Source organism: Desulfurispora sp. (assembly GCF_052744395.1).
In genome coordinates, this window is record NZ_JBRAJI010000021.1 from 1 (window position 1) to 41,209 (window position 41,209).

At 57.5% G+C, this 41,209-nt stretch carries 43 protein-coding genes and 1 tRNA gene; 11 read left to right on the forward strand and 33 right to left on the reverse strand.

Annotation, left to right across the window (positions count from 1 at the left end):
• Positions 1-181: 181 nt before the first annotated feature.
• From ACUVTU_RS07180 to ACUVTU_RS07190, 3 genes are read left to right on the forward strand one after another with little or no spacing between them, the layout of a single operon-like run.
• A complete protein-coding gene (locus ACUVTU_RS07180; RefSeq protein WP_445889280.1) occupies positions 182-418 on the forward strand; it encodes a helix-turn-helix domain-containing protein in 237 nt (78 codons plus the stop codon).
• The gene (locus ACUVTU_RS07185; RefSeq protein WP_445889281.1) at positions 402-635 is read left to right on the forward strand and encodes a type II toxin-antitoxin system HicB family antitoxin; all 234 of its coding nucleotides are present in this window, start codon (positions 402-404) and stop codon (positions 633-635) included. The genes ACUVTU_RS07180 and ACUVTU_RS07185 overlap by 17 nt, the downstream gene beginning before the upstream one ends.
• Positions 632-859, forward strand: coding sequence for a type II toxin-antitoxin system HicA family toxin (locus ACUVTU_RS07190; RefSeq protein ID WP_445889282.1), 228 nt, complete (start codon positions 632-634; stop codon positions 857-859). Before ACUVTU_RS07185 ends, ACUVTU_RS07190 begins: the two co-directional genes overlap by 4 nt.
• 347 nt (positions 860-1,206) lie before the next feature.
• Here ACUVTU_RS07190 and ACUVTU_RS07195 read toward each other — a convergent pair.
• The 3 genes from ACUVTU_RS07195 to ACUVTU_RS07205 all read right to left on the reverse strand — a co-directional run bounded on the left by ACUVTU_RS07195 (position 1,207) and on the right by ACUVTU_RS07205 (position 2,012).
• Positions 1,207-1,281 (reverse strand) — tRNA-Thr (locus ACUVTU_RS07195).
• 76 nt (positions 1,282-1,357) lie between these two features.
• Positions 1,358-1,666, reverse strand: a complete 309-nt coding sequence (locus tag ACUVTU_RS07200) for a hypothetical protein (RefSeq protein ID WP_445889283.1) — start codon at positions 1,664-1,666, stop codon at positions 1,358-1,360.
• A 178-nt stretch (positions 1,667-1,844) separates the two neighbouring features.
• Positions 1,845-2,012 (reverse strand): hypothetical protein, encoded by a 168-nt coding sequence (locus ACUVTU_RS07205; RefSeq protein WP_445889284.1) that lies wholly within the window; start codon positions 2,010-2,012, stop codon positions 1,845-1,847.
• 131 nt (positions 2,013-2,143) lie between these two features.
• On the opposite strand from ACUVTU_RS07205, the gene ACUVTU_RS07210 reads away from it, so the two are divergent.
• A complete protein-coding gene (locus ACUVTU_RS07210; RefSeq protein WP_445889285.1) occupies positions 2,144-2,719 on the forward strand; it encodes a hypothetical protein in 576 nt (191 codons plus the stop codon).
• 51 nt (positions 2,720-2,770) lie between these two features.
• Here the strand turns inward: ACUVTU_RS07210 and ACUVTU_RS07215 are convergent, their stop codons facing one another.
• The 6 genes from ACUVTU_RS07215 to mog all read right to left on the reverse strand — a co-directional run bounded on the left by ACUVTU_RS07215 (position 2,771) and on the right by mog (position 8,429).
• On the reverse strand, positions 2,771-3,364 hold the full coding sequence (locus tag ACUVTU_RS07215) for a methylated-DNA--[protein]-cysteine S-methyltransferase (protein WP_445889286.1): 594 nt from the start codon (positions 3,362-3,364) through the stop codon (positions 2,771-2,773).
• 27 nt (positions 3,365-3,391) lie between these two features.
• A complete protein-coding gene (locus ACUVTU_RS07220; protein WP_445889287.1) occupies positions 3,392-4,285 on the reverse strand; it encodes a DMT family transporter in 894 nt (297 codons plus the stop codon).
• Positions 4,286-4,366: 81 nt separating this feature from the next.
• A complete protein-coding gene (gene cysK, locus ACUVTU_RS07225) occupies positions 4,367-5,284 on the reverse strand; it encodes a cysteine synthase A (protein ID WP_445889288.1) in 918 nt (305 codons plus the stop codon).
• Positions 5,285-5,515: 231 nt separating this feature from the next.
• Positions 5,516-7,141 carry a chaperonin GroEL gene (gene groL, locus ACUVTU_RS07230; RefSeq protein ID WP_445889289.1) on the reverse strand — a complete coding sequence of 542 codons (1,626 nt, stop codon included), beginning with the start codon at positions 7,139-7,141 and terminating at the stop codon, positions 5,516-5,518.
• 118 nt (positions 7,142-7,259) lie between these two features.
• Positions 7,260-7,547 carry a co-chaperone GroES gene (gene groES, locus ACUVTU_RS07235; RefSeq protein WP_445889290.1) on the reverse strand — a complete coding sequence of 96 codons (288 nt, stop codon included), beginning with the start codon at positions 7,545-7,547 and terminating at the stop codon, positions 7,260-7,262.
• A gap of 390 nt (positions 7,548-7,937) precedes the next feature.
• Complete coding sequence (gene mog / locus ACUVTU_RS07240) at positions 7,938-8,429, reverse strand: molybdopterin adenylyltransferase (protein ID WP_445889291.1); 492 nt, start codon at positions 8,427-8,429, stop codon at positions 7,938-7,940.
• Between the two features lie 233 nt (positions 8,430-8,662).
• Between mog and fdhD the strand changes: the two genes are divergently transcribed.
• Positions 8,663-9,448: a formate dehydrogenase accessory sulfurtransferase FdhD gene (gene fdhD / locus ACUVTU_RS07245; RefSeq protein WP_445889292.1), complete on the forward strand. Its 786-nt coding sequence runs from the start codon at positions 8,663-8,665 to the stop codon at positions 9,446-9,448.
• A gap of 71 nt (positions 9,449-9,519) precedes the next feature.
• Here fdhD and ACUVTU_RS07250 read toward each other — a convergent pair whose 3' ends face one another.
• The 4 genes from ACUVTU_RS07250 to ACUVTU_RS07265 form a co-directional block, all read right to left on the reverse strand.
• Positions 9,520-11,460 carry a molybdopterin biosynthesis protein gene (locus ACUVTU_RS07250; RefSeq protein ID WP_445889293.1) on the reverse strand — a complete coding sequence of 647 codons (1,941 nt, stop codon included), beginning with the start codon at positions 11,458-11,460 and terminating at the stop codon, positions 9,520-9,522.
• A gap of 80 nt (positions 11,461-11,540) precedes the next feature.
• On the reverse strand, positions 11,541-12,803 hold the full coding sequence (locus ACUVTU_RS07255) for a molybdopterin molybdotransferase MoeA (RefSeq protein ID WP_445889294.1): 1,263 nt from the start codon (positions 12,801-12,803) through the stop codon (positions 11,541-11,543).
• Entirely contained in the window at positions 12,803-12,985 is a 183-nt protein-coding gene (locus ACUVTU_RS07260; protein WP_445889295.1) for a hypothetical protein, read from the reverse strand. The genes ACUVTU_RS07255 and ACUVTU_RS07260 overlap by 1 nt, the downstream gene beginning before the upstream one ends.
• 184 nt (positions 12,986-13,169) lie before the next feature.
• Positions 13,170-13,361: a hypothetical protein gene (locus ACUVTU_RS07265; protein WP_445889296.1), complete on the reverse strand. Its 192-nt coding sequence runs from the start codon at positions 13,359-13,361 to the stop codon at positions 13,170-13,172.
• A 38-nt stretch (positions 13,362-13,399) separates the two neighbouring features.
• Between ACUVTU_RS07265 and ACUVTU_RS07270 the strand changes: the two genes are divergently transcribed.
• The 3 genes from ACUVTU_RS07270 (at position 13,400) to ACUVTU_RS07280 (ending at position 16,709) form a co-directional block, all read left to right on the forward strand.
• Positions 13,400-13,570 (forward strand): hypothetical protein, encoded by a 171-nt coding sequence (locus tag ACUVTU_RS07270; protein ID WP_445889297.1) that lies wholly within the window; start codon positions 13,400-13,402, stop codon positions 13,568-13,570.
• Between the two features lie 40 nt (positions 13,571-13,610).
• The gene (hemZ, locus tag ACUVTU_RS07275; protein WP_445889298.1) at positions 13,611-15,197 is read left to right on the forward strand and encodes a coproporphyrinogen dehydrogenase HemZ; all 1,587 of its coding nucleotides are present in this window, start codon (positions 13,611-13,613) and stop codon (positions 15,195-15,197) included.
• A 90-nt stretch (positions 15,198-15,287) separates the two neighbouring features.
• Positions 15,288-16,709 carry an RtcB family protein gene (locus ACUVTU_RS07280; protein ID WP_445889299.1) on the forward strand — a complete coding sequence of 474 codons (1,422 nt, stop codon included), beginning with the start codon at positions 15,288-15,290 and terminating at the stop codon, positions 16,707-16,709.
• A 1-nt stretch (position 16,710) separates the two neighbouring features.
• On the opposite strand, the gene ACUVTU_RS07285 is transcribed toward ACUVTU_RS07280, so the two are convergent.
• The 17 genes from ACUVTU_RS07285 to ACUVTU_RS07365 form a co-directional block, all read right to left on the reverse strand.
• Positions 16,711-17,208, reverse strand: coding sequence for a CBS domain-containing protein (locus ACUVTU_RS07285; RefSeq protein WP_445889300.1), 498 nt, complete (start codon positions 17,206-17,208; stop codon positions 16,711-16,713).
• A 16-nt stretch (positions 17,209-17,224) separates the two neighbouring features.
• Positions 17,225-18,589, reverse strand: coding sequence for a sigma-54-dependent transcriptional regulator (locus tag ACUVTU_RS07290; protein ID WP_445889301.1), 1,365 nt, complete (start codon positions 18,587-18,589; stop codon positions 17,225-17,227).
• Positions 18,586-20,397 (reverse strand): two-component system sensor histidine kinase AtoS, encoded by a 1,812-nt coding sequence (gene atoS, locus ACUVTU_RS07295; RefSeq protein WP_445889302.1) that lies wholly within the window; start codon positions 20,395-20,397, stop codon positions 18,586-18,588. The genes ACUVTU_RS07290 and atoS overlap by 4 nt, the downstream gene beginning before the upstream one ends.
• Before the next feature lie 292 nt (positions 20,398-20,689).
• On the reverse strand, positions 20,690-21,784 hold the full coding sequence (locus ACUVTU_RS07300; protein WP_445889303.1) for a sulfite exporter TauE/SafE family protein: 1,095 nt from the start codon (positions 21,782-21,784) through the stop codon (positions 20,690-20,692).
• A 4-nt stretch (positions 21,785-21,788) separates the two neighbouring features.
• The gene (locus ACUVTU_RS07305) at positions 21,789-22,055 is read right to left on the reverse strand and encodes a hypothetical protein (RefSeq protein WP_018085390.1); all 267 of its coding nucleotides are present in this window, start codon (positions 22,053-22,055) and stop codon (positions 21,789-21,791) included.
• Positions 22,056-22,348: 293 nt separating this feature from the next.
• Entirely contained in the window at positions 22,349-22,834 is a 486-nt protein-coding gene (locus tag ACUVTU_RS07310) for a CBS domain-containing protein (RefSeq protein ID WP_445889304.1), read from the reverse strand.
• A 15-nt stretch (positions 22,835-22,849) separates the two neighbouring features.
• Complete coding sequence (locus ACUVTU_RS07315) at positions 22,850-23,500, reverse strand: hypothetical protein (RefSeq protein WP_445889305.1); 651 nt, start codon at positions 23,498-23,500, stop codon at positions 22,850-22,852.
• A gap of 1 nt (position 23,501) precedes the next feature.
• Entirely contained in the window at positions 23,502-23,690 is a 189-nt protein-coding gene (locus ACUVTU_RS07320) for a hypothetical protein (RefSeq protein WP_445889306.1), read from the reverse strand.
• On the reverse strand, positions 23,687-24,796 hold the full coding sequence (locus tag ACUVTU_RS07325) for a sulfite exporter TauE/SafE family protein (protein WP_445889307.1): 1,110 nt from the start codon (positions 24,794-24,796) through the stop codon (positions 23,687-23,689). The genes ACUVTU_RS07320 and ACUVTU_RS07325 overlap by 4 nt, the downstream gene beginning before the upstream one ends.
• Before the next feature lie 4 nt (positions 24,797-24,800).
• Positions 24,801-25,028, reverse strand: a complete 228-nt coding sequence (locus ACUVTU_RS07330) for a hypothetical protein (protein WP_445889308.1) — start codon at positions 25,026-25,028, stop codon at positions 24,801-24,803.
• Between the two features lie 465 nt (positions 25,029-25,493).
• On the reverse strand, positions 25,494-25,715 hold the full coding sequence (locus ACUVTU_RS07335) for a hypothetical protein (protein WP_445889309.1): 222 nt from the start codon (positions 25,713-25,715) through the stop codon (positions 25,494-25,496).
• A gap of 176 nt (positions 25,716-25,891) precedes the next feature.
• Positions 25,892-26,248: a hypothetical protein gene (locus tag ACUVTU_RS07340; RefSeq protein WP_445889310.1), complete on the reverse strand. Its 357-nt coding sequence runs from the start codon at positions 26,246-26,248 to the stop codon at positions 25,892-25,894.
• Positions 26,248-27,000 (reverse strand): TSUP family transporter, encoded by a 753-nt coding sequence (locus ACUVTU_RS07345; protein WP_445889321.1) that lies wholly within the window; start codon positions 26,998-27,000, stop codon positions 26,248-26,250. Before ACUVTU_RS07345 ends, ACUVTU_RS07340 begins: the two co-directional genes overlap by 1 nt.
• A gap of 656 nt (positions 27,001-27,656) precedes the next feature.
• The gene (locus ACUVTU_RS07350; RefSeq protein ID WP_445889311.1) at positions 27,657-29,489 is read right to left on the reverse strand and encodes an ASKHA domain-containing protein; all 1,833 of its coding nucleotides are present in this window, start codon (positions 29,487-29,489) and stop codon (positions 27,657-27,659) included.
• Positions 29,490-29,651: 162 nt separating this feature from the next.
• Entirely contained in the window at positions 29,652-30,239 is a 588-nt protein-coding gene (locus tag ACUVTU_RS07355; protein WP_445889312.1) for a Uma2 family endonuclease, read from the reverse strand.
• Between the two features lie 276 nt (positions 30,240-30,515).
• Complete coding sequence (locus ACUVTU_RS07360) at positions 30,516-30,809, reverse strand: 4Fe-4S binding protein (RefSeq protein ID WP_445889313.1); 294 nt, start codon at positions 30,807-30,809, stop codon at positions 30,516-30,518.
• A 275-nt stretch (positions 30,810-31,084) separates the two neighbouring features.
• Positions 31,085-32,740 carry a long-chain-fatty-acid--CoA ligase gene (locus ACUVTU_RS07365; protein ID WP_445889314.1) on the reverse strand — a complete coding sequence of 552 codons (1,656 nt, stop codon included), beginning with the start codon at positions 32,738-32,740 and terminating at the stop codon, positions 31,085-31,087.
• 238 nt (positions 32,741-32,978) lie between these two features.
• Here ACUVTU_RS07365 and ACUVTU_RS07370 point away from each other — a divergent pair, with 238 nt between their 5' ends.
• The 3 genes from ACUVTU_RS07370 (at position 32,979) to ACUVTU_RS07380 (ending at position 34,813) form a co-directional block, all read left to right on the forward strand.
• Entirely contained in the window at positions 32,979-33,809 is an 831-nt protein-coding gene (locus ACUVTU_RS07370; protein WP_445889315.1) for an alpha/beta hydrolase, read from the forward strand.
• A 113-nt stretch (positions 33,810-33,922) separates the two neighbouring features.
• The gene (locus ACUVTU_RS07375; RefSeq protein WP_445889316.1) at positions 33,923-34,588 is read left to right on the forward strand and encodes a peroxiredoxin; all 666 of its coding nucleotides are present in this window, start codon (positions 33,923-33,925) and stop codon (positions 34,586-34,588) included.
• 3 nt (positions 34,589-34,591) lie between these two features.
• A complete protein-coding gene (locus ACUVTU_RS07380; protein ID WP_445889317.1) occupies positions 34,592-34,813 on the forward strand; it encodes a hypothetical protein in 222 nt (73 codons plus the stop codon).
• Positions 34,814-34,872: 59 nt separating this feature from the next.
• On the opposite strand, the gene ACUVTU_RS07385 is transcribed toward ACUVTU_RS07380, so the two are convergent.
• The 3 genes from ACUVTU_RS07385 to ACUVTU_RS07395 all read right to left on the reverse strand — a co-directional run bounded on the left by ACUVTU_RS07385 (position 34,873) and on the right by ACUVTU_RS07395 (position 40,841).
• Positions 34,873-37,197, reverse strand: coding sequence for an ATP-binding protein (locus ACUVTU_RS07385; RefSeq protein WP_445889318.1), 2,325 nt, complete (start codon positions 37,195-37,197; stop codon positions 34,873-34,875).
• A gap of 365 nt (positions 37,198-37,562) precedes the next feature.
• A complete protein-coding gene (locus ACUVTU_RS07390; RefSeq protein ID WP_445889319.1) occupies positions 37,563-38,942 on the reverse strand; it encodes an ArsB/NhaD family transporter in 1,380 nt (459 codons plus the stop codon).
• A 507-nt stretch (positions 38,943-39,449) separates the two neighbouring features.
• Positions 39,450-40,841 (reverse strand): ArsB/NhaD family transporter, encoded by a 1,392-nt coding sequence (locus ACUVTU_RS07395; protein WP_445889320.1) that lies wholly within the window; start codon positions 40,839-40,841, stop codon positions 39,450-39,452.
• Positions 40,842-41,209: the final 368 nt, after the last annotated feature.

The window sequence follows — 41,209 nt, forward strand, 5'->3', positions numbered from 1 at the left end:
AATATCGCAGAATATCAATGGTTTTTAAAAATTTATTTCACGGATTCAGGATATAGTCAGACATTTGTGTTCGGTTAATGCAAAAAACTACAATGTATAGTCACTCATGGTGCCTGATAAACAATATATTGTATATCATAATACTTAACCGAACACGAATGTATAGTCAGAGGTGAATGGCATGATAATAAACAAGTTGAGCGAAATAATGGGGAGAAACCGCTTTAAAATTAAAGATGTTGTGGAAAGGTCTGAACTGGCGCGGAATACAGTTACAGAATTGTACTATGACAGGGCAAAGATGATATCGTTTGAGACTATGGATAAACTATGCCGTGCCCTCAACTGCCAGCCCGGGGATTTATTTGAATACATCCCCACCGCAAGGGAGGAAAACCAAAATGCAGCGCAGGTTTAAGGTAGTCCTGGAGTGGAATAATGAGGGGGGCGGGTATACAGTCACCGTACCAGCCCTGCCCGGCTGTATTACCGAAGGCGATACACTGGAAGAGGCTCTGGCCAACGCAAGGGAAGCGATAACCGGATACATCAGGATAATGGAAAAGCTGGGGCAGCCTGTACCACTAAGTGACTTGCCACCGGTACAGCGTCAGGAACTGGTGATAAACATATGACGCCCAGGTTACCCAGGGTATCAGGTAAAGACATCCTGGCAGCACTGAAGCGAAATGGTTTTACACTTGTGGATATTGAGGGAAGTCACCACTACCTGTTATCCCCTGCCGGCAAGATAGTTACCATACCAGTGCATGGACAACGGATTCTAAAACCCAAAACCCTCAAATCCATCCTCAACCAGGCCGGACTGACTGCAGAAGAACTGATTGACTTGCTCTAACGTCGCTCAAGCCCTTTGTGATCGGCCGGAAAAACTGGCTGTTTGCCAACACTCCGCGGGGTGCCCGAGCCAGTGCGGTTATTTACAGCATTGTGGAGACGGCGAAGGGATCATTACCTCAAGAGTGCCGACAGGGAAGCAGCAGACAGGCTGGAACGGGTCTACCAGACCATGAAAGAAAGCGGACAAAAAGGCACGAAAAAAGGACGGGCATGAATGCCTGTCCTTTGGCCTTTGTTAGGTGTAGTTACCTGCAGTTTGCTCCCAAATTGCTCCCAAAATGGCCTTTCTGCAGAATTCGCTATAAATCGAAAAGGCCTCAAACCATTGAGGCCCTTGGCTTTTTCTGGAGCTGGAGATGGGATTCGAACCCACGACCTGCGCATTACGAGTGCGCTGCTCTACCACTGAGCCACTCCAGCATCTTATCGCAAAGATTATTATAGCAAACTAAATGCGCTTGATCAACACACAAAAAAACACCGCATTGGTACGGTGTTAACGGATTGTAGCATACAGCGCCCGCTCCTGGGGGTCAAAACGGGCTTCAAACTTGCCCTTCTGGGTAATACCAAACTGGTTGAAGAAACCTTTGCCAAATACCTTGGTCTTTTTAATTTCCATACCGCCTTCTTCCACTGCCCGCACCCGGATGGTCTGGGTCTCCCGGTCAAACGCCAGTTCAATCCGGTTAGTACCCAGTTTTTCTCTCGCAACACTATTTAACACCAGTGAAGTTTTGGAGAGAGTTATGAGCGGTACTTTTTCCGAACGTTCACCACGCGGTTTGTAGACCTCAAATCCCACTTTCTGCCACTCCCTGTTTATTCAGCATTATTTCCCTCTCTGTAATAATTTAATCTACAACAAATTGCCCTGTCAATAAGCCTGTACAAGAAATAACGCGTTAATGATAATATTAATGGCTCTTCTCCTTTGTTATTATAAAATATTACCTTTTTGGTATGTTGTTAATCATAAACCATCATTCACCCATTTTTTGCAAAAGATCATGCAACATATTTATGGCCGATTCAATACCATCCGCATAACCGATATTGTACTCACTGGCTTTCATCTCCCGAAGGTAATGCAAATATACAGTAAACTCCCTGGTCCATTCATCAATGAGCGCATTTATGTCCAGGTTCATGTCTGCACCCCCTTCCCCACGAAAAATATCGCCTCATAGCGAGATTTACCAGGCACGGGACAGGATCACAAAACATATGATGTTTAGAAAATCTGCCTGTTCGGCCGCAAGTTGCAAGGAGTGGGGAAAGAATGTCCTATCTTTACGGTGACATTATTCTGATCCACGGAGATAACGCCATTGCCGGTGCCATCAAGAACCTCACCGACAGTTTTTTCAGCCATGCCGCCCTGTGCACCGAAAAAAACATGGTGGCCGAAATGCTGCATGACGGTTTCAAATATCACTCGAATAGATACTGGCGAGGGCAGCAGGCCTATATAGTGCTCCGGCACAAACAGCTCATCTACAGCCCGCCGCCTGCAGCATACGCCATCCGGCAAAAAATGCGCCAGGTGATTGAACAATACCGCCAGCATCCACCCCGTTACGACTATTTTGAAATCCTCCGGCTGGCGGTTAAACTTTTAAAAGAAAAAGGCCAGCAGATGTTTCGGGGCGGTCAGTATTATTTTACCGAAAAAGAACTGCTGGAAATTGGTCAGCGGCTGATTTGCTCGGCCATGGTGGATACGGTCTACGAAAAGGCCGGCATCGATCTTTTCCCCGGCCGCATCCCCCGCGATGTCACCCCGGCCGACCTGGCCTCCCTGGCCAGAGAACCGGGCAATGTATTAGAAATTATTGACACATACATTCCCCTGTGATCTCTGGCACCGGGACCGGCCCCAATCAATCAGCGACCGTAAAGCCGTCGTTCATACTTCCCGCCCCTCCAGGCTGAGCAGATATCTTTTGGTCTCCAGACCCGCTCCAAAACCGCCCAGACCCTGCGCGGCTAGCACGCGGTGGCAGGGTACCACCAACAAAACCCGGTTGGCCCCCAGCACCTGGCCCACCGCCCGGGACGCCGCCGGGCGGCCGGCCAGCGCGGCCAGCTGGCCATAGGTACGGGTTTCCCCGTAGGGTATATCCCGTACCAGCTGCAACACGACCCTCTGAAATTCGGTGTACAGGCTAAAATCCACCGGATAGTCCAGCTTCACCCGCCGGCCGGCGAAATAGTCGCCAATTTCCCGAGCCAGGTCGTCCAGCCAGGCAGCGGCAGGCAGGCCCGGCTCCTCTGCCATTTTCAGCCGCGGTCCACCGGTCGCGGCTTTCTTGCGCATTATCGCCAGACCCTCTTGCAGTTCCCGGTGCACTTCCTCCCGCCGGCCGGGCAGGGAGAGCCATAAAAGACCCTTGGCACTTACGGCCACCCCGCAATAGCCAGCCCCGGTAGCCAGTTCCCCATAACCAACCACCATGCCGACCTCCGCCGGGCCGCCATTGTCAGCGCTTTGGCTATACATAAATTACCTCCTGCTAATCCCGGCAGGTCATTGCTGCCTGTGCCGCTCCACGCTGCTGATAAACACGGCCAGCCCCACCAGAATGGCCAGACTGCCGGCCAGCTGCACCGACCCCGGCATCTGCCGCCAGATCAGGTAGGCCAGCACCGTAGCCCCTACCGGCTCACCCAGGATGCTCACCGAAACCACAGCCGCCGGAACATGGCGCAGGGCCCAGTTGAACAGAGTGTGCCCCAAAATAGTGGGAAAAACCGCCAGGGCGACAAACCAACCCCAGGTGGCCGCGGGAAAACCGGCCAGCGGCTGCTGAAAAGCCAGCCAGTTGATGGCAAACAACACCAGAGCGGCCACGCCGTAAACCACATAGACATAGGGCAGCAGAGAAAGGCGCTGCCGGAGCCCCCGGCCCATCAGGACATATAGAGCGACAAAAAATGCTCCGGAAAGGGCCAGCAAATCTCCCCATAGCGCCCGTCCGCCCACGGCAAAGTCACCATATCCCACCAGGATACTGCCGCCGATGGCCAGCAGGGCGCCGGCCAGAGCACCGGAGCCCACCTTTTCCCCGTACAGCCAGTACCCGCCAGCGATTACAAACAGGGGCTGCAGTGTAACCAGCACCGTGGAACTGGAAATGGTGGTGTACTCCAGTGAAGTAAACCAGACCGCAAAGTGCAGAGCCAAAAACACACCGGCCAGCCCGGCCAGCAAGAAATCGCGCCGGGCCATGTCTTTTAGTTCGCTCCAGCGGCTACCGGCCAGCAGCGGCCCGGTCAGGATGAGCAAAGTGAAAAAAAGGCGGTAAAAAGCCGCCACCAGAGGCGGCGCAGCGGCCAGTTTGATGAATATAGCCGATGAGGCCGCCGCCAGCACAGCGATGAAAATGGCCAGATAGGGACTGGATGATTTCTGCAGCAGCACTATCACCCCTTCAATCGCGCCGGCAAACCCAAACGCCGGCTGCCGGATGCCGACACATATTTCTCCTTAACTACAAAACGCTCAGTCAAACAAATCGGTGGACAGATAGCGCTCACCCGTATCGGGCAGCAGCACCACCACAAGCCGGCCCCGGTTTTCCTCGCGCCCGGCCACCTGCAGGGCCGCCCACAGAGCCGCCCCGCTGGATATACCGCACAGCAATCCTTCTCTCCGGGCCAGCTGCCGGGTAGTTTCCCGGGCCGCCGCCCCGCTCACCGGAATGATCTCGTCCAGCAGGCCGGTATCCAGCGTCCGGGGGATGAAGCCCGGACCAATACCCTGAATGGGATGCGGCCCGGATTTTCCTCCCGAAACAACGGCCGATTCGGCCGGCTCCACCGCCACCAACCGTAAACCGGGCTTGCGTTCTTTCAGATAGCGGCCGGCACCGCTGATGGTCCCCCCGGTGCCCACTCCCGCCACCAGCACATCCACCGCCCCCTGCGTATCCCGCCAAATTTCCGGACCGGTGGTCAGATAATGCACCTGCGGCACATCCGGGTTGGTGAACTGGGAGGGGATAAAGGAAGGGCGGTACCGGGCAGCCAGCTCCTGTGCCTGTTCAATGGCCCCGGTCATGCCCCTATCGGCCGGAGTGAGCACCAGCTCGGCCCCGTAAGCGACCAGCAAGCGACGGCGCTCCACACTCATGCTTTCCGGCATGGTCAATATCAGTTTCAGATTATGTACAGCACAGAATATGGCCAGGCCGATACCGGTATTGCCACTGGTGGGTTCGATGATGGTAGTCTCTCCGGTTAACCGGCCGTCCTGCAGAGCCTGCTGCAGCATGTACACTCCCACCCGGTCCTTGACACTGCCGCCGGGATTAAAAAACTCGATCTTGGCCGCCACCCGCGCCGGCAGGCCGGCAGCCATCCTGTCCAGATACTGGATGGGCGTGTTGCCCACCAGCTGCAAAACATTTTCCTTAATCATAATTAAATGCTCACCTGCCATGTATAAATTGCCAACCTGGATTTAACCATATTTTAAGTATAACCCGGCAACCGGCATCCGGCAGCAACAATTTCCTCCCGGACCATGACTTTTTATATTAGCCGGCCGGCCTGCTGCCCCGACGGCACGATCAGGGCGCACCGATTTTCCTGCCCAGAGCAAAGCCCCTGCGGTATGCTCCCGCAGGGGCTTTTTCAAGAGGTTATGAACTTACATCATGGGGGGCATGTTGCCCATGCCGCCGGCACCGCCTTCTTTTTCTTCCGGCTTTTCGGCCACCAGGGTTTCGGTGGTCAGGATCATGGCCGCAATGCTGGCTGCGTTCTGCAGAGCGCTGCGGGTCACCTTGGCCGGGTCCACAATGCCGGCTTCAATCATGTTCACATATTCGCCGCTCAAGGCGTTGAAGCCCACGCCGGGCTCGGAGTTGCGCACTCTCTCCACCACCACGGAACCTTCCACGCCGGCGTTGTTGGCAATCTGGCGCAGCGGCTCTTCCAGGGCGCGGCGCACAATGTCCACACCGGTCTTTTCATCCATGGAAGCGGTCTCAATGCCGTCCAGCGACTTGATAATCTGCACATAGGCCACGCCGCCGCCGGAAACAATACCTTCTTCCACCGCGGCCCGGGTGGCGTTGAGGGCGTCCTCGATGCGCAGCTTCTTCTCCTTCATTTCCACTTCGGTAGCAGCACCCACCTGAATAACCGCTACGCCGCCAGCCAGCTTGGCCAGACGCTCCTGCAGTTTCTCGCGGTCGAAGTCGGAAGTGGTTTCCTCGATTTGCTTCTTGATCTGGGCCACGCGAGCGGTAACCTTGTTCGGATCGCCGGCGCCACCCACAATGATGGTTTCTTCTTTCTTCACGCGCACCTTGGAAGCTTTGCCCAGCATATCCAGGGTAGCCTTGTCCAGCTTCAGGCCAACTTCCTCGGTGATCACAGTACCGCCGGTCAGGATGGCGATATCCTCCAGCATGGCCTTGCGACGGTCGCCAAAGCCAGGGGCCTTTACAGCAACGCACTGGAAGGTGCCGCGCAGCTTGTTCAGCACCAGGGTGGCCAGAGCTTCGCCTTCCACATCTTCAGCAATGATCAGGAGCGGCTTGCCAGTCTGGACCACTTTTTCCAGAATGGGCAGGATGTCGGCAATAGCCGAAATCTTCTTGTCGGTGATCAGCACCAGCGGATCGCTGAGCACGGCTTCCATCTTGTCGGTATCGGTGATCATGTACGGGGAGATGTAGCCGCGGTCGAAGTTCATGCCTTCCACCACTTCCAGGGTGGTGGCCATGCCCTTGGACTCTTCCACAGTGATAACGCCGTCTTTGCCCACTTTTTCCATGGCATCGGCAATCAGTTCACCTATGGAGGTATCGTTGGCCGAGATGGAAGCAACCTGGGCGATGGCAGCCCGGCTTTCCACCGGCTTGGCGGCAGCTTTGATGCCTTCCACGGCTTTTTCCACAGCCTTTTCAATGCCGCGCTTGACAATCATGGGGTTAGCGCCAGCAGCCACCACTTTTAGACCTTCCCGCACAATGGCCTGAGCCAGCACGGTAGCGGTGGTGGTACCGTCACCGGCCACATCGTTGGTCTTGGTGGCCACCTCCTTGACCAGCTGGGCCCCCATGTTTTCAAAGGGGTCCTTGAGCTCGATTTCCCGCGCGATAGTCACACCGTCATTGGTGATCATGGGGGCGCCGAATTTCTTCTCCAGCACCACGTTGCGGCCCTTGGGGCCCAGAGTGACCTTTACGGCTTCCGCCAGGGCGTTAACACCGCGCTCCAGAGCACGGCGCGCTTCTTCCCGGAAAATAATTTCTTTACCGGCCACTGCACATTACCTCCTTGGAAACAGAAAATTTAATGGTTCTTGCTGTTTACTGATTATGTTAGACCTGTGCTGGTATCAGTGCATCAACCAGCATACTGTGAATTGCCCGGAAAACTACTTACTTTTCAATGACGCCCAGAATGTCGGCTTCCCGCAGGATCAGGTATTCCACATCGTCAATTTTGAACTCGTTGCCAGCATATTTGGAAAACAGCACCTGATCGCCCACTTTCACATCCACAGGCACCCGGGTCCCATTGTCCAGCAGGCGGCCGGGGCCAACAGCGATCACTTCACCCTTCTGGGGCTTTTCCTTGGCGGTGTCCGGCAGGACGATGCCTCCCCTGGTTACTTCCTCGCTGGGCAGCGGCTTGACAACCACCCGTTCACCTAACGGTCTGATCACTGAAAAACCCTCCCTTTAATTAATGGTTAAATTATTATGATTACTGGCTGGAATTATTGTTAGCACTCATTCAAGGAGAGTGCTAACATCCAAGTAATATAATATAGAACGAGCAAACCAAAAGCAACCACCCCTTCAACCAGAATTCACCCCTGGTGGGCGAAATTAACCAATGAGCAGAGATTATCTTTTGATTTCTCCTTCTATATTGCCACAAAAACTTTTTCCATTTCCTCCAGATTATATTCTGACCGTTCTTTCCAGCTTTTATACCATGTTCATGCTAATTTTTCCGTTATCAGGCAAACAGCCCCGTACTGTCCGAGCCAAATCCAGTACCGCTCCAGGCCGGGAAAGGGGCTGGCGGCTCGCCCGGGCGGCCCGTCCCGGCTAACCCCGGGCACACTCGCCAGCCCGCCCGGTCAAAATGTCCAGCCCGTGGGGCAGAGCGGGCATAATGGCCTCCAGGCACTCCTGGACTGCTCTGGGGCTGCCCGGCAAATTGATGATCAGAGTGCGATGGCGAATACCGGCCACCGCCCGGCTGAGCATGGCCCGGGAGGTCTTTTTAAGACTCACCGCCCGCATTACTTCGGGTATACCCGGCACCTCGCGCTCCATGATTTCCCGGGTGGCTTCGGGAGTGACATCCCGCGGCCCGAAACCGGTACCGCCCGTGGTCAGAATCAAATCCAGCCGGTCGTGGTCCACCATGTGCAGCAGGCTCTCCTTGATTGCCTCCAGCTCATCGGGCACCACCCGGTAGTCGGCCACCTGCCAGCCCTGGACCGCCACCATCTCCCTGATCACGGCGGCGCTCTGGTCCTGGCGCTCTCCCCGCGCCCCTTTGTCACTGGCGGTCAAAATACCCACGCGATACATCACAACACCTCCGGCATACATCCATGCTTTTTTCGGACTGCCTTCACAGCAATATATAACGAAGCGCCACTCAGGCAAATGTTCAACAAAGTTGCACTTGTTTCTTGCTGAATCAACCTGCCCGGTATAAAATCAGTCTAACAGCCAACGGTGTCCGGAACCGCTTATTCGGGCGGTTGCCACAACCGACACACCCAGAAATGCCTGTCCTGATGGCAGAAAGGGGATTGTCCGTGTCCAGCCTGACCCGAGAACAGCCCATCCACCGCTATCAAGACGGCCACATCACCCCGACCGGCGACCTGCTGGTCCGCGAGGTGCCCCTGACCTTATTCCTCAACGACAGCGAACTGGCCACCCTGGTCTGCTCACCGGGGGCCTGGCGCGAGCTGGCCGCCGGCTTTCTGCTCAGCGAGGGGTTAATCCACAGCGCGGACGACATCGCAGAAATCACCCTGCGGGAGGACGAGGGCCTTTTGTGGGTGCAAACCGCCCGCCCAGTACCCCAGGTGGAAAATTTCTTGCGCCGCCAGCTGGCCAGCTGCTGCGGCAAGGGGCGGACAGGGCTGTATTTTGTCAATGACGCCGCCCAGCTCCAGCCAATCCGCTCCCCGGCCCGCTTTGCCGCCGCCGACATCCTGACCGTCGCCCGGCAGCTGGAGGAAAGGGCCCGGCTGTTCCGGGACACCGGGGGCGTACACAGCGCCGCCCTGGCCGCCGGCGGGCGGCTGGTGGTGATGTACGAGGACATCGGCCGGCACAATGCGGTGGACAAAGTGCTGGGCCACTGCCTGTGGCAGCGGCTGCCGGTCCAGGACGGAGCGCTGGTTTTAAGCGGCCGGGTTTCTTCGGAAATCCTGATCAAGGCCGTCCGGGCCGGCCTGCCGGCCGTGATCTCCCGCGCCGCCCCCACCGCTCTAGCGGTGGATTTGGCCCATGACTTCCAGGTCTGTCTGATTGGCTTTGCTCGGGGTGAAAGGTTTAATGTGTACAGTGGGCAGGAACGGGTCTTACTCTAAAAGCACACCCGCCGCGCCCCAATCGGTTGTTTGAGCCGACACCGCTCCAGAAAGAGCCCCCAGAGCTCCACCTAAACTTCCACCCCGCAGCTCCACATCACCCGGCCGCAGTCGCGCAGGTCGTAGCCGCCCAGGGCGCGCACCGCCTCCCGGAAGGCCGGGTCGGCCATCACAGCCAGCAGGCGCTGGATATACGGTGTGTGCCAGTATTCGCCGGCCACGCACAGGTCGTAGCGCTCCTCGCCCACCGGGATGAACTCCAGATCCAGGGCCCGGGCCGCCGCCAGAATGCCCATGCCGGCATCGGCCGCCCCCGAAGCCACGGCCGCCGCCACGGCCATGTGGGTGTACTCCTCCCGCTGATAACCCTGGATAGCGGATGGATCCAACCCTTCCTGCTTCAAGAGGTAGTCCATTAGCACCCGCGTACCCGCTCCCCGCTGCCGGTTGACAAAGGTGACATCGGGCCGCGCCAGATCCCGCACCCCGCGGATATTTTTGGGGTTACCCTTGGCCACCAGCAGGCCCTGCTGGCGGTAGACCAGATTGACCAATACGACAGGCCGCCCGGGCAGCAGGCGCTGGATATAGGCTACGTTGTATTCACCGCTTTGCTCATCCAGCAGGTGGGTACCGGCGCAGTGCGCCTCCCCGCGTTTGATGGCGTTTAATCCGCCCAGACTGCCCACATGGGCCGAGGACAGGCTGGCCCGGGGATCCCGCTGGCGCAGAAAGCTGCCCATGATGTCCAGAGCCAGGTCGTGGCTGCCGATAACCACGGTGGTCTGGCGCACTTCCTCCAGCGGGCGCAGCAGTTCCACCTCCACCTGTTCGCCGGCCTGGTAGCCTTCCACCATTTCCGGAATGCGCAGCATGGCATCGGCCCGGATGAGCGAAGTGATCATGCCGGCGCCGCGGGAGATGGGCGTAGCCATCAGTTTGTCTCCCACCTGGCCCAGTTTCAGACGCACAAACTCCTGTACCCCGATGCTGGATACAATCTTGCGCGACACGGTCACCCGGGCCTGCGGCCGGGCCGGCACAGCCAGCCCCTGCCGGGCGTAGATGATGGGTGCTACAAACAGCTCCATGCCCAGCACAGCGGAAACCGGATAACCGGGCACACCGATCACCGGCTTATTCTGGACCACTCCCAGCACCACCGGCTTGCCCGGCTTGATGGCCACACCGTGGGCAAACACACGGCCCAGCTCGCCAATCAGCGCCGCGGTGTAGTCATCCCGCCCGGCGGAAGAGCCGGCATTGATCAGTACAATGTCGGCCTCCGCCAGGGCGGTCAAAAGCCGCTCTTTGAGCAGCTCATACCGGTCGGGAGTGATGCCCAGGGACAGGGGCTGCCCGCCCCACTGCTCCACCATGGCGGCAAACATGCGGCTGTTGTACTCTATGATACTGCCGGGAGCAAGGGCGCTGCCCGGCTCCACCAACTCGTCGCCCGTGGGCAAAAGAGCTACCCGGGGGCGGGGGTGCACCGCTACTTCGGTCACCCCGCCGGCCAGGATGCCACCCAGATCGTAGGGGCGCAACAAATGGTTGGCCGGCAGGATCATCTCGGTAGCCACCACATCTTCCCCCACCGCCCGCACGTGCTGCCAGGGCACGGCCGCAGCGGTGATTTCAAATTCTTCATCGCTGATGAAATGCACATCTTCAATCATGATCACCGCATCGCACCCGGCGGGCAGAGGATCGCCTGTATCCACCACCACGGCCCGCGACCCCAACCGCAGTCTTTTGGGAGCGGTATCGCTGGCTCCGAAGGTATCGGCCGCCCGCACAGCGATGCCGTCCATGGCCGCGGCATGGTAGTGAGGCGAAGAAACCACCGCATAAACCGGCCGGGCCGTTACCCGGCCGGCTGCCTCCTGCACCGGGATTAACTCGGGCGGGCCGGGATCCAGCGCCCCGCATTGCTCCAACAGCTCCATGTAACCCCGGCGGGCCTCTTCCAGGGGCATATCGGAAAGATAAACCTGGCGTTTCATTGGCATTACTCCTCCCAGGCGGCAAAGATTTTGCCGGTATAAATATCGCTCATGAACTCAAAATAAACATCCGCATCCCGGGCGGCTTACCAGCCGGAACCCGGAGGATCCAGCGGCCGTACCGGCACAACCTCTCCCACCACCACACCTTCCCGGTCAGCGGCAATCCAGGCCAGAGCGTCGGCCTGCACCATGGTGGAGATCAGCCCGGATTTGCCCAGCACGGGGTGGGCCAGCCAGCGGTCCTGCCGGTATTCCAGCCGCACCCGCACAAAATCCTCCCGCCCGGCTGCCGAGCGCATATTGCGGGTAATCGCGGCCGGCAGGGGGAACTCGCTCTGCCGTTCCGAGTCGGTTTGCGAATACCGGCCCCGCCGCAGCAGGGGTTCTACCAAGAGCAAAAATACCACCATGGCCGAAACCGGATGGCCCGGCAGGCCGAAAACCGCCTTTCCCTCCACCACCGCACCAATGGTGGGCTTGCCCGGCTTGATGGCCAGACCGTGAAAGAGCACTCCCGGCCGGCCCAGCTTTTCCAGCACGGCGGCCGAAACATCCCGCGTACCCACCGAACTGCCGCCCGATAAAAGCACCAGATCGCATTCGGCCAGCGCTCTCTCCAGCACAGCCTGCAGCTCGGCAGCGCTGTCCCGAACAATGCCGTACAAATGCGCCCGGCCGCCAGCCTGCTCCACCTGGCCGGCCAGAGCGTAAGAATTAATATCGCGCACCTGTCCGGGCGCGGGGATGCTTTCGGGCGGCACCACTTCATCACCCGTGGAAACAATGCCCACCCGCGGCCGGACCAGCACAGGCACGCTGGCTACCCCCAGCGCCGCCAGCAGCCCCAGCTCCTGCGGGCGCAACCTGCAGCCCGCCTCCAGCACAGTTTGTCCCGCCGCCAGATCCTCGCCCCGCTGCACCACATTTTCCCCCGGAGCCACCGGCCGCACCACCCCGATGGTGCGCTCATCCAGCGGCTCGCTGTACTCCACCATGACCACGGCATCGGCCCCCGGCGGCAGCATCCCGCCGGTGGGTATGCGCCGGGCGGCTCCCGGCGACAGGGGGCGCACCACCTCCTGGCCCATCAGAATTTCCCCGTCCAGGTCCAGGTATGCCGGCAGGCCCTCGGAGGCACCAAAAGTGTCGGCCGCCCGCACGGCAAAACCATCCACGGTGGAGCGGGCAAAACCCGGAATGTCCTCCCGGGAGTGCACCGGCGCGGCCAGGCGCCGGCCTGCGGCCTCGAGCAGAGACACCTCCTCCACCGGTTCGGACAGCCGCAGGTGGGCGGCCAGTTCCCGGCGCGCCTGCTCCACGGTCAGGGCCAGAAAAAGATCCTTCATTAAAAACACCCCAGTTCACAGGCATAAATCTTGATCTTCATTTCATCACACAGTTCACCCACCTGGCGGGGCGGCACCTGGAACTGCTCGGCCAGACGCCGGGCCGCAGCGCAGGAAAGACGCCCGCCGGGAGCAGCCTCCTGGATGGCTGTGCGCAGTTTTTCCCTGTCCTGTTCGGTCATTATATTACCCCCCTTGCGGTATGGCTTAAAAATAGTGGGGCCGGCCGGGAAAATGCGGCCCGCCCGCGTTATGCTCAGCAATGCAGTACGCTTGCAAAATAAATGCCATTATCCACACGACCGGGCTTCTCCGGCAAGGCCCCCACTGGCCGGCAGCGGCCGGCAGACACCGGCAGCCGGGAGATCAAAAACCGCCTTCCTTTAATACATCACAGTATTCCGGCAAGTCGGCCAGATAAGCCTCCAGAGCCTCCATGGCCGCTTCCACGCCGTCGGCAAAACCCATTTTGTACTCGCTGCTCTTGCTGCCGCGCATTTCATAAACCAGCTGCCGGTTGTATCTGACCCATTCCTGCAGAGCCTCTTTCACTGTCATAACCTGCTACTCTCCTTTCCCGCCCCGGGCGGTGTGCAGTGTATTATAGCACAATTATCTGCATGTATTCTACTTTTTACCGCATTTTCCTGCCCACCCCCGCCTGTCCGGACGCCGTCCGGAAAAGCAAAACCGGAGCGGCCGCCCGGCAGCGGGCCGGCAGACCGCAAAAACCCGCCGGCTGGCTGTCCCGCCGCCATTTTTTCTGATAAAATATATCGCGATACATTTCGGGGAAAGGATGGGCCCATGCAAATCAAGTTAATCATGCCCGCTCCGTGGCAGCCCGGTGTGCAGGACATCTGCCGGGTGTTTTTCCCCGGGGCGCATTTTCCCGCCAGCGAAGCAACGGAAACCCTCCCCGGCCTGCCCCCGGAGGCGGAGCGTTCCGCCAACCCGAATACCGGATCTTTACCGGCCGGGTCGCCCAATCTGGAAAGCGACACCTGCGGGCTCCGGCTGCAGATAGCTCCTCTCCCGGCCGGGGAGCACCGTACAGCGGTGCACCTGGAGGGCACACTGTCCACACCGGCTTTAACAATCCGGGACAGTGCCCGGTCCAGTGTGGAACAGAACGAAGACTCGGCCAACACCGCCCGGCGCCTGGCCAGACTGCTGACCTACCGGCTGCTGGAAAAATACTGCGGCTCCAGCCCCACCCCCTGGGGCATTTTCACCGGCATCCGCCCCACTAAAGTGGTGCACCGCCTGCTGGACAGCGGCCTGTCCCCCCAGCAGGCGGGCCGGATGCTGGAACAGGACTACGCTTTGAGCCAGGAAAAGATCGCCCTGCTGCTGGAAGTGACCGCCCGGCAGCGCGCCTACCTGGTACCGCAGGCGCTTTTGCGTACCGTGAGCATCTACATCGGCATACCTTTTTGTCCCAGCCGCTGCCTCTACTGCTCCTTCCCCTCCTACAGCATCAAGGCGGCCAGCCGCTATGTAGAGCCTTTTGTGAGCTGTCTGAAGCGGGAAATAGAGGCGGTTGGCCGCACCCTGGCCCGTCTGGGCGTGCGGGTGCAAACGCTGTACCTGGGCGGCGGCACGCCCACCAGTCTGGCCCCCACACAGCTGGCCGAAATACTGGAACTGATCAACCGCCACCTCTGTCCGCAGGGCGTGGAGGAATTTACCGTGGAGGGAGGCCGGCCGGAAACACTCACGGCGGAAATGCTCCGCCTGTGCCGGGATGCCGGAGCAAACCGCCTCAGCATCAACCCCCAGAGCATGCACGAAGCCACCCTGCGCGCCATCGGCCGCGGGCACAGCCGGGAAGATATACTGCGAGCCGTGGAGCGGGCCCGGGCCCTGGGTTTACCCTGCCTGAACATGGATGTAATTCTGGGTCTGCCGGGGGAGGGCGTGGAACAGGTGCGGGAAACTGTAGAGCAGGTGCTCGAGCTGCAGCCCGAAAACATCAGTGTGCATACCCTGGCCCTGAAAAGAGCCTCCCTGCTGATGCAAAGCGGTGGACAAACTCAGCTACCGGCCAGCCACACTGTACAGCAAATGCACAGCACCACCCGGCACCTGCTGCAGGAGCAGGGCTACATCCCCTATTACCTTTACCGGCAAAAACGCATCCTGGGCCAGCAGGAAAACACGGGTTACACCCGGCCCGGCCACACCTGCATTTACAATATCCAAATCATTGAGGAAAGACAGACGGTGCTGGGGCTGGGCTGCGGCGCGGGTAGCAAGTGGGTGCGCTATGGCGACTGGTATCTCACCAGCACCTACAGCCCCAAAGAGCCGGCCGTATACATTGAAAGGATTGACCAGATCATCGGGCGCCAGGTGGCCCTGCTGGAAAGCCACTTCGGACCAGCAACCTGATACCCGAACCCGGGCTGCTTCTAAATATCCCGGGCAGCGGGCGCCCGGAATGAAACAACCAGATGGAACAACCTGATGGAGGAATACACCGTGGAGCTGAAAAAAATCTCTCCTTACAAATACCTGCTGGAACGACGGGACGAAATGCGGGTGGATGCGGTGGTTTACCTCAGCCCGCAGCTTTTGCCCCTGGTATACCGGGACGCTTCCTTAAAGCAGCTGGCCGATGCCGCCTGTCTGCCCGGCGTGCTGGAACCGGTGTGCGGCCTGCCCGACATCCATGAAGGCTTCGGTCTCCCCATTGGCGGCGTGATGGCCACCGCTGCGGAGGGAGTCATCTCGGCCGGCGCGGTAGGCATGGATATTAACTGCGGGGTGCGCCTTTTGAGCACCCGCATCCCGGCAGCCGACCTAGACAAACCTGTACTGCGCCGCCTGATCCAGCGCATAGAAGAATACGTCCCCACCGGTACAGGCAAAAAAAGCCGGCACCGGGGCATTACGGAAAAGATCTTCCAGGAAGTGGTCTATAGCGGCGCGCCGGGCATTGTGCGACACGGCTACGGCCGCACAACCGACCTGGAGCGCATGGAAGAAGGGGGGTACCTGCCGGGAGCCGATTTATCTTCGGTCAGCCCCAGAGCTGTGCAGCGGGGGGCAGTGCAACTGGGCACCCTGGGCGGCGGCAATCACTTCATCGAGTTGCAGATTGTAACAGAAATTTACGATCCGTCCACGGCTGCCGCCTTCCACCTACAAAAAGGGATGCTGGCGGTGATGATCCACACGGGCAGCCGGGGCTTCGGCCACCAGATCTGCACCGACTACAGCCGGGATCTGCTGCCGGTAGGTGCCCAATACGGCATCAAACTGCCGTCCAAAGGGCTGGCCTGCGCACCGGCCGGTTCCCCGGAGGGAAAGCGCTACTATGCGGCCATGGCCTGTGCCGTAAACTTCGCCTTTGCCAACCGCCAGGTAATTACCCACGATGTGCGGACCGCCTTCCGGGACGTGCTGGCCGAAGAGGCAGAAAAAATGGGCCTGGATCTGGTCTACGATATGGCCCACAACATTGCCAAATGGGAAAACCACGCCGGCCGGCCGGTGCTGGTGCACCGCAAGGGTGCTACCCGGGCCCTGCCGCCCGGCCATCCCCAGAACCCGCCGGCATACCGGAAAACCGGCCACCCCGTACTGCTGCCGGGCAGCATGGGCACAGCCTCCTATGTCCTGGTGGGTACGGAAAAAGCGGCCGAAACATTTTACTCGGTCAGTCATGGCGCCGGCCGGGTGCTTTCCCGCACCGCTGCCGGTCAGCAGATCAGCGCCCGGCGCTTTGCCGAAAGCATGGGCGATGTGCTGGTGAACAGCCGCAATTACCGGGAACTGGTGGACGAAGCGCCCGATGCTTACAAGGACATTGACCAGGTGGTGGAAACACTGGTAGCCGGGGGCCTGGCCCGGGCGGTGGCCCACCTGAGGCCCCTGGCCGTGATCAAGGGCAAGGACTGATTCAGGCATCCTCCAGCAGTTCACCGATATACCAGAACAGGTCCACGGTGCGCAGGATGCCCACCAGTTCCTCCCCGGCAAAAACCGGCAGGGAATTGACATTTTTACTCAGCATACGCAGGGCCGCCGCCAGAATGTTTTCCTCCTGGCTCGCCCAGACCTGTTTGATGGGCCGCATGATATTGCGCACCGTGATGGCCATCTTCTGGTCAAAAATACCGGACAGAAACAGTCCGGTGGGATCGCCGCCCCGGAACACCATCTCCAGCGTCCGCTGCAACTGCAATGCCTTCAGAAAGCCGCGCAGTGTGAGAATGCCGGCCGGCCGCCCGGATTTGTCCAGCACCAGCAGCGACCAGAAGCCGTACCAAACTCCGTGCCGCTGATGGAAGAAACTGCGCAGCACATCCATGGCCTGCCGGACAGTGGCCTGCTCGCTGATCACCGGGTATTCGGAAAGCGGCACCATGATTTGTTTAACCGCCAGACTGCGGCGCATCCAGCCCCACCCTCAATCAATCGATAATGCCCAGTTCTTTCATTTTGGCATACAGCGAACTGCGATTCATCTTCAGGGCCTGGGCGGCCGCGGAGCGATTCCAGTTGTGCTCCTCCAGCGCCCTGATGATCACTTCCCTCTCCACTTCGGCCACAATCTCTTTGAATGAACTGCCCGCCAGATCGCCCAGCCAGCCGAACTGGCGGGAGCTCTTCTGTAAACTGCGCGGCAGGTCGGCAGGCGTGATCAGCGGTCCGGTGGACATCAGCACGGCTCTTTCACACACGTTTTTCAGCTCCCGGATATTGCCGGGCCAGTTGTAGCCCAAAAGCAGCTTCATGGCCTCATCGGAAACGCCCTGCACATGCTTTTTGTATTCCCGGTTACTGTAGCTGATAATGTGCTGGACCAGATCGGGGATATCTTCTTTGCGCTCCCGCAGCGGCGGCAGGGTGATTTCTACCACATTGAGGCGGTAATACAGATCCTCCCGAAAAGTGCCCTCCTCAATGCACTTCTCCAGCTCCTGATTGGTCGCCGAGATAATCCGCACATCAATTTTGATGGTTTCCGTACCGCCCACCCGTTCAATCTCCCGCTCCTGCAACACCCGGAGCAGTTTGGCCTGCAGAGAAGCTTTCATTTCGGCGATTTCATCCAGAAACAGCGTACCCCGGTGAGCCAGCTCAAATTTTCCCGGCTTGCTCGCTGTAGCACCGGTAAAGGCCCCTTTTTCATGACCGAACAGTTCGCTCTCCAGCAGGCTCTCGGGTATGGAAGCGCAGTTAATTTTGACAAAAGGCCGGTCCTTGCGCACACTGTGGTAATGGATGGCCCTGGCCACCAGTTCCTTGCCCGTACCGCTCTCCCCCCGGATCAGCACGCTGGCGTTGCTGTTGGCCACCCGGCCGATGGTTTTGTAAACATGCTGCATGGCCGGCGACATGCCGATCATGACATCGTCCGCCAGCTCCGGCAGCCGACCCTGCATCTCGCCAGCCTGGCTGTCCATGAGCTCTTTGACCTCTACCGCCTTGCGCAGCACCGAGGTCAGCTCGTGCATCTGCAAAGGCTTGGTCAGGTAGTCGAAGGCCCCCAGTTTCATGGCCTCAATGGTGGTCTGGGTGGAGCCGTAAGCCGTCATCAGAATTATAGGCACCTGCTGGCCGGTTTTGTTGACTATTTCCAGTACTGCTATACCGTCCATCTCCGGCATACGGATATCCAGCAACACGGCGGCCGGGTTTAGCTCCTGAATCTTCTGCAGCCCTTCCCGGCCGTTGCCGGCGCACTCCACCTGGTATCCGTAATCAGGCAGGATGTCCTTTAAAGCATCACGCACCCCGCGCTCATCATCCACCACCAGAACAAGCTTGCTCAAAAAGCATCATCTCCCCCGACCGGCAGATAAATGGTAAAGCAGGTTCCCTCACCCGGCTCGCTCTGCACCTCGATGCGCCCACCGTGCGCCTTGACTATCTCATGGGCAATGGCCAGCCCCAATCCCGTGCCTTTGGGGCGGGTGGTGTAAAAAGGATCGAATAGGCGAGGCAGGTGCTCCCGGGCAATCCCACAGCCATCATCGGCAATACTGACAAATATCTGCTGCTCCCCGGCCCACCCCGTGGTTACAGTAATATTGCCCCCCTCGCCGATGGCCTGCAGGGCGTTGAAGATAATATTGGCCAGCACCCGTTCCATCTGCTCCGGATCCAGCCGGAGCTCGGGTAAATGCGCCGCCAGACGGGTAATTAGATTAAAACGGCCGTGATAAACCTCCTGAAAAAAAGCCAGCACATTTTGCACCAGAGCATTCAAATCGGATGAGATCAACCGCGCCCCTGCCGGCTTGGTAAAATAAAGCAGCTGTTCCACAATGTTATCCAGGCGGTTGATCTCCCGCTGCACAGTGGCCAGGGCGCGGGGCGAGGGCTGGTGGTGCTCCTGCCAGTGCTGGATATAGCAGTTGATCGAGGTGAGCGGGTTGCGAATCTCATGCGCCACCCCGGCCACCAGTTTGCCCAGGGCGGCCAGCCGCTCCTGCCGCTGTACATTTTCCTGCAGGCGGCGGTACTCGGTTACTTCCCGGCAGCTGAGCACGGCACCAATGCTCTGTCCGTGCGGCTCCACCAGCACCGCCGTGCTCACCAGAAAGTACCTGGTACCGTGCTGCTGATCCCGCCAGTCCACCTGCACGTCCTGCTGGCTTCTGCCCCCGGCCAGCGTGCGCTCGATCAAGCTGCCGAAAGGGCTGTCGGGCGGCAGTATTTCCCTGTAACCCCTTCCCGTCGTTTCTTCCGGCAGGGCAAACATCACCCGGGCCGCCTTGTTGGCAATCATCACCTGACCGGCGTTGTTCACCACCACAATGCCGTCGTCAATGGCCGCCAGCATGGTTTCGTTGTACAGGTTCAGCTCGGCAATGCGCCGGGCGAAACCGTTCACCGCGCTGACAATCTCACCCAGCTCACCGGGCAGAGCGGGAATCTTCCGGTGCAGATCCCGGGATAGCTGCCGCACCCCCTCCTTGATGTGTTCCACCTGGGTGACCAGCTGGCGGAAAATGAGCAGCGCCCCGCCCACCCCCAGCAGAACGATCACAATCACCAGGGTATATACTATGCGCTCCACACTGCGCCGCTTACCGTAAAAACCCGTTTCAGATAGATATTCCGCCGAACGGAGTACTCCTTCCACCTGGCCTTTTTTAATAAAGGGCCGGTAGATCTCCACAATGCCGCCTTCCTGCTCCCCCACATTCACTTCCAGCGGCTGACTGCTCTGCAGCACCTCGTCAAAAGCCTTTTTACGCCGCAGGGAATAGTTTTCCCACTGACGGTTGGTGCCGTCGTAAAAAATGTCCACATCCCGGCAGTAAAAGCCCAGGTGCACATCGGGATACTGCTGGCGCAGGTCGTTAATCACCCGGTTGACCACATTACCTATGGCCGCCGCCCGGCCGCTGTGATCGGCCCGGGACAGACTGCTGTCCGCAATATAGTCGCGCAAACTGAAGGGAATCTGCTGTTCAAAGAGGTAGGCCACGTGATTGAGGCGCGATTTCTGTTCCTCCAGCAGAGAGATTTCACTGTTTTTGATGATCTGCAGCATGTAGACGGTTAACAAAAGCGGGATGGTCAAAAGCAAGAAAACCAGGATGAGCAGCCTGTTGGTAAAACTGCGTTTCATAATGCTCACCCCCTGCACATTTATTATTTTATCTTATTTTCCGCCAGCAAACCAGTAGACTTCCGCTCTGTTATTAATTCCCCATATCACCCATTACCGCAAACCAAAACCGTTCAAAAATACCTGTTTACCGCCTACACCGTGTCAGAGGCAACAGTTAACATTCATATCCCAGCAAGGTTTTCAGAGCAAAGCAAAAAGCCGGACAGAGCCCTTCCTGCCCGGCCATGGTGCTCAATACTCCCGCACCTTGGATTTATTTCTCCTGAGTACAGATAACTTACCCCTACTGTTAGTTCTCGACCACGGCACCTGTGCGCACCGCTCCGGCTTCAACCTTCCGGGCCCGCTGCCAGGCCTGGAGCATCCAGTAGATAATCAGGGCACAGCCAATCAAACCGCTGCCGTACAGGAATATATTGCTGGCGATCGTAACCCAGTTGCCGGCCTGATTGCTCAGCACAATGATTTTCATATCAGCCAAATATTTGGGCACCATCATGGCCCGGCTGACCGCCACCATGGCTATGATGCAGACCATGGCCAGCTTGATCTGGCTGCCCCGCACCACTCTGGTGCCCACCGCACCAATGGTCAACCCCACCAGTGAGCCTACATAAAGCAACAGAGTAATGCGCAGGTCCACCAAACCGCTGATGGCGTAGAGGTAGGCACCCTGCATACCGGAAAAGATGGCCAAAAAAAGCTCGGTACCGGCCGCCACATAGGTGGGCACGCCCAGCAGGTAGATCATGGCCGGCACGCCGATAAAGCCGCCCACCCCGATGGTACCGGCCAGGAATCCGGTGGCCAGCCCCACCAGCAGGGCCAACCAGAGCGAGCAGCGCACACCGGCCACCTTAAAGTGGATCATGGGCGGGATATTCAGCTTGCCAATTTTATCCGCCAGACCACCCCGGGAGGGTACACCTCCTGCCGCCGCCCGTTTGATGTCGCGGTACATAAACCAGGCCACCCAGGTCAAGATACCCACAAACATCACACTGATGTACAGGTTGGAGCCAGCCGTACCCGCTTTGGCCAGAATACTTTTACTCAACGTTACAGCCAGCTTAACACCAATAAAGAGGGCGATGAACATTACCAGCCCCATACGCTTGTCCACATTGCCATATTCACCGTGTTTTTTAGAACCCATGATGGCCTTGCCGAACTTGTGGGTAATGTTAGCGGCTACGGCCATAATGCCGGGTATTCCCAGGCTCATCATGGCCGGAGTCATAATAAAAGCGCCACCCGAGCCCAAAAAACCACTGAGCATACCCCCCACAAAACCAATGCCCACCAGCGAAAAGGCCATTTTGGGTGTCATGGCTATGAATTTGATCGCTTCCACCCCGGCGGGGATTTCCACTGCACCGGCCATATTTTCACTCCTCCCGCAGGCTCTGGGAAGAAAGTTTCTCTTCCAGAGTGTGTTTGATAAATTTAGCCACGGCCGTCCCATAAAGGTAGGCTACAACCACCACCGTTGCCATGGTTAACAAAGGCGCTTTGATTGTTTTTGAGGTGATGATCTGCATCATTTGCTGGTTGTACCTGAAGACCAGGTAGTAAACCGCCGCCGCGGCCAGGGCGTAGAAAGCTGCCTTGAGCAACCCCGCCGTCTTGCTTTCTTTGTTTTTATCTTCCTTCATTTAAAACATCTCCTCTCCCGCAGTCATTTTAATGGCTTGCTTCCCTCCTCTCTTTGTTACGCATAGTGCAAAGTTGATGCCAGTTGTGAAAAGGATAAAAAGCACAATTGACGGGCTGCCGCGGAGTTTTTCACCCTCCGCCTGTCGAGATTTCCCCCACTTGCCTGTCCATTTTTTCACCACCCGCAGCACAAAGCATATTTTTCCCGCTGATTAACGGGATTGCGCCCGCTCTTTCCGCCCCCGGCCGGTGTTGTTATTCTGGCCAACAACAAAACCCGGCACTGCCGGGTCTATTCCCAAAACATACTATCCAGAGCCATAAAAATATCCATAGTCCGAATAATTCCCGCCAGCCGGCCACCATCCAGCACCGGCAGGGAGTTGATATTGTTCCTGAGCAGAATTTCGGCCGCCCGGTAAATGTCATCCCGTACATCCACAGTGGCCAGAGAGATGGGCCGCATCACATCCCTGATGCACATCTTGCCGCCCTGCGTATAATACCAGCCCCAGGACTCGGCGCGAATATGCACATCATCGACCAAATCCTTAAGACCCAGCGCCCTGAGCAGGCTTTTTAGCGTCACAATGCCAGTCAGGTTTCCGGCCCGGTCCAGTACCAGCATGCTGCGATGCCCGTGCAGGGCACCACTGACCTCGTGAAAGGACTGGCGCATCTTTTTGATGGCTTCCCAAATCGACTGATCTTCATAAATGGTGATATAATCTTCCACCGGCACCATAATATCACCGACCCGGCTGTTCACTGACCGCATTTACCATCACCGGATTTATTTTACACCCAGACTGGTCAACAGCTCAACCGTAACGCCAACAAAGGCGGTAATTTTTTCAGCCAGCAGGAAAATGTCAGGCAGTTCCGCCCCGTCCTCCCCCGTACAGGGAAAAAGCAGTTTGAAGCGGTATTTGCCGGTAGCTTCCAGGCGGGACAACTCCCGCTCCACAAGATACCCCGTCCGGCGGCTCAGTTCTTCCTGCCGGGCCAGCATGGGCAAAAATATATCGTGCTTGTGCCCATCCATAACCAGCTCAAAGACAATCAGCTCCCGACCACTGTACTCTCCCTTGCGCGGCCGCGTACGGCCCAGCCGGTAATAAATATTGCTTTCACTGAAAACCGTAGCACATTTGGATGTTTCTTTCACACTCCAGCTGGCGCCCAGCGTAATCAGGCGCAGTCCAATGCCGTGCTCCTGCTCCAGCTTCCGGCGTACCAGTTCCATCACCTGCTGCAGGTAGATACCGGGTGCTATTCTGGCCCGGCGCTGCCTGTCTCCTCTGTTTTCCCCTCCCGCCAGCCGGCTTTTCAGCCACTCCTCAAATCGGTCCAGGATGAGGGCACCGGTGCCATCCGCCCCCTGCAAAGCCAGGTACATTTTCTTATGCTGATGAAAAAGGCTGATAAGCTCTCGCTCGGTCACCTTATCCCTCCTTCCGGGAAACCATGGCCTGCACCCTGTACATTTCCGCCGCCAGCATGGGTTGCTCCCAGTTAGTTACTAACCAGCGCAGTATCAACCGGAAAATTTTCTGCATGCCATATTCACCCCGCCCTCCGGCAAACAGGGCCACGGTGAAAAACACTTCCACCATGGCCACAAGCACTCTCAAACAGTACTCTGACGGGCCGCGGCCTCACTGCCCGCAGCTGACCTTTCTTTCTCCATCCGGCTGGCCCGCTGCCAGGCCTGGAACATCCAGTACAGGATCATGCTGCACCCCACCAGACCGCTACCGTACAAAAAAGCATCACTGGCGTATTTGAATAGACCAACCGTTTGCTGGCTCATTTTGATTACCTTCATATCCGCCAGATATTTGGGAATGACTACCGCCCGGCTAACCGCCACCATAGCAATGATCGCCGTCATCACCTGTTTGATCTGCATCCCCCGCACCACTCTGGTGCCCACCGCCCCGATGGTCAGGCCCAGCAGGGAACCAACATAGAGCAGCAGGGTAATGCGCAGGTCCACCAGACCGTTAATGGCGTACAGGTACGCCCCCTGCATACCCGAAAAGATAGCCAGAAAGAGTTCGGTACCGGCCGCTACATAAGTGGGCACACCCAGCAGGTAAATCATGGCCGGCACGCCGATAAAACCGCCCACCCCGATAGTACCGGCCAGAAATCCGGTAGCCAGACCTACCAGCAAGGCCAGCCAGAGCGAGCAACGCACATTGGCCACTTTGAAGTGAATCATGGGCGGAATATTTAAGCTGCCAATCTTCTCCGCCAGACCGCCCCGGGAAGGCACCCCTCCCGCCGCCGCTCGCTTGACATCCCGATACATAAACCAGGAAACCCAGGTCAGAATGACCACAAACATCACACTGATATACAGGTTGGAACCGGCCGTACCCGCTTTGGACAGCACACTCTTGCTGATGCTCACCGCCAGCTGCACGCCGATGAACAGGGCAATGAACATGACCAGGCCCATGCGTTTGTCCACATTGCCGTATTCGCCATGTTTTTTCGACCCCATGATGGCCTTACCGAATTTGTGGGTGATGTTGGCCGCCACGGCCATGATCCCGGGTATGCCCAGGCTCATCATGGCCGGCGTCATGATGAAGGCGCCGCCCGAACCCAGAAAGCCGCTGAGCATTCCGCCGACAAAGCCGATGCCCACCAGTGAAAAGGCCATCTTGGGCGTCATGGCGATGAACTTGATCGCTTCCACCCCGGCGGGTATTTCCACTGCCCCGGCCATATTCTCACTCCTCCCGTAGATTTTGCGAAGACAATTTATCTTCCAGAGTGTGTTTGATCAATTTGGCCACCGCTGTGCCATAAAGATAGGCTACCACCACCACAATGCTCATGGAGACCAGCGGCGCCTTGATTGTTTTGGAAGACATAATGCTGAGCAGTTCCCGGGCATGGGTAAAAACGAGATAATAGGCCACACCCGCCGCTATCAGATACACAAGGGCTTTCAGCAAACCGGCCGTCCTGCTCTCTTTAGCTGCAGTTTTGCCGCCCATTAAGGATACCCCCTTTATCTGGCTTTTTCGCTACGCAGACCAATCCTGCGCAGGACACAAGTCAGTTTTCCATCAACCAGCTCCAGAATAGTTTCCCGCTCGGTACTGACTCCGGCCCGACCCCCCTTTTTGCGGTTTTGTTCAGGAAAGTGCAAAGCCGGTGCCAGTTGTGAAAATATTCAAAAGCACAATTCTGGCGGCTTCCTGACCGCCCTACGGATTACTTTTGAGGGAAAATTCATCAGCCGGGTGTCCAAAATATCATCAGCCGGCCACAGCCGGAGCATTTTCCGGGGCTTTTCGGCTGCGGCCGGCTGTCCAGAAATTGCGCAGTTTTATGTGAATTTTCAGATTACATCCTCACCCCGGCTATCTTCCCAACAAAAAAACCGCGCTACCTGCGCGGGATCGCCACATGGCCGGCTACCAGGTCAGAGCGGCCAGCAAATATTTTTTCAGCACAGCATAGGACTTTTCCATACTCCTGGTGGAAAGTATCCACAGGCGGGCACCCCGGTAATCAATATCCCGCACCATTCCGGTCAGAACCCGGCACAACACGATCAGTGCACCTAACCAGATCAGCTTTATGTTAAGCCACAACCAGTTCTCCCCCGGCCCATCCTGTACACGGGTTACCAGCATCGCTCATCCCCCCGCGATACTCTGACTTGCCAGCAAGTCATGCAAATGTCGGGCCAAAACAAAAACCGCCCTGCCGGGCGGCCGGTAGAACACGACGGCCACTTAAACAATCATGCTGCCGGGTTGACCTGACTACGCAACAGCGGGCACCGGTTTTACCCGGTGCCCGCCACTGGCTAGCCCCACCAGATCCAGATAGTTAGCAGCAAGAGGCTGAGAATACCACCCCAGGCCTGGAGCAGGCGGGAGCGGCTGATCAGAAAAGCTCCCAGCAGCGGCAAAAAAGATACCAACAGAAATACATAGCGCAGCAGCCAGTCCAGATGCCTCCCCGCCCGGCCCAGCAACTGCCAGCCAAACGGATGGAAAAGCAACTCTGGCGCACCGGCCGCCTGGCCGGTGAACAGCAGCAGGGTTTCCAGAATCACATAAATTAAGATACCCGCCAGGGCTACCGCGGCACCCAGCAACCAGATGTTAGCAGCTCTGACCCGGGCTTTCTCCGGTACAGCTTCCGGTCCCGCCTGACGCATCAAAACCAGCCTCCCAGCATGGCACCCAGTCCCCGTCCGATGCAGACCAGCGCCGTGCCACACAGCACCGCATCACCGGCCCGCTGGAAAAAGGATGCTGCAACATTAATCCTGAACAATAAAAAGCGAGCTGCAAACCACGTCCCGACCACTGCCCCCAGAACCACTGTCGCGGTTACCAAAGGGGGCATTACGGCTCCGGGCAAATAGACCAAACTGGCGGCGGCATCGCCCCAGAGAAAGATAAATTTCCCGGTACCCAGCACATATTTAAAAATGCCGTCCAGCAGACCACCCAGCCAGGGCAGGGCAATGGCAAACCCCCCTACGCCCAGGAAGCCTCCGGCAAAGGCGGCCAGGGTCATTACCGGCCAGCGGCCGTCCGCTTTGGCCGAGGGGACATCTTGCGGCCTTCCCCGCAATCTGCCCGCCAGAACCACCAGCAGTATCAGCACCCCAAACAGCAGTGACAAATAGCGCAGCGGGATCAGGTAACCGGCCAGAGCACCCAGCAGGGCGGCCAGCGGTACGAGCACGATGGCCGGAAAAAAACGCTCCGGCCGCACCAGGCCCGCCCTGAGCATGCCCGCCCCGGCCATTAGCCCGGTGATCAGGGATATGAGCAATCCGGCCACCCGGATGTCCGGTATGGCTTCGGGCAGGACGGCAGCCGCCACCGCCACAAACAGCAGCGAAACGTCCACACCAGCCAGCACGGCCAACCCGCCCAGCAAAAAGCAGCATACAAACATCCCAATCACAGATTTCACCTCTCCCGCTTTTTATGCCCCCGCAGCAGATTAAGAGAACAGGGGCGGCCAGGTCCCGTGGGTACAAACAGCATATTATCTAACTAATTCGCAACCATTTAGTTGTGAGAGTGAATATTTTCTCAAGACTTTCTTTAATTGTATTATACAACACAAATTCAGGCAACTGGCAGATACACTGCCGGACAAAAATTTTCCCTGTCCCTTCCGGCCTGGTAGCTGGAACATAACCTGGCGCTGGAAACAATTATCACAATTTTTTCCTGAATAACTATCTCCAGGGGGCTTGTCAAAAGTTCAGGCTTGTTGTATAATTCCAAATAGCAAAAGGACAACCGCAGTTGTCCGGACAGGGCACAAAGCCAGCAGTCTTAGTCTTTATAATATTTTTAGTAAACACTGAAATGGTTATTTTCATTAGCTAACAATACCACGAAGGTATTACCTGCAGGGAGCGGGTTGTACTGACGTGGTATTTTATTTTGGTGCGCATGCTAAAACCTGGCATCCACCATGCTTAACCTCCTCTACAGCAGGTATTGCAGCCGCTCAGACCTGTAATACCTCTCCTCTATCAATCCCTTGACGGCGCGGGGCCGGGCAACCCCGCGCAATTTTTTTAATAATGCTAAAAAGCACTAAATAGGCTGCAGATACAGGCTTGCGGCAAAAAGCTCCTCGTACCCCTCCCGCACCGCCAGCTCAATGTGCCTGATCCGCCCAGCAATATCGGCCACCCGCTGCCGGGCCTGCCGGGATACCAGGCACAGGCGGGCACCGGAGAGGCTGGTGTTGCCGGCGTAACGCACCCGGCCGGACAGCTCCTGCGGCACCAGGCCAATTTCCACCAGGCTATCCAAACGCAGGTGAGAGCCAAAAGCTCCGGCGATAACCAGTTCGTCCAGGTCGGCAAAGCTAAGCCCGGTCTCCTGGAGCAGCGTACGAAATCCGGTCAGGATGGCCCCCTTGGCCAGCTGCATTTGGCGCACATCGGCCTGACTGATAAATACCTCCGCACGACCGGCCGCACCTTCCGCCAGCACAATTCTTTTGCCCTCCTCCTCGCGCACCCGGCCAGCCAGCGGATTGCCCTCGCGCTCCAGCTCCCTCCGGCCCTTGATGCGGCCAGACGGTTCAATCAGACCGGCCCGCCGCCCGGCCGCCACAGCATCAATCAGCCCGCTGCCGCACAGGCCGTGCGGTGCACCACCGGCAATCACCCGGCAAACCAGCCGGCCATCTGCCAGTTCAACCGCATCAATGGCACCGCTCTCCGCCCGCATGCCGCAGCTGATATTCATGCCCTCCCAGGCCGGTCCGGCCGCGCAGGAGCAGGCCCAGAGCCCTTCCGGAGTAGATAGTACCATTTCTCCGTTGGTGCCGATATCAATAAAAAGCCGCCGGCCATCTCCTCTATCCAAAGACGTGGCCAGCACACCGGCTACCGTATCGGCACCAATGAACCCCGATACCAGGGGCAGGCAGTACAGGCGGGCACAGTCAGCTGCTGCCAGGCCAATTTCCCCCGCCGGCAGATACCGGGCTCCGGTAAAAACCGGCTGAAAGGGAGCCCGACCAATAGAGTGCGGATCAATACCCAGCAAAAGGTGCAGCATGGTGGGATTACCGGCCACAGCAATCTCATAAATCTGCTGCCGAGCAATGGCAGATTGCCGCGCCAATTGCTCCATTAAACTGTTTAGACAGGCCACCACTTCCTGCTGCAATTTTTTCAGCCCGGTTTCACCCTGCGCAGCGAAGTCGATGCGCGTAAGCACATCCAGTCCGTAACCGGTTTGAGGATTGAGGGCGGCTGCCGTGCCCATTTCCTTTCCCGCCCGCAGATCCCAGAGGGCGGCTACCACCGTGGTGGTGCCCAGATCTACGGCCACACCGTAGCAGGCCGCACTGGTGTCCCCCGCCTCCAGAGCCAGCACCTGCTCCCCGGCCAGCACCGCGGTCACCACCTCCGCTTCCCGCCAGAGCCCGGCCAGCTGCCGCAACACAACGGCAGAAAAGGCTGCCTCCTCCATCTGCAGTGCCTCCGCCAGACTATGCCCCAGGCCGGGAAAAACCAACCCCATTTCTCTCTCCCACCGCACCGGCACCTTGCGCAGCACAGGATCCAGTGTGTAATCAGGCATTTCACCCGCCTGCAATATGCCCTGCCCATCCCCACTGCTCGGGCCGGGCAATTCCAGCACCATATCGCATTGGACGGAAAGAGCGCAGGCCAGCCGCCATCCTGCTGCCAGTTGTGCAGCAGTCAGGTGCTGGCGCTCGGCCAGCTGCAGGGGGGGCAGGCCATCGCCCTGCACCCTGATTTTGCATTTGCCGCAAAGCCCTCTGCCCCCACAGGGCGTTTCCAGCCGCACTCCCGCCTCCCGCAACAGCTCCAGGAGCCGTACACCGGCGGGTGCTGTGAGTTTCCGATTGCCCGGCAACAGAGTCAGCGTGTGTTTATTTTGCATTTCCTCACCACCACACTTTTGCATAATGTTATAAATTCTACCACAGGAACCGTCAGCAAGGCCCGGGCACATTGGAGACTCGGATACAGAACATTGATGGAAGTTTCACCGCCGGGGCCATGGCCACCGCAACCACCGAGCTCAAGGAAATGATAGCCAAATTCAAGATCTGAGCGATGGGAAAACATCTTTCAGTTCAACGGCCAGTTCGGGAAAAATGTGGCTTATGGCGACTTCCGACCGGCTATAGACCGTGCAACGTTCAAATTTACCTTCTTTCAGGGCATATATTTCCACGGTTTCATGGTAAGGGTCGACCAGCCAGTACTCGCGCACTCCATAGCGCTGGTATAATTGATATTTCTCCAACCGATCGCGCCGGGCAGCCTGGCCGGGAGAAAGGATTTCCACCACCAGGTCGGGAGCTCCCTGGCAACCCCTTTCATCAATTTTCCGGCTATCGCAAATGATCACCAGGTCGGGTTGCACCACATTAAAGGTCTGGGCATCATCAGCACTTTCCGCCAGCCGGACATCAAAGGGAGCAGCAAACACTTCGCAGGGTTTTCCCTGCAGATATGTAGCAAAGGCTACCAGCAACCTGACCGACACGCGCTGGTGCAAAGTGGACGGTGCCGGTGTCATATTGTAAGGGACACCGTCAATCAGCTCCCAGCGCTGCTCATCCGACCAGGTTAAATAATCAGCGTAGGAATACCTTTTGAGTACAGGTGTGGGCAATAAAATCATCCCCTTAGCAGCGGTTTACTGCTGACACTACCCATCTATTCTTTCTCACAGGATATGAATTTCAGGATATAAATTTTTCCCTGCTCGTACTGTCTAGAGCAACATATACCTAACAAAAATATTAACACAAATTGGCCAAATTTACTTTCTGCCGGGGGCAAATTTTGCTTTATCCCCTTAAAGAATGACAAAAAACCGGCCCCGTAATCAAGGCCGGTCTTTTCCTGCACTGGTTCCCCTGCTGCACCAAACAGCAGATATAAATATTTTATATTTTTACGCCGCCACAATAGAGCCGGTTTTGCACTTGGCCAGGCACTCGCCACAGCGCACGCATTTTTCCTGGTCAATGGTGTGGGGCTCCTTCTTGTTGCCCGAAATGGCCCCGTTTTCGCAGGCCTTCACGCACAGTGTGCAGCCCTTACAGGTGGCCGGATCAATTTTCAGGGCGGGAATTTCCACGCCAGCAGCGGCAGCAGCATCTTTCACCTTGCTGCCGGCCGGCACGGTGAAGGTGACCCCGTTTAAGGTAATGGTTACATCTTTGGCCGGTTTTTTGGCTTCAGTCATGACCATACTCCTCTCCTTAACCTGTAGATTAAATTTACTCCGCCGGACACTCCATCAAACACCCGGCGGCCGGGTAATTCCAAAGGAACATTATTCAACAAAAACCCCGCCCAAACCTGCTGCCAGCCGAGAAAAAAGGGCAAAAAAATATGGCCGGGCTGGCAATCCAGCCCGGTCATAACGCATTCCAGCCAGGCCGGCAGGCGCGAATAGCACCCGCCCAACAGATAGCCGGTGTGAGCTGTGCCCGGCAAAGCAAATACAGAGTCAGAGAATCATATGTTCTGTTCCGCCGCTGCCGCAGCCTGTTTCTGCGCTTCCTCCTCCCGCAGAAAGCGGCGCAACACTTTGCCCACGGCTGTTTTAGGCAACTCGGAGCGGAACTCCACCAGGCGGGGCACCTTGTAGGCGGCCAGTTTGCTCCGGCAGTAGGCAATGACCTCTTCCTCGGTCAAACTGGCTCCCTCTTTGAGCACAATATAAGCCTTGACTGTTTCTCCCCGGTAGCGGTCGGGCACACCGGCTACCACTGCTTCCATAATGGCTGGGTGTTCAAAGAGCACTTCTTCTATTTCCCGCGGGTAGATGTTGAACCCGCCAGCAATAATCATATCTTTCTTGCGGTCCACAATGTAGAAAAAGCCATCCTCGTCCATTTTGGCGATGTCACCCGTGTAAAACCAGCCGTTGCGCAGAGCCAGAGCGGTTTCTTCGGGCATATTCCAGTAGCCCTTCATCACCTGCGGGCCCTTGATACACAGTTCGCCCGCTTCTCCGGGCGGCAGCGTCCGGGTGCCGGTTTCCAGATCCACCACCCGGGCCAGGGTATCGGGCAGGGGCATACCAATGCTGCCCACCTTGCGCTGGCCGATCATGGCATTGCAGTGGGTCACGGGCGAGGTCTCGGAAAGGCCATAACCCTCCACCAAACAGCCGCCGGTCAGTTCTTCGAACTTCTGCGCCACCTCCACCGGCAGGGGAGCCGACCCGCTGATGCAGTAACGAATGGAGCGGACATCATACTTTTCCAGCTGCGGGTAGTTGTTCACCGCAATATACATGGTGGGCACGCCGGGGAACAGAGTGGGCTTGTAAGTATTGATGGCCTGCATCAGGGCCTCAATGTCAAAGCGGGGCAGAATGACCAGCGTGGCCGCATTGGCTATGCCAAAGTTGACACAGGTAGTCATGCCGTAGGAGTGGAAAAAGGGCAGCACAGACAGCACGGTTTCCTCACCGTAACGGCAGCCGTTAAACCAGGCCGTCACCTGCAGGGCGTTGGCCACAATATTGCGGTGGGTGAGCATGGCCCCTTTGGAAATGCCAGTGGTACCGCCGGTATACTGCAGCACGGCCAGGTCGTTTACCGGATCTATCTCCACTGCCGGCAGTTGCCCCTGGGCGCTCATGGCCAGCTGATCGGCCCGCCAGACACCCTCAGGTATGCCGGGCGCCGGCTGGCCCAGGCTGAACACAATCACATGTTCCAGCGGGGTTACATCCTTGACATTGGCAATGCGCTGGTAAAAGGCGTCATAGGCGATAATCACCCGAGCGCCGGAATCGTTTAATAGATGCTCCAGCTCCCGCTCCACATACATGGGGTTGACCTGGGCCACCACCGCACCGATTTTCTGGATGGCCAGAAAGCCCACTACATACTGGGGACAGTTGGGCGCCATCAGGGCCACCCGGTCCCCCTTGCGCACCCCCAGGTTGTACAGCGCCAGGGCGGTCTTTTCCACCAGGGTATGCAACATGGTGTAGGGTATCTGCACACCGGCGAAAATCAGCGCCGTGCGCTGCGGGCATCTCTCGGCCGCCTCGGTCAGAAAGTCGGGCATGGTCTTATCCGGATATTCCAGACTGGCCGGTATGCCCGACGGATAGTTTTTCAGCCAACGCTCCTTAAGTTGGTTCTCATCCAGCATGAGAACAGTCCCCCCTTATCATTTGTAAAAAATAGCGGTCCGGATTCCCGGCGAGGAGTTCCGAACAATAACATTATGACTGAATAATCAGTCATAATTTGTTGCATAGGGTCTTAATAAGTTCATTCGCGGCCCGCGGGATTTTCCCTGCCCCAAAATATCAAATATTTTGTATTTTTATAATAGTAATTCATGATAAAATTTTAAAAACCGATTAACCAATCAAGGGGGGCTTTCCATGGCTGAAATCAATTTCGCACTGCCCACACCGGACGGGCTGTCCCTGGCTGGCCGGGCCTGGCAGCCGGAAGCAAAAGCATCTGTAGTGCTCTGTCTGGTACACGGTCTGGGCGAACACAGCGGCCGCTACGCCGCCCTGGCGGAATTTTTCACGCACCGCGACTGCTCGGTTGTGACCTTCGATCAGCGCGGCTTCGGCCGCTCGCCAGGCCCGCGCGGCTTCACCCCTTCATATAAAACCATGCTGGATGACATAGCTTTGTTACTACAAAAAGCGCAGGAAATGCATCCGTCAAAACCGCTGTTCCTCTATGGACACAGCATGGGGGGCAATCTGGTAATTAATTACGCCTTAAGCCGCCGCCCGTCCATTGCCGGCGTCATTGCCTCCGCCCCCTGGCTGGAGCTGGCCTTCCAGCCCCCCAAAATAAAAATGGCGCTGGCCCGCGCCATGGACAAAATCTGGCCCTCGCTGTCCCAGCCCAGCGGTCTGGATCCTGCCCACCTCTCCCGTGACCCGGAAGTGGTCAGGGCTTACCTGGCCGACCCGCTGGTGCACGACCGCATCACTCCCCGCTTATTTCTTGGCTGCTACCAGGCCGGCCTCTGGGCGCAGCAAAACGCCCCCTCGCTTTCCCTGCCCCTCCTGCTGCTGCACGGCAGCGGCGACAGACTAACCTCCTTTGCCGCCAGCCGGGAGTTCGCCCGCCGGGCCGGAAAAAACTGCACCTTCCTGCCCTGGGAAGGTCTGTACCACGAACTGCACCATGAACGGGAAAGAGAACAGGTGCTGGAGAGCATCTGGCAGTGGATGCAAGGCAGATTATAATGTAAGAAAATTTTAATGCTCCGGTTATTTTTTGCTAAGCAATATCTGTTAGGATAAGTAAAAGCCAACCCGGACAATATGCTGTGTAAAAACTTTCTTTTGGAGGGATCGCCATGTGCTGTACCGAACAACAACCGCCCCGTGCTCTGCCCCGTCTGGGCGAACCGGCCCCGCCCTTTGAAGCCGTCACCACCCACGGTGTGCTGCGCCTGGAGGACTACAAAGGCAGCTGGCTGATTTTGTTTTCCCACCCGGCCGATTTTACCCCGGTATGCACCACCGAGTTCATGGCCTTTGCCCAGATCTACCCGGAATTGCAAAAGCGCAATGTAGAGCTGCTGGGCCTGAGCATTGACAGCGTGTACTCCCACATCGCCTGGGTGCGCAACATTGAGGAAAAAATGGGCGTAAAAATTCCCTTCCCGGTGATTGCCGACATCAATAAGGAAGTAGCCACTGCCTACGGCATGATCATGCCAGGCGAAAGCCGCACGGAAACCTCGCGCTGCGTCTTCATCATCGACCCCAACGGCCTTGTGCGGGCCATGATTTACTACCCGCTGACCACGGGCCGCAATATGGATGAAATCCTGCGCCTGATTGAGGCCCTGCAGACCACGGACAAGCACAAAGTGGGCACACCGGCCAACTGGCGCCCGGGCGACCGGGTGATTGTACCCCCACCCGCCACCCAGGAAGCGGCCGAGGAAAGACTGGAGGAAGGCTACCAGTGTAAGGATTGGTACTTCTGCCAGAAAGATCTGAAAGTGGAGGAATAGCTCATGGCCTGTGTCAATCCCGACGGCACACTGACCAAACCGGGCCGGCGGGTGCTGGCAGCCATGCTGGAGCCGCGCCGCCCGGAAGAAGTGGCCGCAGCCACGGATATCGCCCTGTTCCGCATCCGCAGCATCCTCCGCGAACTGTTGGAGGCCGGACTGGTAGCTGAAGCCGGTGGCCTGTACAGCGCCACCGCTACAGGGCGGGGGAAACTGGAGGCATAATGCACCAAACCGCCCGGCTGGATCAAAATTCCAACCGGGCGGCTTAATTGCGCGACAAATTAGCTTTTATCAAGAGTTGTCAGGTATCTGTCCAGTTCATCTATCACCAGAACCAATTCCTGTTCCAGCTGGCTCACCAGCCCCTCCGCTTCCGCAAACATTCCCCTTTTGCCCGCCGCCTCCAGCCGACCGGCCAGACAGGCGGCGCGCCGGGCGCCAATGTTGCCCAGAGCCCCCTTCAGTTTATGTGCAGCACGGCTCAGTTCCTGAACAGCACCACCCGCCAGCGCCTGGCGCACGGCCTGCAGCTGGGATGGAAGGTGCTCCCGGGCCAACCGGAAAACCTGCGCCAGGATTTGCGCGTCACCATCCACCATATCCCAAACCCCTGGCCAATCAATGACCGCACCCGCAGCCCGGTTTTTACTCCCCTGCTCTACCACTTTAGGCCACCCGTCCATCATCATTTGCCTGCCTTCCCCGGAGCGACAGGCAGTAGCTTCCCCACCTTCTGCTCCTGCCAAACAACTCCCGGCTTTTTCCCGACAGGCGTCATTCAGCAGACGCCCCAAACGCTCTGCCAGTTCGGTGGCACGAAAGGGTTTGACAATGCAATCGTCCATACCGGCTTCCCGGCATTTCTGTCGCTCCCCGGGCAGGGCCATGGCGGTGACGGCCAGGACGGGAATACGCCGACCGGTTTTCCCCTCCTGTTCCCGGATCAGCCGGGCGGCCGACAGGCCGTCCAGCACCGGCATCTGCACATCCAGCAGGATGACGTCAAACTGCTGCCCGGCGGCCATTTGCACGGCCTGCTGGCCATCGCTCACCGCAGTGACCTGGCAGCCCATTTTTTCCAGCATGGCCTGCAGCAACTGGCGGCTCAGCGGGTTATCTTCGGCCAGCAGTATTTGCCGGCCGGTCAGACATGCAGCCGCCTCACGGCTGGCCGCACTCCGGACGTCAGTTAGTCCGGTGTAGGTGACAGTGGCTTCCCCGGTGGGCATCGGGTTGAAGCAATCGGCTGTACCAGCGGGAGTATCCTGCTCACCGGCATAAACCTCCGGTTCGGCCACCCCATTCGTACCGGCAACTGGCAGCGACACCGTAAAATAAAACGCACTGCCCCGCCCGGGCTCGCTTTCCACCCAGATGCGACCGCCCATGAGTTCCACCAGATGGCGGGAAATGGTCAGACCCAGCCCGGTACCGCCAAAGCGGCGGGTGATGGAACTTTCGGCCTGGTTAAAAGCCACAAAAACGCTCTCCAGCTGGTCGGGAGCTATGCCGATTCCCGTATCGCGCACAACAAAGAGCAACTCCTCCCGGACGCCCGGCACACCGGACTGCCCGTCCTCTCCCCGGCCTTCCGCTGCCTGCTTACCGGCCAGACCTTGCCCGGCCGGCGCTTCCACTGCCTGCCGCAGTTGCACCTGCAGTTCTACTTCCCCGCTCTCGGTAAACTTGATGGCGTTACCCAGCAGGTTGACCAGCACCTGGCGCAGGCGCCCCGGGTCGCCGTACACCTGCCGCGGCACCGCCCGCTCAATCCGGCAGGAGGCAGTCAGCCCCTTCTGGCGGGCCCGTACGGCCAGGGCGGCAAAGGTGCGCTCGACCAGCCGGTGCAGGTCGAACCGCTCCTGGCCCAGTTCCAGTTTACCCGCCTCCACTTTAGCCAAATCCAGCACATCGTTTAAAATGTCCAGCAAAGCCAGAGCCGAATCCTGCAACAAGCGCAAATACTCCTGTTGTTCGTAATCCAGCGGGGTACCCAGCATCAAATCGGCCATGCCAATAATGGCATGCATGGGGGTGCGGATCTCATGGCTCATGTGGGCCAGGAACCGGCTTTTGGCCTGGCTGGCCGCTTCGGCCGCTTTTTTAGCCGTCACCAGTTCGCTGATCAGCTTTTTGAGCATCTGCTTGCGGGCCGTAATATCCTCCAGGGTCAGCACCACGTGGGGCCGGCCGTCCAGCTCCAGGGGTGCCGCACCCAGGCGCAGCCAGCGGCTTTCCACCCGTCCCGCCACCTTAAGGCGCAGTTTCAGCTCCCGGGCCGGGATGGGCCGCCTCCGCTCAAAAACTTCGGCCACGGCCCGGCGCAGCGGACAGCTGCGGCAGAGGTGGCTGCTGCCACAACCTTCCGGACCTTCTTTCTCGTTAACACAGTTGATCCCCCGGCCCACCGGACGCCCCAGCATTTCGCCACTGCTGTGCCCGGTCAGCCGGGCAGCCACATCATTGATCTGCACAATCTCATAGCGGCTGCTGAGCAAAAGTACTCCGGCGGGAATGGCCGCAAATATTTCCTGCAACTGTTCGGGTTTAAGCACGGAAAGGCCGGGCGGCGGCAGAGCACCCGCCGGGCGGCAAATAGTGGACATGACCATCACAACCTTATCCGAAACTAACTATCAGCCAACACTCTATGGCTTAATTATACCAGTATCTATCACCCGCTCAAACCTGATATACGGTTGTCAGCCCACAGGCTTTGCTCCCGCCGGATTGCCCAGCCAGAGTATAACTTGACTTTGACACCTAAAATTTAGAAAGCCTTGCGGCTGTAAGAATGAGGTTGCTCCCAATTCCTGGACCCATTAAATTGTACCACGCTAAAAGTCGAGTAATGACAAGGGTTTCATGGATCGCTGTCAAAGTCCAGCATAAAGCACTGCCTGTCCTACCAAATAAAGTAACCCGCCGGTACGGCGGGTTGTCCGGATAAATATTTTTAGATTCAACTGTCCTATTCTGCCCGCCGCGCCGCCGCCCGGCGATCAATCAGGCCCAGCAGCCAGCCCAGGGCCAGACCGCCCACGGCCACGGCCACCGTAAACACAGCGTGCAAATGATACCAGATCAGCAGGTAGGCCGTGCTGAGAATAATGGACATAATCATGAGCGGGAAGGCCACCTTCATAAAGCCCAGGAAGGTGATATGCAGGCCGCGCTTTTCAGCCATACCGATGACCACCACATTGGCCGAGGCGCCAATCACGGTGCCGTTGCCGCCCAGACAGGCCCCCAGGGAGAGCGCCCACCACAACAGATCCAGGTTGGCTATACCGCCCAAACGACCCATGTCGTGAATCAGCGGAATCATGGTGGCCACAAAGGGAATGTTGTCCACAAAGGCCGAAGCAAGGGCCGACACCCAGAGGATGAGCATGGCCGTGGGCACCAGCTGGCCGCCTGTCAGATCCAGGCTCCAGCGGGCCACCTTTTCAATCACCCCGGTGTGCTCCAGACCGCCCACAATAATGAACAGACCGGCAAAGAAAAAGATCACCGGCCACTCCACGGCGTGCAGGGCATGTTCCGGATCCTGGCGGCTTAACAGCAGCAGCAGGCTGGCCCCGCTCAGGGCAATCACCGAAGACTCCAGATGAATAAACTGGTGCAGAGCAAAACCGGCAATGGTCAAAAACAAAACCAAAAGACACCTTCTGAGCAAATCATGGTCCTTGATTTCTTCATTTTCATCCATTTCCATGATCGCCGCCTGCAATTCGGGCGCAGTCACCAGCTGGCGGCGGTATATCAGCTTGAGCAGGAAAATGGTCAGAACGTAGACCACAATAATGACCGGCGTCAGGTTGATGATAAAATCCATAAAGCCCAGATGGGTAGCACTGCCAATCATGATGTTGGGCGGGTCACCAATCAGCGTAGCCGTTCCCCCCACATTGGAGGCAATGATCTCCACAATCAAAAAGGGCAGCGGAGAAAGGCGCAGCTTCTCGGCAATGGCAAAGGACACCGGCACAATCAAAAGCACCGTGGTCACGTTGTCCAGAAAAGCCGAAAGCACCGCCGTAACCAGACCCAGAGAGGCCATGATCTTGAGCGGATGCCCGCCCGAGCGCTTGGCCGCCTTGATGGCCAGGTACTCAAACACACCGGTCTGGCGGGTGATGCCCACAATCATCATCATGCCAATTAACAGGCCAATAGTGTTGAAGTCAATGGCCTCGGTGGCCTGTTCGGGCGTGAGGATTTTGGCCAGAATTAGCACCCCCGCCCCGATCAGAGCAATCACCGTACGGTGGATCTTTTCAGAGACAATAATGGCATATACCAGCAAAAAGACGCTAGTGGCAAAGATGGCCTGGGTACTGGCAGTCACCGTCATCTCCCCTTAAACATTTATTCATTCGTATATCCTGATCGCTGACAGGCGGACATTGCTACCATATACCAGATTAATGAATATATGTTTTTATGCCTGAAAATAATAATTCCCGGAATTCCCGGACACGGTTCCCGGAGGTAAAACAGGTAAACCTTTATTCTGCTCACCCGCTGCTACAAATGCCTCCACCTCCCCGGCGCCGCCCGCACAGCAACCTAAAAAATTATAATGATATTTTGTACCATAGGCAATAAAAATCACGCGTACAGCACAAAGTCCCGTTCCAAAAGTCGTTTATTTTCACCTGTCAGCTTGTGAAATATTATACTATAACCACAGATCGCCGTAAACTGCCCACCGCAAATTTTCAAAAAACAGACCGGATTTACTCCCTTCCCGGGAGCAAGTCCGGCCCGGCACCGCTTTACTCAGCCCTTGCTCTGTACCTGTACATATATAGTGACAAAATCCCCGCTATTCTGATGACAAAACCAGGGCGATTTATCTGCCATCCGCACCCACTCCTTTTTCCCTGCCTCGTTCCAGCGGTCCCAATAACCCGCTTAAAGCCAGGCCAGCCAGTGCCACCCCCAGCAGGGTCAGCGGACCGTGCATATAATACCAGAGCAGCAGATACCCGGTGCTAATTACAATGGACATAATCATCAGCGGGAAGGCCACCTTCATAAAGCCCAGGAAAGTGATGTGCAGGCCGCGCTTTTCGGCCATACCGATAACCACCACATTGGCCGAAGCGCCGATCACAGTACCGTTGCCGCCCAGACAGGCGCCCAGAGCCAGGGACCACCACAACAGATCCAGGTCGGCCATAGCGCCCAGCTGGCCCATATTGTGGATCAGCGGGATCATGGTAGCTACAAAGGGGATGTTGTCCACAAAGGCTGAAGCAATGGCCGACACCCAGAGAATGAGCATGGACATGGGCACCAGCTGGCCGCCCGTCAAATCCAGACTCCAGCGGGCCACCTTTTCAATCACCCCGGTGTGCTCCAGACCGCCCACAATAATGAACAGACCGGCAAAGAAAAAGATCACCGGCCACTCCACGGCGTGCAGGGCATGTTCCGGATCCTGGCGGCTTAACAACAGCAGCAGGCTGGCCCCGCTTAAAGCGATCACCGAAGACTCCATATGAATGAACTGGTGCAAAGCAAAACCGGCAATAGTCAAAAACATTACCAGCAGGCATTTTCTAAGCAAATTGTGATCCTTGATTTCTTCATTTTCATCCAGTTCCATGATGGCCGCCTGCCGCTCGGGCACTGCTACCAGCTGCCCGCGGTAGATGATTTTCAAAAAGAATATGGTCAACGCATAGACCACAATTACCACCGGGGTCAGGTTAATCACAAAGTCCATGAAGCCCAGGTGGGTGGCACTGCCAATCATAATGTTGGGCGGGTCGCCAATCAGCGTGGCCGTCCCTCCCACATTGGAGGCGATAATTTCTACAATCAGGTAAGACAGGGGGGAAACTTGCAATTTTTCGGCAATGGCAAAAGTGACCGGCACAATCAAAAGCACCGTGGTCACATTGTCCAGCAGGGCTGAAAGCACAGCTGTGACCAGGGCCAGGGCAGCCATGATTTTGAGCGGGTGCCCGCCCGACCGCTTAGCTGCCTTGATGGCCAGGTACTCGAACACGCCGGTCTGGCGGGTAATACCCACAATCATCATCATGCCGATTAACAGGCCGATGGTGTTGAAATCCACGGCTTCAATGGCCTGTTCGGGGGTGAGAATTTTAATCAGCACCAGCACAGCCGCCCCCACCAGGGCGATAACCGTACGGTGGATCTTCTCGGAAACAATAATGGCATACACCAGCAAAAAGATACTGGTGGCCAGGAAGGCCTGGGTAGTGGCAGTCATGGCATACCTCCTAACATCAATATCTTGCCCATAAAACCTCGCTTTATCAAATGCCGCCGGACACATAAGTGCCCAAAGTGTTGTTCTAAAACATACCCTTCCCCCCTCTCAGCATATTTGCGACACACAAAAGGTGGCCCGGGTTTTAGCCCAGGCCAAAACTTATGTTTTTCCCATCATCCGGCAGGGCCTGGCCCGGACAAAACAAAACCGGGGCCGGGCAGCCTGAAGAAAGACTACCCACCCCGGTTAGTCAACACCTTGAACCCGCTGCACAGGCAGGGGCAACCGCATAGACACTATGCATTTGTGAATAACCTGGATCCGTGATACCATCTCACCAATAACCATTTTCAGGCATAATCTGG

Bases quoted from the DNA above. Each gene is read 5' to 3' on its own strand.
- ACUVTU_RS07380 (WP_445889317.1), top strand. From the start codon at position 34,592: ATGGCCTGTGTCAATCCCGACGGCACACTGACCAAACCGGGCCGGCGG.
- ACUVTU_RS07305 (WP_018085390.1), bottom strand. From the start codon at position 22,055: ATGAAGGAAGATAAAAACAAAGAAAGCAAGACGGCGGGGTTGCTCAAG.
- ACUVTU_RS07395 (WP_445889320.1), bottom strand. From the start codon at position 40,841: ATGACTGCCACTACCCAGGCCTTCCTGGCCACCAGTATCTTTTTGCTG.
- ACUVTU_RS07370 (WP_445889315.1), top strand. From the start codon at position 32,979: ATGGCTGAAATCAATTTCGCACTGCCCACACCGGACGGGCTGTCCCTG.
- ACUVTU_RS07300 (WP_445889303.1), bottom strand. From the start codon at position 21,784: ATGGCCGGTGCAGTGGAAATCCCCGCCGGGGTGGAAGCGATCAAATTC.
- ACUVTU_RS07340 (WP_445889310.1), bottom strand. From the start codon at position 26,248: ATGCGTCAGGCGGGACCGGAAGCTGTACCGGAGAAAGCCCGGGTCAGA.
- ACUVTU_RS07210 (WP_445889285.1), top strand. From the start codon at position 2,144: ATGTCCTATCTTTACGGTGACATTATTCTGATCCACGGAGATAACGCC.
- ACUVTU_RS07255 (WP_445889294.1), bottom strand. From the start codon at position 12,803: ATGAAGGATCTTTTTCTGGCCCTGACCGTGGAGCAGGCGCGCCGGGAA.
- ACUVTU_RS07310 (WP_445889304.1), bottom strand. From the start codon at position 22,834: ATGCGGTCAGTGAACAGCCGGGTCGGTGATATTATGGTGCCGGTGGAA.
- ACUVTU_RS07265 (WP_445889296.1), bottom strand. From the start codon at position 13,361: ATGACAGTGAAAGAGGCTCTGCAGGAATGGGTCAGATACAACCGGCAG.
- ACUVTU_RS07250 (WP_445889293.1), bottom strand. From the start codon at position 11,460: ATGCCAATGAAACGCCAGGTTTATCTTTCCGATATGCCCCTGGAAGAG.
- ACUVTU_RS07285 (WP_445889300.1), bottom strand. From the start codon at position 17,208: ATGCGCCGCAGTCTGGCGGTTAAACAAATCATGGTGCCGCTTTCCGAA.
- ACUVTU_RS07335 (WP_445889309.1), bottom strand. From the start codon at position 25,715: ATGCTGGTAACCCGTGTACAGGATGGGCCGGGGGAGAACTGGTTGTGG.
- ACUVTU_RS07360 (WP_445889313.1), bottom strand. From the start codon at position 30,809: ATGACTGAAGCCAAAAAACCGGCCAAAGATGTAACCATTACCTTAAAC.
- ACUVTU_RS07185 (WP_445889281.1), top strand. From the start codon at position 402: ATGCAGCGCAGGTTTAAGGTAGTCCTGGAGTGGAATAATGAGGGGGGC.
- mog (WP_445889291.1), bottom strand. From the start codon at position 8,429: ATGTATCGCGTGGGTATTTTGACCGCCAGTGACAAAGGGGCGCGGGGA.
- ACUVTU_RS07385 (WP_445889318.1), bottom strand. From the start codon at position 37,197: ATGTCCACTATTTGCCGCCCGGCGGGTGCTCTGCCGCCGCCCGGCCTT.
- atoS (WP_445889302.1), bottom strand. From the start codon at position 20,397: ATGAAACGCAGTTTTACCAACAGGCTGCTCATCCTGGTTTTCTTGCTT.
- ACUVTU_RS07365 (WP_445889314.1), bottom strand. From the start codon at position 32,740: ATGCTGGATGAGAACCAACTTAAGGAGCGTTGGCTGAAAAACTATCCG.
- ACUVTU_RS07350 (WP_445889311.1), bottom strand. From the start codon at position 29,489: ATGCAAAATAAACACACGCTGACTCTGTTGCCGGGCAATCGGAAACTC.
- ACUVTU_RS07345 (WP_445889321.1), bottom strand. From the start codon at position 27,000: ATGTTTGTATGCTGCTTTTTGCTGGGCGGGTTGGCCGTGCTGGCTGGT.
- ACUVTU_RS07205 (WP_445889284.1), bottom strand. From the start codon at position 2,012: ATGAACCTGGACATAAATGCGCTCATTGATGAATGGACCAGGGAGTTT.
- ACUVTU_RS07355 (WP_445889312.1), bottom strand. From the start codon at position 30,239: ATGATTTTATTGCCCACACCTGTACTCAAAAGGTATTCCTACGCTGAT.
- ACUVTU_RS07215 (WP_445889286.1), bottom strand. From the start codon at position 3,364: ATGTATAGCCAAAGCGCTGACAATGGCGGCCCGGCGGAGGTCGGCATG.
- ACUVTU_RS07325 (WP_445889307.1), bottom strand. From the start codon at position 24,796: ATGGCCGGGGCAGTGGAAATACCCGCCGGGGTGGAAGCGATCAAGTTC.
- ACUVTU_RS07180 (WP_445889280.1), top strand. From the start codon at position 182: ATGATAATAAACAAGTTGAGCGAAATAATGGGGAGAAACCGCTTTAAA.
- ACUVTU_RS07260 (WP_445889295.1), bottom strand. From the start codon at position 12,985: ATGACCGAACAGGACAGGGAAAAACTGCGCACAGCCATCCAGGAGGCT.
- hemZ (WP_445889298.1), top strand. From the start codon at position 13,611: ATGCAAATCAAGTTAATCATGCCCGCTCCGTGGCAGCCCGGTGTGCAG.
- ACUVTU_RS07190 (WP_445889282.1), top strand. From the start codon at position 632: ATGACGCCCAGGTTACCCAGGGTATCAGGTAAAGACATCCTGGCAGCA.
- ACUVTU_RS07375 (WP_445889316.1), top strand. From the start codon at position 33,923: ATGTGCTGTACCGAACAACAACCGCCCCGTGCTCTGCCCCGTCTGGGC.
- cysK (WP_445889288.1), bottom strand. From the start codon at position 5,284: ATGATTAAGGAAAATGTTTTGCAGCTGGTGGGCAACACGCCCATCCAG.